This window comes from Novosphingobium sp. 9U (assembly GCF_902506425.1).
GTDB lineage: Bacteria > Pseudomonadota > Alphaproteobacteria > Sphingomonadales > Sphingomonadaceae > Novosphingobium.
Genome location: NZ_LR732497.1, coordinates 1 through 55149 on the forward strand (window position 1 = coordinate 1; position 55149 = coordinate 55149).

Annotated in this window: 41 protein-coding genes; 12 read left to right on the top strand and 29 right to left on the bottom strand. The window is 65.2% G+C overall.

All coding sequences use genetic code 11. The features are described from left to right. Positions 1-551: 551 nt before the first annotated feature. Positions 552-674 (top strand): hypothetical protein, encoded by a 123-nt coding sequence (locus GV044_RS22590; RefSeq protein ID WP_256377289.1) that lies wholly within the window; start codon positions 552-554, stop codon positions 672-674. 403 nt (positions 675-1077) lie between these two features. Here the strand turns inward: GV044_RS22590 and GV044_RS15870 are convergent, their stop codons facing one another. Beyond that, positions 1078-2445: a hypothetical protein gene (locus GV044_RS15870; RefSeq protein ID WP_159872659.1), complete on the bottom strand. Its 1368-nt coding sequence runs from the start codon at positions 2443-2445 to the stop codon at positions 1078-1080. Then, positions 2417-4930 carry a hypothetical protein gene (locus tag GV044_RS15875; RefSeq protein WP_159872661.1) on the bottom strand — a complete coding sequence of 838 codons (2514 nt, stop codon included), beginning with the start codon at positions 4928-4930 and terminating at the stop codon, positions 2417-2419. The genes GV044_RS15870 and GV044_RS15875 overlap by 29 nt, the downstream gene beginning before the upstream one ends. Before the next feature lie 290 nt (positions 4931-5220). On the opposite strand from GV044_RS15875, the gene GV044_RS15880 reads away from it, so the two are divergent. The 3 genes from GV044_RS15880 to GV044_RS15890 are packed head-to-tail and all read left to right on the top strand — an operon-like array spanning position 5221 to position 7225. Next, on the top strand, positions 5221-6270 hold the full coding sequence (locus GV044_RS15880; protein WP_159872663.1) for a GNAT family N-acetyltransferase: 1050 nt from the start codon (positions 5221-5223) through the stop codon (positions 6268-6270). After that, positions 6248-6649: a hypothetical protein gene (locus GV044_RS15885; RefSeq protein ID WP_159872665.1), complete on the top strand. Its 402-nt coding sequence runs from the start codon at positions 6248-6250 to the stop codon at positions 6647-6649. Before GV044_RS15880 ends, GV044_RS15885 begins: the two co-directional genes overlap by 23 nt. A gap of 3 nt (positions 6650-6652) precedes the next feature. Further along, the gene (locus GV044_RS15890) at positions 6653-7225 is read left to right on the top strand and encodes an AAA family ATPase (RefSeq protein WP_159872667.1); all 573 of its coding nucleotides are present in this window, start codon (positions 6653-6655) and stop codon (positions 7223-7225) included. On the opposite strand, the gene GV044_RS15895 is transcribed toward GV044_RS15890, so the two are convergent. The 4 genes from GV044_RS15895 to GV044_RS15910 form a co-directional block, all read right to left on the bottom strand. Then, the gene (locus tag GV044_RS15895) at positions 7197-7745 is read right to left on the bottom strand and encodes a GNAT family N-acetyltransferase (protein WP_201299133.1); all 549 of its coding nucleotides are present in this window, start codon (positions 7743-7745) and stop codon (positions 7197-7199) included. The genes GV044_RS15890 and GV044_RS15895 overlap by 29 nt on opposite strands. A 9-nt stretch (positions 7746-7754) precedes the next feature. Beyond that, positions 7755-8753, bottom strand: a complete 999-nt coding sequence (locus tag GV044_RS15900; protein WP_236555028.1) for a hypothetical protein — start codon at positions 8751-8753, stop codon at positions 7755-7757. 508 nt (positions 8754-9261) lie between these two features. After that, complete coding sequence (locus tag GV044_RS15905; RefSeq protein WP_159872671.1) at positions 9262-9564, bottom strand: hypothetical protein; 303 nt, start codon at positions 9562-9564, stop codon at positions 9262-9264. After that, positions 9521-11107 (bottom strand): hypothetical protein, encoded by a 1587-nt coding sequence (locus tag GV044_RS15910; protein ID WP_159872673.1) that lies wholly within the window; start codon positions 11105-11107, stop codon positions 9521-9523. The genes GV044_RS15905 and GV044_RS15910 overlap by 44 nt, the downstream gene beginning before the upstream one ends. A gap of 803 nt (positions 11108-11910) precedes the next feature. On the opposite strand from GV044_RS15910, the gene GV044_RS15915 reads away from it, so the two are divergent. The 3 genes from GV044_RS15915 (at position 11911) to GV044_RS15925 (ending at position 18994) form a co-directional block, all read left to right on the top strand. Next, entirely contained in the window at positions 11911-13518 is a 1608-nt protein-coding gene (locus GV044_RS15915) for a hypothetical protein (RefSeq protein ID WP_159872675.1), read from the top strand. 15 nt (positions 13519-13533) lie between these two features. Then, positions 13534-15816 (top strand): hypothetical protein, encoded by a 2283-nt coding sequence (locus tag GV044_RS15920; RefSeq protein ID WP_236555029.1) that lies wholly within the window; start codon positions 13534-13536, stop codon positions 15814-15816. Positions 15817-16447: 631 nt separating this feature from the next. Beyond that, on the top strand, positions 16448-18994 hold the full coding sequence (locus tag GV044_RS15925) for a CHAT domain-containing protein (RefSeq protein ID WP_159872679.1): 2547 nt from the start codon (positions 16448-16450) through the stop codon (positions 18992-18994). 538 nt (positions 18995-19532) lie between these two features. On the opposite strand, the gene GV044_RS15930 is transcribed toward GV044_RS15925, so the two are convergent. The 3 genes from GV044_RS15930 to GV044_RS15940 are packed head-to-tail and all read right to left on the bottom strand — an operon-like array spanning position 19533 to position 22560. After that, complete coding sequence (locus GV044_RS15930) at positions 19533-21212, bottom strand: hypothetical protein (protein ID WP_159872681.1); 1680 nt, start codon at positions 21210-21212, stop codon at positions 19533-19535. Between the two features lie 30 nt (positions 21213-21242). Next, positions 21243-22133: a trypsin-like peptidase domain-containing protein gene (locus tag GV044_RS15935; RefSeq protein ID WP_159872683.1), complete on the bottom strand. Its 891-nt coding sequence runs from the start codon at positions 22131-22133 to the stop codon at positions 21243-21245. Beyond that, positions 22123-22560 carry a CU044_2847 family protein gene (locus GV044_RS15940; RefSeq protein ID WP_159872685.1) on the bottom strand — a complete coding sequence of 146 codons (438 nt, stop codon included), beginning with the start codon at positions 22558-22560 and terminating at the stop codon, positions 22123-22125. Before GV044_RS15940 ends, GV044_RS15935 begins: the two co-directional genes overlap by 11 nt. Positions 22561-22850: 290 nt before the next feature. Here GV044_RS15940 and GV044_RS15945 point away from each other — a divergent pair, with 290 nt between their 5' ends. The 3 genes from GV044_RS15945 (at position 22851) to GV044_RS21915 (ending at position 24867) form a co-directional block, all read left to right on the top strand. Next, positions 22851-23771: a transposase gene (locus GV044_RS15945; protein WP_201299134.1), complete on the top strand. Its 921-nt coding sequence runs from the start codon at positions 22851-22853 to the stop codon at positions 23769-23771. 336 nt (positions 23772-24107) lie between these two features. After that, positions 24108-24725: an alpha/beta fold hydrolase gene (locus GV044_RS22835; protein WP_159872687.1), complete on the top strand. Its 618-nt coding sequence runs from the start codon at positions 24108-24110 to the stop codon at positions 24723-24725. Then, on the top strand, positions 24655-24867 hold the full coding sequence (locus tag GV044_RS21915; protein ID WP_201299137.1) for an alpha/beta fold hydrolase: 213 nt from the start codon (positions 24655-24657) through the stop codon (positions 24865-24867). Before GV044_RS22835 ends, GV044_RS21915 begins: the two co-directional genes overlap by 71 nt. 160 nt (positions 24868-25027) lie before the next feature. On the opposite strand, the gene GV044_RS15955 is transcribed toward GV044_RS21915, so the two are convergent. Then, positions 25028-25822 carry a helix-turn-helix transcriptional regulator gene (locus GV044_RS15955; protein ID WP_159872689.1) on the bottom strand — a complete coding sequence of 265 codons (795 nt, stop codon included), beginning with the start codon at positions 25820-25822 and terminating at the stop codon, positions 25028-25030. Positions 25823-25943: 121 nt separating this feature from the next. Here GV044_RS15955 and GV044_RS15960 point away from each other — a divergent pair, with 121 nt between their 5' ends. Both GV044_RS15960 and GV044_RS15965 read left to right on the top strand, forming a co-directional pair. Continuing rightward, positions 25944-27098 carry a methyltransferase domain-containing protein gene (locus GV044_RS15960; RefSeq protein ID WP_159872691.1) on the top strand — a complete coding sequence of 385 codons (1155 nt, stop codon included), beginning with the start codon at positions 25944-25946 and terminating at the stop codon, positions 27096-27098. Positions 27099-27338: 240 nt separating this feature from the next. Beyond that, positions 27339-28130 (top strand): hypothetical protein, encoded by a 792-nt coding sequence (locus GV044_RS15965; protein ID WP_159872693.1) that lies wholly within the window; start codon positions 27339-27341, stop codon positions 28128-28130. A 274-nt stretch (positions 28131-28404) separates the two neighbouring features. Here GV044_RS15965 and GV044_RS15970 read toward each other — a convergent pair whose 3' ends face one another. From GV044_RS15970 to GV044_RS16060, 19 genes are all read right to left on the bottom strand, one after another. Further along, positions 28405-28875, bottom strand: coding sequence for a hypothetical protein (locus GV044_RS15970; RefSeq protein WP_159872695.1), 471 nt, complete (start codon positions 28873-28875; stop codon positions 28405-28407). Between the two features lie 886 nt (positions 28876-29761). Next, on the bottom strand, positions 29762-31117 hold the full coding sequence (locus tag GV044_RS15975) for a DUF6519 domain-containing protein (protein ID WP_159872697.1): 1356 nt from the start codon (positions 31115-31117) through the stop codon (positions 29762-29764). A gap of 13 nt (positions 31118-31130) precedes the next feature. After that, the gene (locus tag GV044_RS15980) at positions 31131-33362 is read right to left on the bottom strand and encodes a hypothetical protein (RefSeq protein WP_159872699.1); all 2232 of its coding nucleotides are present in this window, start codon (positions 33360-33362) and stop codon (positions 31131-31133) included. Positions 33363-33375: 13 nt separating this feature from the next. Further along, positions 33376-36606 carry a putative baseplate assembly protein gene (locus GV044_RS15985; RefSeq protein ID WP_159872701.1) on the bottom strand — a complete coding sequence of 1077 codons (3231 nt, stop codon included), beginning with the start codon at positions 36604-36606 and terminating at the stop codon, positions 33376-33378. Then, positions 36603-39158 (bottom strand): putative baseplate assembly protein, encoded by a 2556-nt coding sequence (locus GV044_RS15990; protein ID WP_159872703.1) that lies wholly within the window; start codon positions 39156-39158, stop codon positions 36603-36605. Before GV044_RS15990 ends, GV044_RS15985 begins: the two co-directional genes overlap by 4 nt. Beyond that, positions 39155-39520: a GPW/gp25 family protein gene (locus GV044_RS15995; protein ID WP_159872705.1), complete on the bottom strand. Its 366-nt coding sequence runs from the start codon at positions 39518-39520 to the stop codon at positions 39155-39157. The genes GV044_RS15990 and GV044_RS15995 overlap by 4 nt, the downstream gene beginning before the upstream one ends. An 8-nt stretch (positions 39521-39528) precedes the next feature. Continuing rightward, on the bottom strand, positions 39529-39852 hold the full coding sequence (locus GV044_RS16000) for a hypothetical protein (protein ID WP_159872707.1): 324 nt from the start codon (positions 39850-39852) through the stop codon (positions 39529-39531). Between the two features lie 16 nt (positions 39853-39868). Beyond that, entirely contained in the window at positions 39869-40408 is a 540-nt protein-coding gene (locus tag GV044_RS16005; protein ID WP_159872709.1) for a phage baseplate assembly protein V, read from the bottom strand. Beyond that, complete coding sequence (locus GV044_RS16010) at positions 40405-43326, bottom strand: DUF4157 domain-containing protein (RefSeq protein WP_159872711.1); 2922 nt, start codon at positions 43324-43326, stop codon at positions 40405-40407. The genes GV044_RS16005 and GV044_RS16010 overlap by 4 nt, the downstream gene beginning before the upstream one ends. Further along, the gene (locus GV044_RS16015; RefSeq protein ID WP_201299135.1) at positions 43323-44450 is read right to left on the bottom strand and encodes a hypothetical protein; all 1128 of its coding nucleotides are present in this window, start codon (positions 44448-44450) and stop codon (positions 43323-43325) included. The genes GV044_RS16010 and GV044_RS16015 overlap by 4 nt, the downstream gene beginning before the upstream one ends. Further along, positions 44443-44781: a hypothetical protein gene (locus GV044_RS16020; RefSeq protein WP_201299136.1), complete on the bottom strand. Its 339-nt coding sequence runs from the start codon at positions 44779-44781 to the stop codon at positions 44443-44445. The genes GV044_RS16015 and GV044_RS16020 overlap by 8 nt, the downstream gene beginning before the upstream one ends. Continuing rightward, positions 44778-45422 (bottom strand): hypothetical protein, encoded by a 645-nt coding sequence (locus GV044_RS16025; RefSeq protein ID WP_159872713.1) that lies wholly within the window; start codon positions 45420-45422, stop codon positions 44778-44780. Before GV044_RS16025 ends, GV044_RS16020 begins: the two co-directional genes overlap by 4 nt. Then, positions 45419-46603 (bottom strand): DUF4157 domain-containing protein, encoded by a 1185-nt coding sequence (locus GV044_RS16030; RefSeq protein ID WP_159872715.1) that lies wholly within the window; start codon positions 46601-46603, stop codon positions 45419-45421. Before GV044_RS16030 ends, GV044_RS16025 begins: the two co-directional genes overlap by 4 nt. Further along, a complete protein-coding gene (locus GV044_RS16035) occupies positions 46600-46869 on the bottom strand; it encodes a hypothetical protein (RefSeq protein ID WP_159872717.1) in 270 nt (89 codons plus the stop codon). The genes GV044_RS16030 and GV044_RS16035 overlap by 4 nt, the downstream gene beginning before the upstream one ends. After that, on the bottom strand, positions 46866-48968 hold the full coding sequence (locus GV044_RS16040; protein ID WP_159872719.1) for an ATP-binding protein: 2103 nt from the start codon (positions 48966-48968) through the stop codon (positions 46866-46868). Before GV044_RS16040 ends, GV044_RS16035 begins: the two co-directional genes overlap by 4 nt. Then, complete coding sequence (locus GV044_RS16045; RefSeq protein ID WP_159872721.1) at positions 48965-50227, bottom strand: DUF4255 domain-containing protein; 1263 nt, start codon at positions 50225-50227, stop codon at positions 48965-48967. Before GV044_RS16045 ends, GV044_RS16040 begins: the two co-directional genes overlap by 4 nt. Positions 50228-51089: 862 nt before the next feature. Next, complete coding sequence (locus tag GV044_RS16050) at positions 51090-51815, bottom strand: hypothetical protein (protein WP_159872723.1); 726 nt, start codon at positions 51813-51815, stop codon at positions 51090-51092. A 6-nt stretch (positions 51816-51821) separates the two neighbouring features. Then, entirely contained in the window at positions 51822-52346 is a 525-nt protein-coding gene (locus tag GV044_RS16055; protein ID WP_159872725.1) for a phage tail protein, read from the bottom strand. Between the two features lie 13 nt (positions 52347-52359). After that, positions 52360-54171, bottom strand: a complete 1812-nt coding sequence (locus tag GV044_RS16060) for a phage tail sheath C-terminal domain-containing protein (protein ID WP_159872727.1) — start codon at positions 54169-54171, stop codon at positions 52360-52362. Positions 54172-55149 lie beyond the last annotated feature (978 nt).

A 55149-nucleotide genomic window follows, 5' to 3' on the forward strand; every position in this document is an offset into this window, starting at 1 on the left:
TTCTCCGCTGATGCTGGGCCCGGTCACCAATCGAGAGCCCGTTCTTCATCATACCGGGGAACAACCACCTGCATCAGCACCGATCGCGCAGTGGTGGACCGCTCCCAGCGATTACACCATGTTCATGCGGCGAGGGCAGGGGGCTCAGACGGCCTTCCGGCGGTGGAAAGCGGAACGGTCGCTATGGAGCGGTGAGGGCGGAAACGCCCGTTCCTTCCGGCGACGGGGCAGGGTGCTTTAACGCCTGCCGGTGGAGGACTACGGACTGACCACTTTGGAAGCCCGGTGGGCGTAAGTGGCCCCTCGTTGATTTGGCGGCGTCGCCCTCGTGACTCGACTGCAGTGCCGACGCTTGTCACCATAGCCTGTCAGAGGAACTGCCGTTCCGTTCACGAAGCGCGGAGGTCTGCTTACCAGATGACAAAGTGCGGCTAAGCGAGGGGGATGAGTGCCGCTGACCTAAAGACCTGCTCATCGCTCGCCTCGTCCGGGAGAGAGGCGGCACCTCGCAGACATGGCAGCGTGCGGTTGGCAAGGTGATCGTGCGTGACATGAGGACGCATGCCCATTGCAACTGGGACGTCACAGCAAGCGGCACTGATGTGCAGCGTGCCGCCATCGAACGGCTGCTCGACGACTTGCGACTTGAGCACCCCATCCTGGAAGCCGGTTGAGCGTTTGACGGCTGCAGCCGCCGACATTGCAGACCTCCAGTGGCTCAAAATCACTAGCTGAAAGCCGCTGTTCGTTTATGCTTGCGCACCCGCTCTCCGGTTATCTGACACGTCGATGAAATGGTTCCGGACGACAACTATGGAACTATGCCGCGAATGGTACGGTGAGCCTCAGACAGTTTCCAAACCCGAGTTATCGACAACTGCATGGCGTTTTTATGCACAACAGGAAGAGCAGTTCGGAAGAGGGGTGCCGCTTTTGGGTCGGGTAGATGCTACATATAAAAGCGGTAGGAGGGGTTAGGCGGCTGATTTTCGGACAGTTCGGTCATCAACTGCCCCACCTTCTTGGCGAAAGATAGCGTGATAGGATAACGCGAAATTCCCTCGCTAGTATTCCAATTCATCTTGGATAGCGCGAGGATTTCAATTGCGCGCTGGGCAGATCGGATGGTCCGGCACTTCCGATTTCGATGGGTGCAGGAATGTGCGGTCCCGGATACTCGTTCCACCAGGGAACGTAGCCGCTCGTAAACAGATAAGTCTGGTCGCCTACCGAGCAAATCGTTCCCCGCCAAGGCTCCTGAAACCCCTTGCGAACGAGCCGAAACGGCGTGGCGCGGATCCAGACCAAGTCGCATGCAGGCACCTTGCCGCTAGCGGCGCGCCGAAATCCTTCTTCTTCCTCCGGTTGATAGGTCGTCGTCTTGTGAATGACGATACGGCTCGGCGGCACACCGGACTGAGCCTCGTACTTCTCAAGCACGTCGCGCAGCAAAGCGTCGCTTTGGTCTGTGGTTAAATAGGGCTGACGATCACGCCGCTGTTCGTGTTCGATCGTTGCGCCCTTGAGCGCGAAGGGCTCAACATCGGTTGAAAAAGCCTGTGCGACGCTGGCGTAGACGAGACTTCCGGCGCGGCGCTTTAAATGGTGGAATGAGATACCCACGAAACAGACGTTTTCGGGAAGGTCGGCAGGGCGCCAGGGAAGGCCGCCGGCCTTGTAGTAGAGAGACACCGCCAGGTTCCAGGCGCGCGTAGCATTGCTCTGGCCCTTGTCGTCAGGGCGCTCGACGGTATCACGTCGAATGACTTGCAGTGGGACGGGATTGGTATGAGCCATGATCCGAGCCTTGAGGGCGCGATAGAACGTTCGGAATAGCAAGTCGTCCGCTTGCGTGCGAAGCTCTTCCGCCGCAGCGAGCTCTTCCGGCGTCGGTTGGAACAGCGCGAACTGATCGCTCTCTTCCTCGCGACGCAATTGCTCCAATGCGCGACGCTCCGCTGTCGATAGGCCCGGATTTTCAACTCGCAGGTCACCGATTTCATCAGGTAGGCAAATGACAACGCAATCGGGCCTGCTGTCGCCGAACATGCCTTGGATGCGGCTTTCGAACAGGTCGAGCAGATCTTCGAACGCCTCCGCGTTCGCTGCCCTTGCGCGAATGAGATCTAGCTTGTCTTGATCCAAAGGACGTACAAACCGTTCTTCAATCACAAAATTCACACCCAGGGCCCCTTCGCTGCCGGGCCAATCTGGATAGCGACGGGCGTTACCTTCCCTTGCAGGCAAGAAGCCAGACAGGCGCGAGAGCCAACGGCGCACCGCTCGCACATCTTCCACGGGACCGACGAGACCGACGTTGACCTGTCGTATGCGCCCAGCGTCGACCGGCCCTCCAGACGGCAGGGATCGCCTCGGTTCAAGCCCCACCACACCCTCGCCAAAAGAAAGCTTCGGTTCAGGCAGACATTCGATCTTGATCTTCATCGCCGGCCAAAAGTCCTGTCTCGGGAATATCCACGGTGAGGAAGCTGCCTTCGAGCAGCAAGTCATCGACATGCTCATCGCCAATGTCGATTGTTGTGCGGCCGGATGCGAGGAATCGGGCCCAGAACGCGAGATCATCGTCGACATTCTTGTTCCGGTCGAGCTTCATTCGCCGCGTGGCGCGTGCTGTGCGGGTGAAAGCCGGAAGGGGCTTCCGTGCGTCTCGCCCGGTGAACATGTAGAACGGCTTGATCCGCACCGCCCATTCGCCCGCAACCTGCGTAATTTCGTAACTGAAGCCCTCGTTTTCGAACCAAGCTCTACTCCCGTCGGCGCGTTGCTTGACTACTTCACGAGCGACGCCGCGGCGTCGCGGCGTATCGTAGACGAGCCGACGTGGACTACCATCCCGTCCTTCGAAATAAGCCCGACGCCGCTTACCGTCCTCCAAGATCAGGCCCTGCGCCTCCAGACTCCGTAAATGCCGCTCAAAATGCTTGCGAATCAACCAGGACATCACGCGGCGTTGGTCGGCATCGGCTTCGAGTTCTACGCGAGACACAGCGCGTGTATCGACGTCTGCGACCAGGGGCCCGAGAGCGGCCGTGATGATCGGTAATGGCACAAAGCTCCAAAGCTCGGTCTCGCCGCGATGAATGAAGGTGCCCGCTTCCCCGATAGCGACGTCGCGAGATCGCGTTCGAAGCGGGGCCAAAAGGCGAATGATGGAAACCCGGTCCGGCAAAGCTGCAAAGGGCAGCACATTGATCACGTAGGTACCGACAGGACGATCGTCGCGCGCGATAGTGGTCGTGCCCGCTGACGCGCTCGCCTGTGCAAGAGTTACCCTGAAGCTACGGCCGCCGTCAGCGAGAGAGAAGATCGCTTCGCCTCCGAGTTCTTGGGTGAGGAAGATGTCGCATAAAGCCCGATTACGCAGCGCGGTAGCATTAGGCTCCGGCGAAAATCTACCATCGGATTGCAGGTTAAGGCGCCTGCCGAGTGGTTCGATAAGGCCCCCGGGGTTCTGGAAAGTGATTGTCGATCCGGGACGGACATCGATGCCAGCAGGTTTCGCGACCTCGTAATCGCGATGAACCAGCAGGTTCACCACGAGCTCGACGAGCGCCCGGTGCGAGTAGGCGGGCATATCCTGGTGGCGATTGCGCCCTTTGACGCGCAGAGTCGGGTTGATGTCACTTGCTTCGAACCATTCGATCAGTTGGCGGCGTTGGTCGATAAGATTGCCAGAGAATATCTGACGCTTTTTTCCTCCGATCGTCGCGCCTACAATCGCGTGACGAAAGAACCGCTGTGGATCTTTGCCGAACAGCAGAACGCAGCCGGACGTCGGAGTTTCGACGCCATTGTGGCCCACGATTAGGCCCTGTTCGATCAGCAGCGATCTCAACGTTTCACTGGTGACAGGCGCGCGGCCGAGCTTCGCGCAGTATTCTCTCATTGTCGCCAGCATCACAGGATGGTCGAGATCATCGAAGGTGGCGTCTGTCGCAGGTTGATCGTCGAACGCCACCGAAACCGATGAGGCCTCGGGAGATCGGCTCGACGGATAAGCGTCTTCGCCCTCCAGCTCGATCGTCAGATCGGCCATGACCTCGTCAAAGCCATCAATCTCGAGCAGCTGAAAATTCCGCCCGACAGCGCGTTGCAGCGCGGCCACGTTCGGGTGTGGCGTCTCGCCGTCACGAATGCACCAGTAGATCCCATTCTTAAATCGCTGTGCGCCCTTTGCCGTCCGGCCAAGCAGGTGCTCCATAACCGACGGCTCTGCGCCCCGGTACCCCATGACAATCAGCGGAGAGGATTCGATCAATGGCGCGAGTTGCTTCACGAGCCTCGGATCGAGTTTCTCGACCTCACCCTGCTCGTTTCGATCGGTATATTGCTCGGCACGGCCGTGTAGCCAGACGATTTGGGCACGGTTGAATAGACCGAACTCGCGCAGGTCGCCGGGGCCGCGATTGACCTCCGCCACGTGGCGAATGTGGGGCCGTAGGTTGTTGAGCGCTGTCGGAAGACAGGTGTCGAAATTGACGGTCATGACCGTTCGGATGAGCCCGCGCATCACGAACTCGGCCAGCCGCTTATAGCCCTGACCGATCCCATTGGACGGCTGTAGCAGATCGAGAAGCAACCTAGTCCGATATTCTCGCGGATTCAGCAGGTGCTCGACGACAAGGGGAAAATTCTCAGCAAGTCGCTCTTCGCCCTTGATGAACCAAGCGTGCGACTGCAGCCAGGATTGCCACTCGGCGAGCTTGACTTGCTCGGGCAGGACGTTGCCGCCAAGCTCGCGTTCGGCATAAACACGCTTGGCGAGGCGCATGACGCTCGGCGCCGCCATAGGGACACCTGACGAGAAAGAGGCGCCTGCGCCGAGTAGGAGGACGGGCCGCGCCTCATTGTCGGAGCGGAGGATCGAAGAGAGAATTCGAACCGATGACTGCTGCGTCTGCGTGGACATCTACGCCTCTTGCGCTGGTCGACGACAAGTAGGCCGAGGAACATGACCGGAACGACGCGCAAAGGCAATGGTTTCTAGCCGTTTTCCCAAGGTTCCGATGATCTGTGGATCGTAACGCCCGGTGCGCAAATCCGGTACTCACCAAAAACGACGGTTGCAGATGGCCGTTTCACGACTGATTTTTTGTTTTGACCCACCAGTGGACACTTCAAGGGCACACAGTGGCGTGGCGTCGCGACGGCGTGCTAAGCCGACACGGCAAGGCTGAATAGAATGGGGACGGGGATACCATGGCGCGCCAACTTAAGCTAACCCGCTTCCGCGACGTGCCACTCGACGATCCGTTCTTCGACAGCCTCAAGGAGGGCTACGACGAATTTCCCCAATGGTTTGCGAGGAAGGCGGACGAGCCACTCTATGTCATAGCCGATGGCCGCAAGATCAGTGGTATGATCTACCTGAAGCGCGAGGACGGCCCCGTCACCGACGTCGTTCCGCCGCTGCCGGCGCGTGTTTGGCTGAAGGTTGGCACTCTGAAGATCGAACCGGCACGCACAAAGCTCGGCGAGCGGGCGATCAAGAAGATCCTCGACACAGCACTCTCCGAGGGAGCCGAGGGAATCTACGTTACGGTATTCGAAGTCCATCGCGGCCTCATTGCACTATTCGAGCGCTACGGCTTCGTCCACGCCGGAACTAAGACTACCGACAACGGCGTCGAGCAGGTCTATGTCCGCTCGCTCACCGAATACGACAACGATCCATTGATGCGCTATCCGTTCATACGTGCCGCTGGCCGTCGCTACTGGCTGCTTGCAATCTATCCAGAATACCACACGCGACTGCTGCCGGATTCGATCCTCAACAATGAGCCTCGGGAAATCGTCGAAGATGTCTCACACACCAACACGATCCACAAGGTCTACATCTCGGGACTTGCGCTCCAGCGTATGAGCCCTGGCGATCCGGTTATCTTCTATCGCACGAGCGATCGCGATGGGCAGGCTCGATACCGCTCGGTGGTGACCTCGGTTTGCGTTGTCGAAGAGGTCCGCCAGAAGCGTGATTTCGGAGGAGTCGATCCGTACTTGGCCTACACCAAGCCGCGTAGCGTTTTCGACGAGGAGGAACTTAGGGACAAGTATCTCACGTCCGACCGCCTCGCTGTTGCCAAGCTCACCTATAATGCCGCATTCGCTCGAAGGGTCATCAGGCAGACACTGCTCGACGAGGGTATCCTCACGCCGCGCCAGCGCCCCGACCTCGTCGAACTGGGACGCGCGGCTTTCGACAGGCTGCTCGAGCTTGGAGAAGTTAATGCGCGTCTTGTTATCGATTAGGCCGGTCCACGTCGCCAATATCCTGAGCGGGACCAAACGGTTCGAGTTCCGGCGACGTATGTTTACGCGCCGCGATGTGCGCTCGGTCTTGATCTACAGCACTATGCCGGTGGGTCGACTGGTCGCCGAATTCGAGATCGCCGAGATTCTTGAGGACGAGCCTGACCGGCTCTGGGCGCGCACCCATGCTGCCTCAGGCATTAGCAAGGATTATTTTGACGCCTACTTCGAGGGCCGTAACACGGCGTTTGCACTTAGGATTGGTGCGCTTACGATCTTCGAGACGCCAATCGAACCAGCTGCGCTCATCGACAATTTCACCCCGCCACAATCCTATCGCTACGTCCCGTCACCCGCCAGCCAGCTCGCGCTGTTCTAGCGTATGGCGCGTGGACTCTGCATTTTGGTATTCGGCGTTTCGGGGGTCGGTAAGACGTCCTCCTGCACCGACTATGTCGCGCGCCATCCCGAATGGCTCTACCTACGCGCCAGCGCGCTGCTAAGCGATGCGACCGGAGAGAGCGCAGAAGCACTGCGGACAAGCAGCGAGGACGCGATCCTTAGAAACCAACGACTCCTGGGAGTGGCGCTCAAGCGCGCGCGTGCCGGCCGGGAGGCCTCGCCCGTCCTAATCGACGCTCACGCTGTGATCGACAACGATCGCGACCTCGTTACTGTACCGGTCGATGCCGTAGCTTCGCTCTATGCCGACGGCATCGTTTTGCTTGAACTGTCGGCCACGATGCTGGCCGCGCGCCGTGCCGGCTCAGATCGGTTGCGACCTACTCGTTCGGCATATTCGCTCGATCGCGAATCGCGCTTAGAAAGTGCCGCGGTGCGCAGCTATGCTACCGCGCTAGGTATTCCTTTTGCTCGAGGCAAGGTTGAAGGAGATTTTCGGCTGGATCCGCTGATCGACGAACTCGTCAGGCGGCGACGCGAGCATGCGTCGTGACGCTTGGCCGAGATGGTAAGACGAGACTCGCCGTGGCATCAACGACGCCTTCATTATATCCGAGCTCGCACGCTGCCGGTACGTACCGGCCCTGGCAGCAGGAGCTGAGATGGAAGCCGTAATAGTCGAAGATGCGTTCAAACAGCGGTAGCTTAGAATCGCTAACCGTGAGGTGGGGCTTGTCGTCATTGACCCATTTAAGAAGGCTGTCGAAAATGCGCAGGCCCATGCCGCGGTTGGCATATTCGTGCGCAACGCGGACGGTGCAAATTTTTCGCTCGTCCTCCTCATTTTTGGCGATGCCGAGCCCAACAAGTCGGCCGTCACGCTCAATCCGCAGCAGATAGCGCGTACCCGTATGGAGGCCGGGAACAACCTTGCTCATATACCAATCTTCAATGCCGGGATAGTCTTCCGACAGCGGTAACAAGAAAGCCAAGGCTTCAGCCTCTCGGTCAGCCAAGGGGGCGAGACCTAGAGATGCGCAACGCGCCGAGATCCAAGACGAGAATTGGTTCACGATATGATCCTAACGCACGACCGACATAAGAGATAGCAGACATAGCAATTTTCGCCAGACCGAGAGCCCGAGTGTCACCAGCGATTTTGCGAGGGCACCGATATGGGCTGCGACACTGGAGAGGCCCGTCCAAACTGCGGCAATCATAGGGCCTAGTTGGGGTTGCAACCATCCCGCCGCAAGGTTGCCAGCGATGCCGAACAAAAAGGCGAAACCGAGATACTGGACGAGCGTCTTGCGGCCGCTTCGCCGGGTCTGGAGCTTTACAAAGGCCGAAAAGTCGACGATCGGTTTGCGGGGTCTGGCCGACCGCTTCCAATGGTAAACGACCATCCCCGTGGGTAGGCCGGGAGCATATGCCGACCAGATCGGGTACTCGAGAAGCCGCATCTTGTGGAACTCAGTATTAGCGACCGAGAGTTCCGCGCTAACCGGCACGGCAGTGAGGAAGGCCACGAGGGACATCCGAGCGGCACCGGGCGGCTGGTCGCTCGCCATCCGCTGCTCTACCGCGGTTGGGAGCGTTCGCGCTTCATTCAAACGGAAATCGAGATATTCGATTTGGTCGTAGCCGCTGAGCAGGAACCGGTCGTAGACTGGGACGTCCTCTACAAAGGGATTGCCGTCGTTATTGGCTGGCATCGCGATCCGCAGCCGGAAATAAGCACGTGAGGCTCCGCTTCGCGCTTCGCATGCGCGCAAAGCGGATGGCTGAATGGTGCAGATCGTCCCCTCACTGAAGGGGTGGACCGAAAGCTCGTTCGCACTGATTGCCTCGCCGGCGAGATTTTTTGCGAAAAGGTGCATTCGGCAGAAAATGCGGCCGTTAGACTTCTTGAGTACAAGTGGTCCCGGGCGCGAAGAATTTGCGGTCAGCACTTCGTTGAAGATGCCCTGTACCACTTCATGATTCGTGAAGTGGGGGGCGCAGTCTTGAATCGCTGAGGTACGGACAATCGTCGGCACGTAGATGCTGAGTTTCTCGACGAGGCCAACGTCCTCGACCATAATGCCGATCTCGGCAAAGTCTGTGCCTTGGTCCGCCCGGGCTTTCCTCAACCTAAGGCGCTTTCGTGGCGCTTCAGGCATACGCCAGTAGTTGAAGTGGACTTCGAACGCTATGCCCGTCTTTCCAGCGACCGGGACGCACCAGACGGCGATACTCTTATTCGAAGACATTGTTTCCCCCGGATCTTGCGATCTAGCGGCAAGTGTGAGCCTTTGCGACTCCAATCTGCTGTGCCTTCGGCATGGGGCTCGGAGTATGTTCTGCTGCGTGAGACAGAATAAATTTACCAATCTGCTCTGGGGCGACGCGCAGGAAGTTTCTGAGCTTCCGTATGCCGGACCGGGGATCGAATACGACGAAGATCTTGGCGAGGATACTAACCGACCACGGCTCCAGCTTGAGTTTTTGCTTCTGTGTCGAGCAAACGGGTTTGTTGTGCGGCGCTTGAAGGTACGACCGCTTACGACCATGAATACGCCGTTCCGATCCTGCGCTCCGTATGTCGGCTCACGTCGAAAGCTGCCGGTCGGGCCTCGCCAAACGGCGGGTCGGCAGCGCCAGCTCCTGATCGCGGCGGATTGCCGCGCCCGCTGTTCCGGCGGTCCAACCGTGCGCCATGCTCAGCTCCAATAGTTCGTTCGGCGAGCTTGTCGGTTCGCCCGCGTGCAGGGCGGCCGTGCCGTCGTTAACCTGTTGCAGCCGGTTGGCGATGTTGCCTGCCGGGCATAGCTGCAGTAGCAGCGCGGTGGCTTGGCAAAGCAGCGCCTTAGGAGCGCTTTTCAGTGCGCACAGCCGATCGCCGTAGGCCACGCCAGGCCGCCGGTCGCCACCACGGCGGAATGGTCTGTGATGTCGCTTGCCGCGACACCTCCAGGATGCGCCAGGCCACGAGCAGCTTGTTGGTCCCCGCCACCCGAAAGCACTGGAAGACGAGTTCCACGTCAGCGCCTTGCCTTGTACGGGCGGCAAGCAGGTAGCTGCCGCCGGGCGTCACCGGCAGCTCGCGTGCCAGCGCCACGTCGTCAACGAACACCGTCTCGGCCTTCTCGATCGCTGTCCATTGTTCGGCAGTGAGGTCACGGGCTAACGATCGCGCCAAAATTGGATTGTCGGGGAAATTGTGCTGAGCAAGTTGCTCGATCGGGCGCGTGCCCAATGCCACAAGGAAGCCTATCCCGCCAGGTACGAGGGCTCGCAACGTCGGCTTTGCGTACGGCTCCTCAAAGCCGCTCCATAGCGAGAGCTCGATGGCAACATCGTCACGGCCATGACAGCGCCGCGCGAATGAGTAGGTTTGACCGCCCTCCTGCGCTGCGGGTGCGAGGCCGAGGCCCCCTGGCACAAGCACGCTCAGGCCCGAACCCGTGCACTCCAGCAGCGCGGCGAAGCGGCCGGTGAAGGCGTCGACCTTCAGGGCCGCTGGTGGGATCAGGACCTCATCCGGGTGCCGCATCAGCTGCGAGGACAGCAGCCGCCACCTCTGCTCGCCGATTGACGTGTCGGGCATCGTGAACAGGTCGCGCACCTTGCGCCGCTGCTTATCCGGCAGGCGCTGGGTCCACCGCATCAGCCAGGACGCAGGATGACGCGCGAACGCCTCCTCAATAGCCGCGCGGGTCAGCATTGCCGAGAGCCGCACCTCGGAGAGTGGGTCGTGTGCCAGTTCGCCCTGGTCGCGCCGCTGTTCGGAGAGCGCCCACCCTGCGATCCGCGCGCGTCGCTCCGCGTGCTTCAGCCTGATTGCCAGCCGCAGCCCAACCGCGATCGCTACCAGTAGCGCAATCGTGAGCCAGACGCGTTCCGGCGAGCGAGCGCGGGTTGCGCCGAGCAGCGCCCAAGCGATCGATCCCGCCAACGCGATCAGGACGGCACCATAGTAGCGGAAGAGCACCGCGCTCCGATCGATCAGCCACTGATAGGGGTGCCGTTGACCCGATTGGCGCACGCGGTCCTCGGCGCGCCGAGTGCAGCTGTCTATCGCCTCCATCACCCGCCAATACTCTGGCGGCAGGCGCAGGGTCTGGCAAGCCGCAGCCATCAGGTCCGCCGGGTAGCGCCAGCCGTGCACCACGCGCAGCAGGGGCACGGTCGTAACCACCCCCTGCACCCACTCGAACAGCGTGAAGTAAGCCACGAGTAGGCCCGCAGCGACGTACCAACGCTCCAGTGATAGCCCCATGGACTGGAGAGGCGTCTCGATCTGGAACCAGAGGAGGGGCAGCGAAGCGCCGCCATCCGCGACCGCGCGGGGGTCGATCACGAAGAAGCCGAGCCACACTAAGAACAGCAGGTGCGCCACCAGCGCCGGCGCGTGGCGGCGGATGAACGCGAGTACCTCGTCAACCGCTTTCATACCCTTGGTCTCCCCGTCGGTAGCATACCTGCAGACTCAGATGCTGTCGTCGATCAATGCTTGATTGAATCTGGACAAGCGATCCCAGTGCGAACGCGGACGATGGCATTGTCAAAGCAACGGGGCAGCCATATTCCGATTAGGTTAGGCTTCGTTTTCGCCGTTGCAATTGCGCGTGCGTTCTGCGGAATGGCTCCGTATGTTTCTACCTAAACCGGCGACTGGACCCTCGCTTTGCGCCATTCTGGCGGTGAACGAACCAGATCCTGGTCAGTTTGACAGTACCTCCACGGGCGTTGCGCGTTCCACGCCGATGATCGATCCAGGTTGCGAGGACCGCGTCCGGCAGAAGACGCCGTTGCCACAGACCACTCGGAATGGCGGCTCTGTCCCAATCCAGACTTCCGCCCGGATGTGAGCAGGCGCTCGATAACCGATCATCTCACCCGGGGGGATGGCTGAAGTTGAGGAGCGTCACTGGGCCACTGAATGGCTCGAACCAGAGTCGCAGGTGCCAGCGCTTTGAAGACTTCACCGATGCACGAGGAGTATTCGCAGAGCAGTACGCGACAGCTGCGGCTGGTTATGCTGGATCATCTAAAGGTCAAAGATCGATCGATGCAGCTCCTGCGGGTACCATTAAGCCCGCATCTTCAATAGCACGTTGACAAACCACTTCGATACGCGAACATAGCTTGCTGTTCGATTCATCGATTGAGTTCCGTGTAACATTTTTGCGGGGGCATGCTATGGCTAGAGCCACACTAGCGCTGATAGTTGTCTCTCTCGGCGGGTGCGCCATTATGGACACCGGCGAGATCGACTATCGCCGCGCGGAACCGCTAGAGGCGCCGGCCGTCGCGCGGCGGCTCCTCGATTACCGGACGGAGTGCGCCCGCGAGCAGGGCTTCTCAGGGGTAGTTTCGGCCACTTCACGCGAGACGCCGTGCGTCCCGCTGCTCGGCTCGGCGCTGGTGCGCCAGAACGTGGGCGGGCAGCAGGCCATCAGAGCGGGCGACGTCTACTCGATCCGACTTGAGCATGGGCTCGTCGCCTTCCTGACCGAACCCGGCATCTCGGTCCGACGGCTGGCGTCGGGAAAGTCGGTGCGCCGAGCCGTTGGCGAGATCGTCGTGCTCGCGAGCAGTTTCGAGTTCTCGTCGACAGGCGGCTCGGCCGAGGAGGCGGGTGACGGCGGCGGGAACGCCACCGTTCCAACGGTGGTGCGCTTCAGCGATATGACCGACCTAGCTCAGACCAAGGTGATCTACTACGGCCCCGACGTAGAGGAGGGGCAGGACCTCAATTTTAGCAACATCCCGATCCAGGCACCAACGCGATACGGCGGCAACCCGATAGGCATCCAACTCATCGTACTCGAGCTCGACCGAATGAGCTCGCAGATGCAGTCGCTCCTTAAGAGGCTCGCCGGGCTGGGGCAGGCGTCGAACCTGGTGCCAGGCGGGCAGGCAGGATCCGTCCTCCTAGAGCTCGGCACAAGCCTTCTAACCCAGGACAATGACGACACCATCTTTGAATATCGCTTCGTCCTTGATCCGTCCGATGGGCGTTTGGGCACAGTCTCGGCGCCGTTCGAGGCCGGCCGCTACGTGTTGCGTCGCTCGGACGAGCGACGCGACGATCAGAACTGGCGCAACCTACAGCTCGACCTCAACACGGGCAAGCTGGTCCGCACGGTGCCAGGGACGGGTAGGCCGGGCGAGGGCGAAGCGGACGGCGTCGTGGGCAGGCCGTTTACCGAGGACACCTACTTCACCATCAACATCGTCAAGCACGCGCCCGGTACGCTTCCATCCTCCTACGCCCACCAAAGCTTTGCCGAGCTGGGCGAGAATATTGCGTCCGCCGCCGGCCGGCGCGACCAGTCGCTGGCTGAGGTGACGGCGGCATTGGAGCGGAAGACAATCGCGATCCGCAGCCGCGCTTGGGCGGCGGACCTTTCCGTGGCATGGACGGCCGTTGAGGGCGCGGGCCACGACTACGCGCGCCTCGTGCTCCCCCCCGCCGGCTGCCCGGCCGCGACCCCGAACGAGCTGAGAGACCTGGAGCGTCGGCGCGACGTGGCGCGGCTCGGCCTGAGATCGTCAGCGCTGCGCTTCGCCCGGCTGTACAGGAGCGCGGCTGAGGACGAGGGAGGTGGCGCGGGAGCAGAGGTCCCGGTGTTCCCTGCCGGCGAGCGCGAAGCCGTGCTCGCGCGCATGGCGTCGCTCTTCACACCGTTAGCCGGAGGCGGGGTCACGGCGACGCAACTGACTGACTCGGCCGCGTTTGAGTCAGCCTGGACGGGCACCGACCTACAGCCGTTCGTCGAGGAGGTGGTCGCCGCGGCGGGCCGCAACTGGGCACCGCCAGACTGCGACAGCATGAAGGCGTCGGGGTTGGTCGGCTAGCGCGAAGAGATGGGCATGTTGGCGATCTGGCCCTCGCTGCAGAGCGTGCGCTCCATTCTGCGCACCCTCCGCGCCGCTCGGATCTCGGCGGGCCTGATCGCGCTTGGCTGCGCGGCGCTCACGCTCGAACAGGGGCTCGATGTCGTCCGCTCGCTAGTAGAGAACGCGAACCGCCACATTCACGTGGACGGCCTTGAGGGGCAGGGCTGGCGCCTAGTGCTGTTCCAATGGGCGGCGTTCGTGCTCGCCTGCATGTGGAGCGGCCTCAATGCCTGGTACTGGCCGCGCATCCTGTACCGGCTGACGACAACCGCTCCGACGCCGCAGTGGCTGCGTATCGTGCTGAGGACGCTCGGGCTCTTCCCCCTCGTGACCGCGGTGCTGGCGCTCGCGCGCGTCGCTTTGTCACCGGGGGCATCCGGCGCGCGCGACGTCTGGATCGGCCTGTCCATCTTCATCGCGGCGACGGTCGCGCTTGCAACGCTATTTGTCTACCGCGGGGACATTTTCTCGGGCGCGATGCGTTGGTACAACCGACCCTCGTGGCTGCTCAACGCACGCCAAAGGCGCGGCGGGCGAGCACCGTCGCTGACGCGCGGAGACGATGCATTCTTTCTGGTCTCCCTGGGCTTGGGCGTGGTGATGGTCACAGTGCTTTGCGTGCCTGGCCTCCGAACGACGGCTGCAATGCTGCTCGGCTCCGCCGCGCTGGCGTTTGGCGCGATCGGAATCCTGATCGCGGTCCTGAGCGCGCTCGCCTGGGTCTTCGGACGCGTGAAGATGCCGGTCGCGCCCGTGCTGCTCGTCACCTTCGCCTTATTCAGCTGTACGAACGACAATCACGACGTGCGACTACTCGGACGAAGCGACGACGCGGGCGAGCGTCCGGACATGCGGGCCGCCCTAGCTGCTTGGGAGCGCGCCAACCCCGATCCGAGCGCTCCGCTGATCCTGGTCGCCGCGGCCGGCGGAGCATCGCGCGCCGGCTACTGGACCGGCGCGGTTCTCCGCTCGCTTGACGAGCGGACGAACGGGCTGTTCGGGAGTCGCGTCTTCGCGATCAGCTCCGTCTCGGGTGGCGCGCTCGGTGCGATGGGCTACGCGGCGCGTATCGCGGATGCTGGCGCGGCGGGACCTGGCCGCTGCTACGACGCGGGCGCGGCCCGCGAGTTCGACCGTGCCTTCCTTGGAGGTGACTACCTGGCGCCTGCGGTCGGCGGGCTGCTGTACCCGGACCTGCTTCAGCGCTTCTGGCCTCTCCCCTGGTTTCCCGACCGCGCAACCGCGCTGGAGGAGGGCTGGGAGTTGGGTTGGCGCCGCGCAGCTCGTGAGCCGGAAGTCGCCGGGTCTCCCTGCGCGCCCAGGGCCAACTCGAACCTGATGGCTGGCGATTATGGCGCGATATGGCGCGACTCACTCTTGGGGCGGAGAGGCTGGGTGCCCCTGGTGCTAGTGAACGGCACGCTGGTTGAGGACGGTAAGCGAGTGATCACCGCCCCGGTTCGCGTGGACGCGCGCGTGTTCGAGGATGCCCATGATTTCTTCGAGCTCGTCGGGCGGCGCGTGCGCGCGTCCACGGCCATCTCGAATGGGGCGCGGTTTCCAGTGGTGAGCCCAGCAGGAACGCTCGTCGGTGCCTCCGGGCCTCGCGGGCGCATCGTCGACGGCGGCTATTTCGAGAACGGCGGCTTGGAGACGATGCTCGATCTCGCACGCTTTCTGCGGGTGGCGCGGCCGGGGCGAAGAATTATCCTGCTCGAGGTGGATAACGGACTGCCGGACGACGCCGGCCCGCTACCAGCCGACTTCCAGCGCTACGCCCATGACGCCGACCCGCGAGACGTGCTGCTGCAACGCCTGGACGTACAGCAGCCTCCCACCACGGGAGCGCCGATGTTGTCCGAGGTGACGAGCATCGTAGGAGGCTTGTACCAGACCCGCACCTCGCGGGGCGTGCTTGCCGCGAAGCGATTGTCGGGCGTTAACGCGAATGGCCTTGGACCGGCCGTTTCCCGCGTGACGTTCAACCTGCCTCGACTCGGGGCCGGCGCGGCGATGAGCTGGTCGCTGTCGCTCGCCTCGCGCAGGCACATGGATGCGCTCCTCCGGCCAGCCAGACCTGGGGATCTCCCGCGCATGGGCGGGCGGCTGGTCGCGTGCCAGCGGGCCGTCGCGGACCAGCTCGCGGCCGCGGTCGCCGGTCGCGCCGCGCCGCGCAGTAGTCGCTGCCCGGCGCGCACCCGCGAAGCTGCAGCAGTCGGCTACCCATTGCCAATCGCCGGCGTTCCGGGGCCTTGATGGTGAGACAGGGTTGCCGACAGAACCTGGTACCGCGTGAACGCTAGACGCAGAACAGGGCCGCCCTCCGCTCGAAAGCAACTGCTTCACCATAGCGCAATTACCTACCATAGCGTCGAGCGGGCGTTAGTCAGCCTATCATCTCCGCTCGGCAACCAAAGAAGTTGCGGCGAACTTCTTAACCGCTTCCACGTGTGGCCCCGCTTAGTTAGACATGCACCGCGCCGAATCTCCGTTTGAGATAAGCGGGCGGGTGGTCTGGCGAGAGACTGCCTTGTCGACAGGTTGTCGTGCGTGCGCTGCTGGCCAGAAACCCGCCCGTTCGCGTATGTCCTAGCAACGCGAGCATCTCCCAAGTTTCGGCCTCTTCACGCGCTCGTCACGTCGCTCGCAACGCGGCGGTCAAGCCCTTATCAACAAAGGGCAGAAGATGGTGAGCGAAGAGGGCGCGCGGAATGACCGGAAACTGGTAGCGGCGAGCAGGGCCTGAATGTCCACAAGTGGGTCGTGGGCAGCCGCGGATCTGCCGGACAGCTTTTGACCATTTGACGGCGCTCAAAGGGTGGTCGCTCCCCGCACTCGTACTTGCTATGTGTTTGCGCTTGTAGGTTGAAAAAAGGAGCAACCAGCATTGGCCTGGCAGGACTGGTTGGCCCTTTCACCCAAAGCATTCGAGAGCCGGCTGCGACATCGCCTGGAAAGGACGCCCGAGTTCGATGACGCCGTAGACCTCTACAATGAACTCATTGCGACGTGTGACCAGAATGCTCGGCATGTGGCTGAGGTAGCGACGGCCGTCGCTGACTTGATGCAGCAGCGCGACCTGGAGTGGGAGCGGCTGCTGTTCCTCGAACTGACGGCCCGTGCCCGGTATATGGCGGGGGATGTCCGTGAGGCATTCGACGCGCTTGCTACGCTCGCCCGCGCCGACGATTCCGATGATACGCAGGAGACCGTACTCGAGATCGTGCACGCCGCGGTTGAACATGCGGATTCTGTCGCGTCGAGCATCGACCACCGTCCAGTAGTGTTCAGCGCTGCCGCCAGCCTGCTCGAATATTATGATCTGCAGGATGAGCTCGGCGATCTGAAGTTGCGGAGTGCGCTGCTCTACTCCCGGCACGGCGCTTCGCAGGCCGCCTATCGCGCTATCGCGGATGTCGAGAACCAAGCGCACGAAATTGGGTCGCTGCCTCTGCTGGCGCGCGCGCTTCAGACCGCGGTTGCAGTTTCCTGTGAGGAAGGCGATCCGGATTTTGCGGTCAATGCGGGAAAAAAGGCGCTCGAAGTCCTTGCTGAACTCGACGCCGAACCGCCGATGGTTCTGCTCGGCAATCTTGGCACTGCGTTCATGCGGGCCGGGGACACTGTGAATGCGGAAACATATTTGCGGCGCGCGCTGGAGGTGTCGGCGACAAACAGTGACATCCGCCCGGTCTTGATGGTTAATCTTGCCGCCTGTATGCGACAGGCGGGCAAGGTCGCGCAGGCACGGTTGATGATCAACGAAGCGAGGACCGCACACAGCGGAACCTCTGATCCCGAGGCCCTACTCGAGTTGGAACTTGTCGCCGCGCGGATCTGCGCGGAGAGCGGCGACGCCGGTGCAGTTGCCATCGCGCTTGCCGCCGCTGCTCGCGCGTTCGACCAAACGCTGTGCCATGTGCTCCGCTTTCACCATCGGCGTGGCCTGCGCGAGCGCTACCTTCCGCGGTTCGACAATCTGATGGCGGCCATGCCGGACGAGGGGCCGGTCGACGAGGCGCTCGAGGCGCTTCTTGCCTGCCGGGGCAATGCGCTCGGGGACTGGATGGCGCTGCTCGAGTGGAGCCGGAAGACGGCGGCCCTGGTGCAGGCAGATGAGGCGGCCGCGCTAGAACGGGCACTCGAGGGTCTGCGCGGCGAGGGCGTGCCGCACCTGTTCGGCTTTCTCGAGAAGTATGATGATGTGTGGGGACCGCGGAACCCGGTTGGCTATCAGTGGGACAGGCTCTCGCAGATGGTCGCGACACTCGATAACCGGTCCGGTCCGGCGCTTGATCAGGCTGGCCAGGCCGCGATGATCGACGCGGTTCGCAGGCGGCTAGCCGACGGCCACTGCATCATGGCAGTCACTCATGCCGGCGAGCCGCTGCTGTGGTCGTTCCATGGCGACCGGTATCGGCGAACCGCCCTGCCCGAAGTCACGCGGTCCAACTGGCATGCGGCCTTGCTGCGGTTCTCGCAAGGCGAGATCGGGCGACAGGAATTTGCTGCGGCGCTCGGTGGCTGGCTGGACGCGGTGTTCCCACTGCTCGAGCCGGTCTTGGATGGCCTTGACAGAGGCGGTGTGCGCTCGATCCGCTTTCTGCAGGATTTCGGACCCTCCCCTCCGATGACCGCGCTCGCCATGCGGCATCCCAGCCTCCTGGAGCGCATGCGGCAGGGCCTGTTCGAGGTCCGGCTTGTCGCGGCGGTGGTGCTCTCGGCTGAGTCTCCGCAGATCGACGGAGGAGTCGCAGCTATCATCGACCGCGACGGCGAACTGCTGCTGCCCCGTTACGAAGCCGCTGCATTTGCGGAGGCTGCAGGCCTTCCGTCACCGGTTATCATCGACACCGGCGCTACTGAAGAGCTCCCGGAACTGGTCGGGGATGCGCAGGTGCTATTCGTTTCGACACACGGGACGCCAGTCAGCAGCTACACCGATCCATATTTTGCCTCGATCGGCGGCGAGGCACCGCATCCGGTCTCGATCAGCCGTCTGCAGGCACATGGCGACCGCCTCGCGCTGCGGCTCGTGCTGCTCAATGCCTGTTATTCCGGTGCGGGATCGGCCCGGAATTATCAGCAGCGGTTCCGCACGGCCGACGCGGTGAGTTTTCCGGCATGGTCGCTGCTCAACGGCCGCGCCATCGCCTGTGCCAGCGCGTGGCGGACGAGCGACACGGCGCAGTATCTGTTCTCGAGGTATGCCGGCGAAGCACTTGGCGCCGGTCTGCCGCCGTCCGGCGCTGTTTCGTCAGCGATGGTGCGGCTTCACCTGGCAACGCGGGACGAGGCGATCGCCGCCCTGTCGGCTATTGCCGAGCCGGCCGACCGGGCGACGGCGACCGGCCGGCTTTCAAACGCGCCGCAGCACGGCGCCTTCAACCATCCCTATCTGAGCGGCGCCATGGCAATCCACAGCTTACTCTAACCAGTCGAAGCAACAAGCCGGGCCTCACTGCGGATTTTCACCCGCAGGACGTTCAGATCTGCCCGGTCATGCACCGGGCGAGTGGGCCCAAACCGCGAGGTATGCCCGCTGTTTTGTTGGGATGTTCCAAAGCGGGGAGGCTGCAAAGTCCCAGATCCTGGCGTCGCGGTCGGTTGAACAGGCACGATGAACGAATGTCTAAAGTTGGGAAGAGGGGAGGGCGGCCTGAACGACCGGGATTGGGTCGGCCGAAGAAGAGCATGGACGGCAGCTCGCGACCAAAATGAGCCGTTCCGAACCTGCACTCCCTACGTCGGCTCACGCGGAAAGCTGCCGGTCGGGCTACGGGGAGCGGCGGGCCGGCAATGCGCCTACTTCCTGCCGTTTAGCAGTAGCATTGCCGATCGCAGTACCTGCTATTGGTTTACCAACAGCAGATAGCATCCACGAAGGCTGCTTGCAGTCAGCAGCAAAACCTAGCCACACGCTCGAAATGACCGAGACTGAAGCGTCCCGCTAATATAGCAATCCTAAAGCTTTATTGCTGTGAGAGCTTCTCCATACTCTCGAGCTCATCGTACGTCTCATAGGTTCTCGCCTTAAGGTTCCTAGAGAGGAACGCTATCTTCGCCTGTTCCCCGAGCTTACGGCCCTCCATCACATCTTCCTTGAGTCGCGCTTCGATATCGATGTCTCTGTCGGTAGAGGCGTCGCGCTTCTCAACATACATCCAGACCGTCTTTTTGGGCTCGGCTCCCGCCGCCATGATTGTCAGCGGAAAGGCTACCCCAAGCAGACGACCATCGGCACCTCGGTTGAATTGCGCGCCCGAAGGATCAATCGAAGCCGAGTCGTTCCCCCATCCCGGCGGTGGAGGCGGAGGTGGCGTGGATCCACCGCCCGAGAGCGCTGCGTCGGCGAAACGGCGCGATAGGTCGTAAACGTCGGCCTTCCGCCGCGCCCACGGCTGATTAATTGAAAGCGGCGGCTTCTTGAGCCTTGTAGAGCAAATCGGTTTCGCAATCGTGCCTTCGGCGTAAAGGACCCGATTGACCGCGCTGTTGCGAGCGGGTTCCGCTTTTATCTTGCGGCCGTACTCCCCCGGATTCAGCGACTCCCCGATCGGTAAATTGCCGTCACCACTCGCTTTCAAACTCATGGTCGTAATCACCGCGAAGGGTACGCCCGCGTCGCGGAGGGCCTTCACAGTTCCCCCCTCGTGCGCCGCGCCGACGATCATGACAATCGGCGCAGAGGCGTTCTCCGTGGCGGTTACTGCGCGCTCTACCATTGTACGAGTCGCATCGGCGCGCGATTGCAGGAAGGCTCGGTATTCTTCGAGGTATTTCTTTTGCGGATCTATCAGGCCCTCTGGTACCTCGTCGGTGAGCGAGGTCAAAGTGCCGATATCGTCGAGCTCGCCCTCGATCTGCGGAATGCCATTCCGGCCTTGCGCCGCCGGGCAGCTGCGGGTGAACAACGGGCTGAAGCGGCTGGTCGGCGGGACGAGTTCCGCCAGAATGGCGTTCTTCGCGGTTGTGAGCACGCGCCCCTTGTCGGTGACGCCTGGACAATCGATCGCCCCCGGCTTGTCTAGGCCGCGCAGGAAGCCCGCGTTTCTCGTTGCCAAAGCGTCAAGCTTGCGTCGGACATTCTCCCGGTGGGTCCGAAGCGCTTTGACCTTCTCAACATCCTCTCCGGCATCGAGAAGAGCGTCGAGAGAAGCAATCTGCGCCACGGTGTCGCACAGCGATCCCTTGGGAGCGTTGACCGTGTATCCCTCCTTAGTTTCCCCGGCGGTGAGGGGCACGCCAAAGCCGGCCGCCAGGAACTCAGCGCTGCTGATATCGCCCTCGGTGAACATCCCATAGGCCGCGTCAACGTCCATCCGTTTCGGCTGTGCTTCAATCTCCGTCGCGCCTTCCAGCACGATCGTCGAGATACCGAGCCTACGCTGTAGTCGCACGAGGATCAGCGCCTGCTCGCGCTGTTGCTGGAGCGAGTTATGGCCTTCGGGAAGGACGTAGATCGGAACTTGCCCCTTGCCGGGCTCATTCGTCGTCACCTCGCCCGCGTCTGTTAGAATTGGCGCGGCAAGCGCCCCCGCGTCGATGGTGCGCGCCTCTGGGAGTGCGGTGTCGCCGTCCGCTGGCTCCGTATGGCAAGAGGGCAGAAGGGTCAGCGCAGCCAGCGCCAATATCCTAGGAAGGTATTTCATATTCGCTCATCCCTCCGCTTTACGTTCGGCCTATTTCGCTCCGATGATCTCCAATGCTTCCGTCGCCCCGAAGCGCGCGTAATCGTGGGTCTCAGTTTCCGCTGCACCGTGCAGAATCGCGCGCGCCCTTGACCCGCCCACGTTCCCTAGGGCTTGGTAAATCCAGTACCGCGCAACCGGATCGTCGCCGGCGCCCCGGAACACGGGCAGCAGCTGGCCGAGGTAGGCCGCAGCTCGAGCCTCGCTTTCCGGCCCGTCCAGCTCGCCTAAAAGAGCTTTAAACTCCACTTCATCGAATTTGCGGATCAAGTGGTTGGTGCCGTCGCCTGGCCGCCGTCGCAGGACTGCGCCAATAGGAAGCATGAAACCGATGCGAGGATCGCGAATTGGGTCCGCCGCGTTTCCCGTTACGATTCCGACGATGCCGCCAGCGAGTCGGTCCCAAACAGGCCCACCGCTAAAGCCCGCTCGGATCGGAAAGCCATCCGCGTCACCGTTCAATTGAACCGCACCGACTGCATTCACCAGCCCGATCGTGCCATGCGCGGCGTTGCCTTGCCACTCCCATCCGTTAGGATAGCCGAAGGCATCGAAACGGTGCCCGCGGTTGATCTCACTGATCAACAACAAAGGCGCGGCATCGGCGACACCATCCGCGATTTCGATCAGCGCAAAATCGTCCACCGGAGTCGCCGCAGATCCTTGAAGGGCTAGCTCGCCGATCACTTGTTTGTCGGGCGCGGAGGCGAGCGACAGCCTGATCAGATCCCCGGGCACGTCCTCCCTTCGCGCTCGTTTTCCCTGAACAACATGAGCGCAACTGAGGATATGGTGCGCATCGAGCACTACACCCGTTCCGACAACCGCTCCTCCGTCTGAGATGATCCGGCATGAGGCGCCGCGAAGCGCGTCAACCGTCATAGGTCATCTTGATCTGAAGATTGCCTTCGGCCGACCCCTTCGCGACGATGATATTGCCATCGACTCCGAATTTCAGGCCGACCGTGATTTCCACAGTCGTCGGGTTGCCTGCAGTGGCGCGAAACCTTGTGATCAGCGAATCGAGCATCGTGACGATGGGGTTAAGCGCCTCCCCCAGCGGCAAGAGTTTGGCGGCAATTTGCCCGGCAGAACTAGCCTGCGCATAACCGCTGCCAACCATGGTCGGGTCGACTTCAACTTTAATTTCGGAACCATCGGAGGCAACATAGGTCGCAATAGGTGACATGACCGGTCCTATAGTCACAAGCCCGAATTCACGAATCTCAGGAGCAGATACTTTTAAAGTAATGTGCCAGCACGCGCCAGAAAGCAAGATATGAAAAAAACTGCCGGCGCTTGCTACCATCGCATCCTCATAGATTTGCGCACTGACTAGCCGGCTGACGCAATCTGAAACTTGCTGGATGGTTGATGTGGTGGGAAGCGCACCGACTGGATCGAGCCCAATATCGACAAGGATGGGTGCTCTCAGGCCGTGGTCAGCAAAACAATGAACTTCTTCTTGATCTTGTACAAAAGAACCCGCCTTGCCGATGATCGGTGACGTGCAACGGCGCAGCTGGATACCCGCAAAAACCGATAGCGTTTCTGCGGCTGTGATGATTCATTGAGTGGGAGCGATAATGGAGAGGCGTGGTGGATCCCAAGTCCCTGTTCAGTTTGAGCGATCATCTTGAAGCCTTGAGCAAGGACGGCGATCCGCTTGAGGTTCTGCAGCAGATGGACTTCGAGTATTTCCGAGGTTGGCTGGTTGAGGGTCTTGGCTATGGAGGCGGTGCTAAGGGTGGGCGACCGCCGTTCGATCCGGTGATGATGTTCAAGATCCTGCAGGCGCAGCACAACCTGTCGGACGCGCGGATGGAGTTCATGATCCGGGATCGCCTGAGTTGGCTGCGCTTCCTTGGGCTGTCACTCGGAGATCGCACGCCGGATGAGAATACGATCCGGCATTTTCGCAACCGTCTGACCGAGACCGGAACGCTGAAGAGGGTAATGAAGGCCTTCGACTGGCAACTCCAGAAGAAGGGCTACATTCCGATGTCCGGCCAGATTGTGGATGCCTCATTGGTGCCCGCGCCCAAGCAGCGGAACACGCAGGGCGAGCGCGAGGCGATCAAGTCGGGCAAGCGCGCGAAGGAAATCTGGCCGGACGAGCCGAACAAGGCCGCGCAGAAAGACACCGATGCGCGCTGGACGCTCAAGGTCGGCGGCAAGGTGCGCTATCGCGAGAACGGCACGCCATTGCCCATGATTGCTCTGCCGGTATTCGGCTACAAATCGCATATCAGCATCGACCGGCGCTTCGGCTTCATCCGTGAGATGGCAGTGACTTCGGCATCCGCCGCCGACGGGCGCCTCCTGCGCCACGTCGTGAGCACCGACAACACCGGCTCCGAGGTTTGGGCAGACAGCGCCTATCGCTCTAAGCGGAATGAGAAGTGGCTGTCCGATCGGATGCTTACGTCCCGCATCCCAAAGTCCCAGCCCAAGCCGCTCCCCGTGGCTAGCCTGAGATTACCGGAGGGCTGTCACGGTCACATGAATCAATGGCAGTAGTTGGGACGCGGCCAAGTGCGGCTGAGTGACCGCAACTGGGTCTGGTCATAAGCACGGGAGCGCCGTTCTGAAGCGGCAGGCGGTTCTCGGCTAGTTTACGCCCATGCAGCCCGACGACCGACGTGCAAAATGGCCATGCAGAAGAGATGAGTAACCTGCAACTTACGAGAGGCGCCCGAGTGCCGCTGAACATCTAATCCTTCGCTGTGCCCCATACTCGACCTGCGGAGCGATATAGCGCATGCTGTCTCGCTTTGTACGCGGCAAGGTGTTCTACAATCATGTGCCTCCTTGCGAGGTATGGAGGATACTATGGTCTGGCTTCAACTCGATGGCATGCGTGCCGCCGTCGATGAGAGCGGGCCTGCCGACGGCCCGGCATTGGTTCTCTTGCATGGTCAAGGAGGGGACTTGCACAGCTGGGACGAGCTCTGGACCAAGCTAAGTTCCAAGCATCACGTGGTTCGCTACGACCTACGCGGCTACGGCAACTCGACGGCAGTGTCTGGAGGTGTGTTCTCGCATGCCGACGATCTGGCGCTGCTGCTCGATGCTATGAGCCTGGAAGCCTGCGAGCTCGCCGGAGTATCGATGGGAGGCGGGATCGCGCTCAACTTCGCCCTGAACTACCCCGAGCGGGTGCGCCGTCTGGTTCTGATCAGTCCGCAGATCCTCGGGTGGGACTGGTCGGAAGGCTGGCGCACCGACTGGGCTCGCCTGACCGACGCTGTACGGGCTGGGGAACCTTGTAGAGGCCAAGCGGCTGTGGTGGGAGCATCCGCTGTTCGCCAGCACGCGCGGGTCGGCCGCTGCAGAGAGTTTGCGAGCCGAGATCGACAGGTTTGCAGGGCGCCAGTGGGTGGAAGATCGGCAAGCGCCCGTGATGCCCGACATCGAGCGCTTGCACGAACTGAGGACCCCGACGCTGTTGCTGAGTGGAAAGCAGGACGTTGATGAACTGCGCTTGATGGCCGACGTCCTTGCAGCCAGCAACGCCTTCGTGGAGCGGCTCGAGCTAGACGGCGGTCACTTGCTGCATTTGGAGCAACCAGACTATTGCGCCACGCACATCGCAGCTTTTCTGGCGTCATCGTGATGTCTCGATTGCCGGTGCGGCTTGGGCAGCCGATGAGCGCGCCGGAACTAACGGCCGCTATTCCCACTCGTTAAGGTCAATCGACCTCCCGCTCGTAGACCTAGAAAGCAGACCGGCTGCTCACGCCGTCTTCGCCCGCCGCCTTATTCCGAACGCTTGTTCATCGCTGCGCCCTTCGACGAAACTCCTGCGGTGTTTGCCCGAGCAGTCGGCGGAAAGCGTGTGCGAAGGCGCTCTGGCTCTCGAAGCCCACGTCGGCGGCTATGCATGCGATGCTAAGATCAGTCTCAGCCAGCGGTTCGATCGATGCAAGCAGCCGTGCCCGCCGCCGATATTCGTCCCATCCCATTCCGAGCTCAGCCTGACACCGGCGACGCAGCGAGCGCTCGGAAAGGCCCGCGGCCACCGCGGCGGCGGCCATGTGGCTGCCTGCCGGGTTCGCCCGGACATAGTCCAGCGCTCGGATGAGGGCAGGATCGGTCGTAGAGGGCAAGGTTAAGGGCGCCTGATCTTCGATCCACTCGCTGCACAGGCATGCGAATGCGGCAAAGAAGGCGGTACCAGTGACGTCGACCGGGCGATCCAGGGGCCAACGGACTGCTTCGGCAATCATCTCCCGCATCAGCGGCGATACGCGTAGGATCCTGACGCCGCTACCCGCCACGGGCACACTCTCCGGCGAAAGGAGGATGGCCACAGAGCGTATGCGGTGGAGGCTGTTGCGGTGGCGAACACCGGCGGGAATCCACCCGGCCAGGCTTCGCGGCAATAGATGCCGCCCATGTTCATCCTCCAGTTCCATCGCCCCTTCGAAGGCATATTGAAGCTGGTGCATGTCGTGATGGTGCCAGGGTGCGTCGACGTCGTACTCGTCCTGGACGATAGCACCTGCGGACCGGCGATGCTCAGGAGCGACCAGTGTCGACAGGCCGACATCCCGGTTTGCGTCGCTCACCCGCACTCTTTCGCCCCTCTTTGGCCGTTTCACGATGAAGGTTGGCCGATCGCCGCGAGACAGTCAAAGGGCGACTGCGGCATCCTGGCTTGCAGCAACAAGGGCGGAAGGATGAGGTAGGATGGCGATCCGCGTGCATGATCCCGATGCGCTGCACTGGCGGCGCATGGGCGACATTCCGATGGGCTCGATGCGGAGCTACATCGACGCTTCGGAGCTGGAGGGCTACATCTGCTTTCACGAGGCGGGTACCGCGACTTCCATGCAGCTCATGGAGTTGCGCCTGAACCCGAACACATGCATCGCGCCACATTCCCACGACGAGGACGAGATCTATTTCGTCGCGGAAGGATCGCTGAACTGGGAGGATCGATCCCTTGTGGCTGGTGGCTCCATCTTTCTCCCGGCGAGGGTGACCTACTCCTTCCGAACCGGGCCAGAGGCCACACGGCTCCTGAACTTCCGAGCACGCGCGGACCACAGCTTCAACCCGGCGCAAGCGAGCGACCAGAATGCGCGCGTTCGCGACCAGTTCTCGCAACAGGCACCGGACTATGCGAAGCTCATCGCCGCACAGGGAGCGCAGCCCCGAGCGGATCCGCTGATCGAGCTCATGGACCCGCAACCTGGCGACAGAGTGCTCGACGTCGGGTGCGGCTCAGGGCAGCTCGCGGTCACTGTTGCGCCACGTGTGGCCAAGGTCGTCGGGATCGATCTTACCCCGGCCATGCTGGACGAGGCACGGTCGCACGCCGCGGCAGCAGGCGTCGAAAACGTCCACTGGGAGCTCGCCGACTCCGTGTCGTTGCCGGTCGACGACGCCAGCTTCGACATAGTCGTGAGCCGCTCGATGCTCCACCACGCTGCCGATCCGGCCAGAACGCTGGCCGAGATGCGGCGAGCCTGCACACCCGGCGGCCGTATAATCGTGTCGGACCTTTCACCGGACCCCGCCAAGTCCGCTGCTTTCGACGCCATCGAACTGCTCCGCGATCCCTCGCACAAGCATGCCCTCACCCTAGGCGAGTTGCAGGCGCTCGGACGTGAGCTGGGTCTCGTGGAGACCGTCGTACGGAGCAGCGCCACTAGCCTTCCGCTTGAAAGCGTTCTCGCGACGTCGTTTCCGGCGGAAGGCATGCTCGATCACGTACGGGCACTGCTTGGACGCGACGCTGCTGCGGGAACTAACGCGCTAGGAATGACGCCGGAGTTGAGGGAAGGCCAACTCTGGGTAACCTATCCGATGATGACGATCGGATGGAAAACAGATGGGTGACCGAGTTGGCGACGGCTGAACGATGGTCTAGATTCCCGCATCTCTCGCGGGCGCGCTAAGGGCTTGCTGTAGCAGAATCTCCACTCGCGTTCCGTTGCCGACATTCGCCGTTGCTCGCGCGAGATCAAGCGATCTTGAGCTGGATGGTCGCAGTCTGTGGCATCTAGTCGGGGTTTGACTAGATGCAGCTGGTTCGCGATGCCACGCCAATGCGCTCCCGCTCATTCGGAGTAACTCAGCATGATCACCATCCTCGCTGCTCTGCTAGGTGCCACGGCTAGCTGCACGTCTGTTCCTGGTGCCGACGAGCTATGGCAACCGACAACGCGGTGGGTGATCGTGGGCGAGATGCACGGGACGAACGAGATTCCGGCCGCTTTTTCCAACTTGATCTGTCTTGCTGCAGCAACGAAGCGCCCAGTTACGGTTGCTCTCGAATATCCTGCTGATGGCCAGGCGATCATCGATACCTACCTTGCTTCAAACGGAAATCCTGAAGCTCAAGCCGCGCTGCTGACGTTACCGCTCTTCAGCACGAGAATGCAGGACGGGCGTGGAAGTGTTGCTTTTCTGCGGCTTTTCGACACTTTACGCCACATGAAGCGGGCGGGGCAGATCGAGAGCGTAGTCGCTTCCGACGTCGGCCGCTCCACTTCGCCCGGACAAGACCGTGACGCAGCTATGGCGAAGTCCTGGATGGCCATACCAGCAGCCCAAAACGGCATCGTTCTGGCGCTGGTCGGCAACCTTCACGCGATGCGTAAGCCAGTGGCGCTAACAGGGCGCACCATCATCACGGCAGGATCGCTCATGCCTGCTCGGCAGACGGTCACGGTAAACGTCACTGGCAGCGGAGGCGAAGCTTGGAACTGCCAAGCAGACGGATGCGGCGCGCATAAGAACGGCCGACCACATCAGAGGGCTATGGGGATCACCTACTCCACGGATCCAGACCGCCGCTGGGACGCGTCTTACGAGCTAGGCGTCCCTACCACGGCGGCTAGACCTGCGCATGACTCAAGTAATCGATAGCGCTGGCACCGGAGCTCGCGGAGACTGACGCGAGCGCCACTCCACGCCGCCAGCCAAGACACAAAACCTCACTGCGGATGTCCGTCCCCACGCGCTTGCGTTCCCGCCGAGCTAAGCTTGGTGAAGTCGCCGGCGTCCAGGTGAACGGATCGCCGGAGCTGGGACGCGGGAAGGACCGCCTGAGTGACCGCTTCTGGGTTTGCTCGAAACAGCCGCAGGGGAGGGCGGCGATCCCCCGTTCCCGCTCCACAGCGCCCTGGGCCACGAGAGGACGTCACTTGCCCTTTGATCCTAGAAGAGCATCACGGAGCCGCACCATGGTCTCGAACTGGCGATCACCTTGTGCAGAGTGCTCAATCAACATGCCCTGCTGGCTGAGTTCGGTTTTGACCGGTGAGGGTGGGGCTGGCACCATGCCGGGTGGAGCAGGCGGCGGCGGCGGCGGTGGCAAGGAGCACTCGTAAATCGTTCTAGCGTCTTTAGCCGCACCATCAGCGACAGCCTGCTTGTAGTCAGCGTATAACTCCGTTCTGCGCAGAGATTGTAGGAATGCACGATCTCGATTGGCCCGAGCCAGCACGTAGCTTTGCACCACTTCCGGAGCACAGTGCGGGACGACGAACATCTGATAGTCTTCGACTGCCTCGCGAAAGGCCGCGCGCGTCTCAGGGTTCATCGCAGGTCGCGCTGCAACTTGTTGGGAGAGCAACAAAGCCGTGAGCACGGCCAGGAGATCATGACGCACTTAAAGCTCCTATAAGGCCCATTCTAACGTCCTATCATCCGAGCGCCGGCTTTCCACCATCTTCAGCCAAAAGCTGGTCGGCAGGAGCCGCCCCAGCTTCCGCTGTTGACATGAGCGATACACAATTTTGTGAAACGTCGGCCTCTGAACTGCGGGAAAGCAAGCGCTATGTTGACCCGATTGTTGGCGCTGGGAATCGCTACCCCACTTGCTCAGCTTCCCGCGCAGGCGGCCCGACACGTGGGAGGAAGAAGCAACGATCAGATTTCTGGCAGCACATGGGAGGTGGTCAGTGTTGGCAACCAGCCGGCTCCTCGCCGGTCCAAAGCACCTGCCGCCACCCTACTTATGGGTGGGGACGGGGGCGATAGCAGGCACATGGGAGTGCAACGGCGGCAGCTCAGCCTATGTCCGCTGGACGAAGGCGGGCGGATTCATGGGCACTGGCGGCCCCATCATATTTACCGCAATGGGCTGTTCGGAAAGGGACAGGACCGACTTTGCCGGAAGTTTCTGGCGTCCGATGGGCAAAGCCCAACGATGGGAACGGTCGGGTAAGCTGCTTACCATCCACGCAAGCGACGGAAGCGTTGCACGTTTGCGGCTGATATCCCAACGGCACTGACCAGAACGGCAACACCCGCCGCGAGCGGCCAGTCCGCTCTCCACCCTTTTGCATGGCTGGACGAGAGGGTCGGCTCGGCCAATGCGGTCGGTCGTTCAGAGATGAATGGAAGGAAGAAGTTGGGAAGCGGGCAGGGCGGTCTGAATGTCCATTTGTGGGTCCTGCTGCTTGAGGCTGTGGAATAGCAGCACAATCGGCAGCTGGCGGAGGTCTCCACGAGAGGCCGAGCGACGTCATGGTGCCGAACGCGCCCCGGTGCCGTCAGCCCGCCAGCGGGCCGAATTCCTTGCGCAAGTCGAGGTCGAGCGTGAACTTGCCTTGGGCGTCGAAGCGTATGAGGCCGAGTGGTGCGAAGCGGCGCTCTATGCCGTGTGGCGCGACGGCGGCTGGCTCGTCCCCTTTCTGCAGCCACAGGATGTCACCTATCGCGGTCCGCGCGGGGATCAGCCAGTGGTCGCCGGGGCGATAGCGCGAGGGCACGTTTTCCGGCGAGGGCGGGAACCGGACGGATATGCCGTCCTCCAGCGTGATCCATTCGTCCTCGACGAGGGCTAGCGCGCCATCGACAAGGCGCCCTGCGCCGGCGGAGGCGGGGCGCTGGCGGTGATCCCAACGTCGCAGCACCACCTCGCCGCCTGCAGCATCGAGTGCGGGTGCGCCGTCCAGTTCGAGCTCGATCGCCTCGTCGTCGTACTGGACGACCTTGAACAGGCTCGCGGCCGCGCCGTGTCTTTGAGCCGAGCCTTCAAGAGAGACGATGTCGCCCACACCCAGGCCGAAGCGGGCGTCATGCCAGCCTTCGGCAAGTCGTACTCGCTTGCCGGCGACCTGCTCGACCGCGAACAGGACCGAACCGTTCTCGCGCGACCAGACGAAGCTCGCGCCATCCCCCGCGGTGCCCTCGCGCCAGATCTCTACGCGGTAGAGCTGGTTCTCAACACCCCGATAGGCTGAAGTCGGTCCGACCAAGCAGGGGTCGTCGCTTCCCGCCGCAGCGGGATCAATCGCACGCGCCGCCAGCAGGCCGCGGCCCGGTGGTTGCAGGCGGTCCATGATCACGCGCCAATCGCCGCCTTGCTGGAGCGTGGCGGCATCGTCGCGTGAAAGTTCCGACAACCGCACCGCCCAGACTGTCTGCGCACGGCTGGCGGTGTCCTGGCCGGCAAGCGCCACTTCGGCGATCCGCCTGGGATCGTTGGCCCGTAGCGGGCTGTCATGTTCGAGCGCGCTCACATGGCGCTCCCAGACGTCGAGCCAAACGAAATGGCTACCCTCCTTCGGCTGTGCGGCGGCAAAACCGGGCTGGGCTGGACGGTCCTTACCGTCACCCCGAAAGTAGACCGGCGCGACGTTCTCGATCCGCCAGCCATCGACGTAGTAGCTACCCGGACTGATCGCGAAATCGAAGGTCATGCCGTCCGCCTCGCTGAGGCGGAACGTGCCCTTGGGACCGCCGAACGGCCCGATCAGATCGGCGGCGAGTTGGCGGATCAGCCGCAGCTGGATCGCCTGGCGCTCGTTGCCGTCGGCGTCGATCTCGATGCGTCCCTGCTGCTGGAGCACGCGTGTGAAGCCGCCCAGCGCGTCGAAGCTGTCACGTGAAAAGTCGCCTCTCATAGTGTACCCTCCCTCAATCTGCGAACACAACGCCTGCGTCCGTGCCGGCCGGCGTGTACTCCGCCAATCGCTGGATCAGTGCCGCCACTCGCCACGGGTTCTGCAGATGGTTGAACACGCCCATTTCCGAGCGATCTTCCGCGCCGCGCACGATCGCCGGGTCGCAGCGCTGGTGCAGCCGGGCGTAAGTCGGCGTGCCGTAGCGCAGACTGTCGAATACCGGCCGGACCGCGCGGCGTGCCGCGGCGAAGTCGGCCTCGGACAATTCGGTCGGGGGAGGGGCGGCGGTGCCGGTGGGGAGCGTGTCTTGCTGCCCGGCGTTGACCGGTGCCGCATGCTCGGCGCGCAGTGTGGCCTCCGCGAGGTCGGGCTGGCAGCGATACCGGCGCGGCGTGCGGCTGCGCGGCGCCACGTAGGAAAAGCGCATGCAGCCGCGCTGGCGTCTGGCAATGGTGACGGCGCCGAGAAAGATCGAATTGTCGCCCCGATCCAGCTGGTGCGCCATGACGCGGCCGATCACGGTCGAGCGCACGACCTCGAGACGCGCGAAGGCAGGCCGGCTCCCGGCCGCACCGATCGCCTCGCATTGCGGGTGATCGCAGTCGATCCCGGTCGCGTCGATCACGCTGTCGGACACGCGCAGTACAGTCGGATCGGTTGAGACTTCGTCGTTGTTTATCTGGATCGAGCCGGTCACGCAGCGCTCGATCGAGATGCAGGCAGGGCAGTCGATCGACTCGACGCTCGGCTCGGAGGGCCGTCGCGGATCGCAGTGGGGGCCGAGTGCCCAGCCCGGAACCAGGGTCGTGTGGCGCAGTGTGAACGAGGCGAGCGCACCTTCCAGCTGGATGCCGCGCCCCACCACCAGCAGGCCATCAAGCACCAGCCGGCTGTCGACCTCTCCATGGACGAAGAAGTTGTCTGCCTGGCTCACTTGCCAGTCGAGCAGGCGCAGCACCGGGCGACGGGCCTGGCCGGCGCGGATTTGCAGGCTGGCGTTTGGCGCGAGGTAGATGGCAAAAGGCGCGGTGTAGATGCCGCTGTCCTCGATCTCGATCACGCGCGCGGGCGGCTGTTGCGGGTCGGCCACCACGGTACCGTCGTCCTGCGCGATTCCCGCATAGGGCGCGAGCGCGGCCTTCAACTGGTCGAGCCCGCGCACTGTGACGATCTCGGCGCCCGGCGTGCTCGCCAACGGCCGGATGTACTCGCCCCCGCCGATGTCGGCGCTGAAGCCGGTGTGCCAGGTGACGGTCACGGGTCTGCGAGGGATCTGGCGCGGCGGGAACGCGATGCGGCCAAGCTCGGGATCGACGGCGATGTGGCCGCGGGGCGGCTGATAGCGCCAGCCTTCCAGGTTCGCCGGAATGATCCGGTGAGCGGGGAGCAGCCCGTCGGCACTCTTGATGTCGCCCCAGCCCGGCGCGTGGATGGCGAAGCCGGCGACGCGGCCGCTTGCATCGGGCTCGGCGAAGTGCGGGTCTGCTCGCCCGCTGCGTTCACCGCGCGATCGTGGGGCCGAGAGCATGTGCCGGGTCAGGCGCAGCGGGTTGAGACCGGGCGCGTCGGTCCGCAGGAACAGGGGCATGTCTGCTGCCAGCGCCGAGAACGTATAGCAGTGCGGTCCGGCCTCCTCGCGACAGGCGGCGGGCTGGTCGGTCAGCGGGAAGCTGCGCAGCCGCCAGACCTCCAGCGCGACTTCGTCGGGCGCCGGCAGGCCGGGGGCGCGAGCGGAGCCGGCGCGACGCACGTCTACCAGGCGTGCCAGACGATCGCGGTGGCGCCCGATCCGCGCCAGCGCGCCGCCGCAGCGTATGTCGACAAGGCGTCCGCGATCGGGCCGGGCGAGGCGCAGCGACTGAGTCTGGCTGGTCCGCTCGCCGCATTCGAATGCCGTCGCGGGCCAGCCGGCGATTGCCTCCGCCAGGTCCTCCAGCAAGCGCAGCGTCCCCTTGCGCCGGCGCCATGCGATCGTGCGCGCGACCTCGCGGCGGACGGGGACGGCGCCGGGAGGTGGCACTTCGCCGCTCGCGGGCGCGTAGCCGACCAGCTCGCCGAGGTACGGCGCCGCCCACTCCTCGCAGGTCTCGATGAACCAGTTGTCGTATGTGCGGCCGATGTCGGCTTCGATCAGGCTCGCCTGCTCGGCGATGATCTGCAGCAGGGCGCGCAAGGGCTCGCCGGCCTCGCCATCGCGACGGCGGTGTATCGCCGGAAGCAGCTCGTAGATCGCATCAAGGTTCATCGCCGCGCCTCCCTCAGGCCTGCTGGTTGAGCGCGATCGTCTGCGCTCCGCTGCCGACGAGCGTGACGAGCTGCGCGGGCTGGATCGTGCCGTCAGGCCCCATGCGCGCCGGGGCGGGGCGGATCACTGGCGCGACCTGCTCGAGCAGAGCGATCCCCTCGGCGATGGCATCGGGTGTCGGCACGTCGCTGGCGCTGAGTGGCGGCAGGGTGCCGAACACGTCGAGATCGACGCGGGTGACGCCAGGTACGCCCTGGATCAGCGCGATGATCTCGCTCGCGGCCATTGCCTGGCCGAAATCCCGTGCATGGTAGCCTAGTGCGCGGGCCAGCGCCGCGCGCACGTCGCTGCTGACCCGCTCCCACAAGCGATCCTGCGCGATCGCCACGCGCGCCTCGATCACCACGGGCAGCAGTGCGCGGGTCGCGACCTGGAGTGGCACGGCCGGGTCGCCCAGTTCGCGCAGGCTCCTGCGCAAGGTGCGCATCAACTCGCTGTCGAGATCGACCGGAGCATCGTCGATGCCGCCGAGGGTCAGGTGGACCAACCGGCGCCCGCCTGCGGGCACGATCGTCGTCGTGGCTTTCTCGATCCCGGCAAAGCCGCGCGCGAAATCGGCGTAGTCGCTCAGCGCGACGAGCCGGCCGAGCGCCGCCGAGGCGATCGGCACGTTGCGGCGCACGAGGTCCGGTCCCTCGGGATCTGCGCCTCCGGTGGCCGCTACCGGGTTCACCACTTCGCGCACGCCGAGCGGCCGATCCGCCAGTTGCGCGATCTGCCCGGCGCGGAGATTGCCCGAAGCGCCCAGTTCCTCGCGATAGATCGCCGCGACGTTCAGCGTTCCGCTCGGCAAGCGCGCACCCTCGCGCCCGTCGCCGAAGCGGATGGCCGTCGATCCGTCAGGCAGCACGCTCTCGACGAAGACCCTGTCCTCTGGTCCCAGGTCGATGAAGCTCTCGGCTCGGGCCCACTCGACATCCTCGACGTAGACGCGCGCCGTACTGCGCGAGCCCCTGGCGTTGACCGCGGGCAAGTGAGTCACGGGGGCGTGCTTCAGAGCGAAGGCCTGGTTTGCTACGGTCGCATCGCCATTGCCAAGCGGCTCCCGCCGGGTCTGGCCCTGCGTCGCGCGGACCACGTTGCCGTAGACCTGCAGCGTCTCGCGGCGGTAGCAGTACGACAGGGGCCGCTCGAGCGTGACGGTGGTATAGCTGTGGCTGGCGGTAACGTGTCCCTTCTCCACCTCGCCGACGGCCTGGTCGGGCGTGCTGTGGCTGACTGCCGCGATCATCGCGATTTCGGCGCCTTCCAGGCCGGTGACACCGGGAACGTCGGCCCGCTCGCCGCGCAGGGCGATCAGGCGGCCAGGCTCGATCCCCATCGCCAGCACGTCGAGCGCCAGGCCTTGCGTGCCGTCGCAGACGGGATCGGCCACAGGCGCCTCGGCCAGCGCCAGTTCCTCGCTGGCGGCATAGATCGCGGTGCGGCGGACGATCGCGAAGCTGTCGTCCCCGCTCGGCTGCGAAGCCATCGCCAGGTGGTTGATAGAAGGGCTGTCGCTGTCGTCATCCTCGTCCCCGTACTTGAGCCAAGGCCGGTCGATCTCCACCTCGGTGCTCTCGCCCGACTGGCCGTATTCGGCGCGAGTCAGTTTGGGAAACACGCGCCGTGCCTGCGCCACGATCGTCTCTCCGGTGGGTGCGACGCTGGAGTGTGCCAGCGACACGGCTGCGCAGTCGAGCAGGAGCCAGGACCCCGGCAGGATCGTGTCGTAGGCACCATCGAGGTGCAGGACCGATTCTTCCTCGCTGTGGCGCGGCCTGACGATGCTCCAGTCCGGCAATTCGGCGACGTAAGTGATGACGGCGCTGTCGGTGGGCTTGTACTGAGCGGTGCCGCTGGGTCGCGGGAAGTTGCGGCCGAACGCGCCGGCCTGCACCCTGAGAGCGTAGACGCGCAACGCCGGCTGCTCATCCGCGCGCTGGACGCCGGCGAGCGCCGGCGCGAGATTGTTCGCCAACTGCGGATTGGCGGCCGACAGCAGAGAGAACGTGCCTCCGCTGTTCGCCGACAACTCGTCCCTGGCATTGTGCGACAACCGCTCCGCGCTTGCCAGCGGCACCGAAGGGCGGGCGAGCAGCCGCTCCCACAAATCCGTGTCCTGATCGTCTTCGCCGCTGGACCCGCCACCCGAGACGCCGTTGATCACCAAGGCTGGCGGGGACTCTGCCGCAGGCAGCTTCGTCGCCGCCACCTCGCTGGCTTGCTTGAGCCAGGCCCGGCTCGGGGGTGAAAGCCGGCGATGCAGGAGCTCGCCCACGCTCGCGTGCAGCCGCGCCCATTCGGCGGCATCGTCGTCATCGACACGCGCCAGCGTCGCCTTGACCTCGGCCAGCGCCGTATCCTGCGGCGCATCGGCCAGCAGCGACATGGCGACTTGCCCACTCTTGGCCCAGCGCTCCAGCGTGATCCGGGTCCGCTGTCGGTCCGGCTGTTCTTCGACCCGCACGATCCGGAATGGCCGGGGCTCAGCGCCGTCGGCCGAAATCAGCAGCGGCAGTCCGGCCTTGAGCCGCGTGGCGGTTCCCTCCAGCCACAGCGTGCCGTCGCGGACGTCATGCAGGTCCTGCGGCCGGGTCTGGCGCATGGGCAACCGGTTCCATGCACCTGATGCCGCGAAATCGTCCGAGGTCTCGAAGCTCTGCGGGGTCTGTCCTTGCCCGGGTATCGACTGGGCGCGGGTACCCGCCGGGATGACGATGGGCGCGCGCGCGAGCGGGTCGAGCTCGAAGGCAAGGCACGTGCTCGACCCTAGGCCCGGCCGGGGCATGTAGCCCGGCAGGCTTGCCAGTTCGTGCAGCGATCGCCCCTGCCGTGCGGTGCGGAGATAGCCCTCGTTGGCGATCCGCTCCTGATAGAAGGTGAGCACGTCTGCTGCGCAAGCCCAGGCATCGAGCAGCGCCGGCACCGCATCGTCGCTCCGCGCCGTCAGCTTCGCGAGCGGGCGGGTCGTGACCGTCTCGGTCGGCTGGCCGGCGCTGAAGACCTCGTGCGCCAGCACATGGGAGGTGAGCCGCGCCTGCAAGCTTGCCAGGAAGGTGCCGTGCGTGCCGATGCGGGTGGAGAGCTGCGACAATCCCGGCCGGTTCTCATGCGCCTCGGGCACCAGCGCCTGCACGCCGTCGCAGCACCCGCAACTGGCGTCCGAGACGGCGCCGCATCCGCATCCACATCCGAAGCTCATCGTCCACCTCGCACTTCGAGTTGCAACGAGGCCGGCTCCAGCACCGGCAGGTTTTGCGCGCCGAGCCGGAGCACCTCCAAGCTTTCCATCTCGCCGTCACCTGCGACGAAGCGTCGGCCGAGGTGCCTGAGCGTCACGTGGGCGACACCTTCGACGCGCTGCGCGGTAGCGACGATGCGGCTGGCCGCGATCGCGTCGCCGAAAGTCCAGTTGTCGGGTGCGAACAGCCCCTGCGGTCCCAGCGCCCGGCGAAGCGCTGCCGTCACCAGCTCGCGGCGATGCAGCGGGTCGACGCAGACCAACAGCGATATCGCCAGCGCCACCTCTCGCGCCGGCACCGCGCGTAGGTCGTGACCGATGCGGCGATAGTCGCGCAAGTGTCGCTCCACGGCGCGGAGCAGGCCGAGGTCCGCCGTCCCGCCGCCGATCGGGTCGATCGCGATCTGGACTTCGTGCGCGGCGCCGGATCGGCGCATGACCGCGGCCGCGCGCTGGACTTCGCCCGCGAAGTCGCGCTCGATGATCGCGGCGTAATCGGCCGGGACGATCGCCCGCTCCAGACGCGCTCGATAACGGCTCGGTGCGGCGAGGCGGGCGTGCTGGAGCGTCTCGGGCGCGACGCCTCCGCGCAAGGGGAGCGGGTTGCCGACCTTAATCGCCAACCCGTCGCGGAACCCTTCGCGGAATACGACAAGCCCCAGCGCGTCGCTGCCGAGGTTGGTGTCGGGTCCGTTGCCCGTGCGGTACGTCGCTGCAAACTGCTCGCCCGCCGCTGGAGCGAGGCCGCAGGCGCCGTCGCCGAAGCGCAGCCAGGCGGTGCCGTCGTTGTCGACCTCGACCACGAAGTGCGCGTCGGCCGGCCCGCTGCCCAGCAGGTCGCCCACCGCGGTCCAGGTTTGATCGGCGCGATTGGCGAGCGTGCTGGTCAGCGTCACTAGCGGAATGCCGTGCTCGGGACCGTCACGCAGCAGACGGTTGGCGGCGCCCTGGCGGCAGTCGCCGGTCCAGTGCGGTACCGGCACCCTCCAGGTGAGGTCCGGCGCGGGCAGCGCAGGACGAAAGGGACCTGCCAGCTCGCGATCCTCGGCCGGATCACAGGCGGTGCCGCAGACGCGATCGACGCCGTCCGAAGGCACGGCCGGCCATTTCGCCTTGCGCCGCAAGCCGGCGCCGACCAGTGCGACATTGCCGTAAGCCACGCTGACGGCTTCGATCCACTGACAGTCGGGAGCCTCGGTTACGCTGTCGAGGCATAGCGCGAAGGGCAGGGCGTCCTGCGCGCACCATGCCACTTCCCAGAGCGGCGTTCCATCGAGCGGGTCGGTCGCACGCGTGGCGCGGGTCAGCCGGACGGCATGGCGCCGCGTGGGGTCGGCGTCCTCCGGTCGCCCGGTACGCGGTCCTCTCACCTCGGCCAGCACGAGGACCTGTCCGGGCGCGAGATCGAGACCATGCGTCTGCGGCGGGGTATCGGGTGGGCCTTTCGCCTTGCTCGTGATCCGCCGGGCGGTTGCTGGTTCGGCGGTGTCCGGCTCTTCCGGTGGCACTTGCGGGCCGGGATCGACCAGCGTCGCACCGGTGGCCCCTTTCGGAAGGCAGCAGCCCGTCTCCCGCCAGCGGTGCAAGGCGATTCGATTGCGCACCTCGCGCAGCACCAGCGGTTCGGCCAGGACCGGCTCGTACGCGATCTGCGCCACGGGCGCCTGCGCCTGGTACGTCTCGACCGCGACGGCGCCGTTTTCGATCCCTATGACCGGCGTCACGAAGAAGGCCTGGTCGGGCGCCAGCGTGATGTCGCCGGCGATTTCGAAGGTCGCCCAGCCTTGCGCTGCGGTGCCCTCATGCAAGGCGTAATCGACCAGCCGCGCATGGCGGCGCACCGAGATACGCCGCCGCGCGGTGCCGAGGTAAGCCTCGGTCGCGACCGCGTCCTGGTAGTAGCTGAGCTGGTCGGCAACCGTGGCGATCGCTTCGACAAGGGTGATGCCGAGATCGGCGGCATGGCGCTCGGTCGATTCGGGGAGAGTGAGCGCCATGCGATCAAGCATGAGCCGCCGAAATCCCGCGTAATCGCGTGCGAGATAGTCGATGTTGGGCACCGCGAACGCTGGCGGCGGGCAGTGCCTGGCGTCGGCGCAGTCGATGTCGGATGGACAATCCGCGGTGAATGCGAAGCGCACTTGTGCGTAGCGGGAGTCGAAATCCTCTGGCACCCGCCGGGGTTCGCCACGCTGGTCGAGAGCGCGGATCGCCAAGGTGTAGTCGCCAGGACCGGCGGGACGGTCGAGCCAGACAGTCATCACATCATCGAGCCCTTCGTCGTCGCTGCGGTCGATCCGGATGTCCCGCACGGTGATCGCACGCTGGTCCGGGCCGCCGGTGACGGTGACATTCGCCGGTTCGAGCCACTCGGGCGCATGACCCAGGAACGTGACGCGCAACACCGCCTCGGCAAGATCGACTTCCACCTCGTCCAACCCGTTGAGATTGGCGCCGCGCACCGCCGTGCGACGCGGTGCGTCGGAAGTGCAGGGGCTGCACGGCGCGCTCACGAGACCGGCTCCGCGATCGGAATGACCACGCTTTGCGGTGTCCCGCTCTCACGCAGCACGTAGTCCAGCGCAACGAAGAGCGACTCGCCCTCGGCACTGATTTCCAGCCTGGCGACGTCGATCACATCGCCAAGGTAGCGCTGCAGCGCGGCGCGGGTGGTGAACACCAGGGCGGTCGCCAGTTCGGGTGCGTTCGGCGCGAAGACGGCGTGGTAGAGCCCGCTGCCGAAGTCGGGCCGCATCACCCGCTCGCCCGGACGGGTGAGCAGCAATTGCTCGATCATCTGGCGCACGTGCTCTTCGCGGGTGGCCCCGGTCGTGCGGCCGCGCGGGTCGAAGCCGAAGGGGAAGGCGATCTCCATGGCGCGGCTCACATCACCGTCACGCGCGCGAACGGCGCGGTTGCGTTCATCGGCGTTCCGGTGGGCGCACAGACCGAGCCTGCCGGGGCGATCACCAGCGGCTGGCCGTTCGAGAGCACGCGGGTGCTGCCCGTGAGCCAATGCCCGGTGACGCAAGGGCCGTTGCCGGCGGTGGGAGGCGGCATCGTGCAGCCGGCGATGTTCCAGATGGTGGGTTGCAGCACGCTCGGCTGCCCGCCGAAGGTGACGCGCGGGTTGGGCGCGGCCGCGACCGCCTGGCCAAGGTGGCTGCACAGCACGGTCGATCCGAAAGGAACCGGCGATCCCGGCATGGTCTGCTCTCCCCCTTCAAGTGACGGCGAGCGCGCCGTTGTTGATGGTGACGGTAGGGCCGACCAGCGTTATCGAGGCGCCCTTGCCGTTGCTGATGTAGATGCCGCTGTCGTTCACCACGATCATTGCCTTGCTGGCGCTCTGCAGCGAGACGCCGCCCGTCGCCGGCGTGGGCGGCGCATCGCTGATGACGAGCGCGTTCTGGCCCAGCGACTGGAACACGATGTTGGGAGCCGCGGGGATGCCCAACCTGGCGACCGGTGGAATGTCCGACGGCCCGCCCCAGCGGCACCCCGCCCAGATCGGGTAGTTCGGATCGCCTTGCTCGAACTCGGCCCAGATGCCCGCGCCGATCGGCGGGATCAGGTGCGCGCCCATCGGCGGTCCGGTCGGTCCCGCCAAGGGCGTGCAGGCCTCCGCCCAGGTCGATGGTATGGGGCCATAGACGTCGGGCACCAGCATCTGCAGCCGCCCGCGCTGCATCGGGTCGACGTTGTTGTAGACCGTCGCGCGATACTTGCCGAGGAACCGGCCGCCAGGTGTGGAGGTGGTCACTCGACGTCTCTCCCGTGGCGCATCTGGATGTTCTCGCGGTTCGTGTTGGGCATGGCGAACTCGAACATCAGGTTCGCGGGATCGAGGGCGAGCTGCCAGTTGTCGCCGATCGCCTTTTCCTGGATGTGGTCGAGGCTCACGGTGGTCTCTGCGCGCTTGATGCCGCCTTCCACGTCCTGCAGCCGCGCGGCGCCGCGCTTACCCTCGGCAAAGCCCATGCCGGAATCGTCGAAGATCGCCCGCGCGGCCTTGCCTTCGGGAGTGTTGGCCGTGATCCGCCGCCAGAATGCGTTGCGGGTGGCGTCGTAGAGCTTCTTGTAGTTCGTCGGCGACAGCGCCTCGCTCGATACCGCCATGGCGCGCGATTCGTTCCAGATCTTCTCCAGGAGGGGGAAGTCGGCGATGCGCTTGCCGATGATGGCCCTGACCCTCGCCACGGCCTGCCGCGCCGTCTCGCCCGGGCGGGTCGGCACGGGTGCGTCGCGGCCTTCGGGCTGGGCGTCCATGTCGACGCGGCGCTGTTGCTTTTGCGGGACGCGACGACCGTCGATCGTGTAGCCGCTGGCCGCAGTGCCTTTCACCGCCGGAGCTTCCGCGGCGTCGACGATGCGATCGATCCGGTTCGATTCCCGCCGAGCGCTGTCCTGGGCCTTCCATTCCTCGCGCGACATGCCCCGGTCGGGGTTCGTGGGCCGCTCACCGCCCCACTCCGGTCCCCGCCGTGCATTGGCGGCCGCGTTGTTGCGCACCACCTCCAGCTCACGGACCAACGCCGCTGCCTCGGTCTTCGCCTCTTCGGGATGCGAAATCCGCTTGTCCTGGATCGCCTTGGCTCGCGCCTTCATCTCCGGACGCGCATCCAGTTCGCGGGCGAACTCCACCTCGATGATCGGACACGGGGCCGGACTGCAGCGGGCGACGCCCTTTCGGGTGACGACCAGTTCGTGGTTGCCCGGCAGATCTTCAAGGGCCAGCGCCTCGCCGGGATTGACGGCGCGTTCGGGAGGGGGCGCCTTGCCCTGAGCAGCAGGCTTGGCTGTCGCCACGGTCTTGGCTGGCGCCGCAGGCTTGGTCGCCGCCGCAGGCTTGCCCTTGGCCGCGCCCGGGGCGGGCTGTGTCGCGGGCTTGCCGCCGCCGGGGGGCAGGGGCTCGACGGCCGGGTTCCGGGGCGCCTGCGAGGCATAGCCCACCGTCGCCTCGAACAGCGCGCCGAAGGCGAACTGCGCGCCCAGTTCGCTGAGCAGCTCGTCCCAGGTCATCGGCTTGCCGGCTCCGCGAGCGCGATCGAACACCATGCGCGCCGCGCCTTGGAACGCGTTGGTCCCGCCCGACATCGCCACCTTGACGCCGTAGCGGATCGCCTCGCGCGCCATCGGAGCCGCGACCTTGCTGGAGATCGCGTTGCTCGCGTACTCGCTGAGCGGGCCGGCGAACTTGAGCAGGATCAGCTGAAAGGCCGCGTCAAAGGCGAGCCCCGCCCAATCGATCTTGTCCTTCAGGCCGTAGTGAACGAGCGTCGCCTGGCTGCCTGCCTCCAAGCCGACATTCAGCCCGACAGTCGCGGCGCCCACGCCGAACTGCGCGAGCTTGGACGCACCTGCGGTCGCGCCGGGCGCAAAGACGGTCGCGGCGTCGACGACGGTGCGGCCAACGCTGAACAGCAAATGCATGTCGGTCGCGTCGCTCAGCTTGAGCATGTCTGCGCCGGTCACGCAGATGATCTTGCCGCCGTCGTCGTAGACCTTCACCTTAACGACATCATCGGGTTTCAGGTGAACGCCGCCCAGGAAGGTCGACATCGGCAAGGTCTTCACTTCCTTGCGGAACATGCCGGTGGCGTAGACGCCGTTGAGCGGCTGCTTGACCACGATCTCGTCGCCCTTGCGCTGCGCCATGATCGGGGCGACGTCGAGCCGCCACAGCCCCTTCGGCATGCGCAGGGGAAAGACCATGCCCTTGGTCTCGCCGCGCTGGCACTTGGCGAGCTTCTCCTGCACCGTCTCGGGCGGAGGCGCCGCAGCGGGCGCGGCGGGGGGCGAGTCGGCAGGCGGCTCGGGCGTGCCGTTCTCGCGTGCGAGCTGGCGGCGATAGGCGTTGTCCTTGGAAGTCTGGATCGCGTCGTGCGTCGCCTTGGTGTTCAGCGCCACGGCCGAGTTCGGGCCCACCCCGGCGGCGTTGACGGCGCCGTTGTGCAGGTACCAGATCAGCTCGCGCCCGCCCTGGTGAACCAGGTAGCGGAAGAAGTGCCCCATGTCCAAAGGGCTGAGCCCGTTGGCGAGCCGCGCCGCGACTTCCCAGCGCTTGGCGTCGGCAGCGTCCATCGCCCCATCCAGCAACGAACCCTCGCCATCGCGCCGGACCATCGTGGCGGCGCCGTCCTGCAGGGTATGCGCCAGCTCGTGCGCCAGCAGCCGGCGGCCCTCGGCGCTATGCGGGGCGAAGCGGCCCCGCCCGAAGGCGAGGTGCTGTCCGGCGGCATAAGCGCGTGCGCCGATCGCATGCGTGGAGTGCGACGCCTCGGCGTCGTCGTGGATGCGCACCCCTCCGAAATCGACCCGGCGCGGCGGGGCGCCTGTCGGAGCCCGGAGCGCGTGATCGGCAAGGCGGTCCGCCGCCCATTCTTCCGGTGCGCGCGAAGACCCGAGACGAAGCGAGCCGCCACCGCCAGGGCCCGCATGGGCCGGAACGGCGCCCAGCGCATGGCCGAAGCCGTGCTCCATCCGTGCCCTGGTGGCAGGATCGAGGGGGCGGCCTGGACGGGACAGCGTCGCCGCGACGGAGGAGGGCAGCGCTCCGGCGAAGTCTCCACCGCCCGAGCGCCGCACGATCCCGGTGCCGCAGCAAGGCTTCGCGGTCTGCTCGGCCTCGCAGGCGGGGCAGGGAGCGGCCTTCGGCTTCTCGGCGGCGTGGGCCGTCATGGCATCACCACCGGCGTGTTGGAGATCAGCCCATCTCGCGAAATGCGGAACTGCTGCTTGAACTCGCCCGGCTTGATCGCGTGCGTGACGCTGTCGACGTAGTAGAACCCGTCGTAGGTCACGCCGGCGCCGCGCACGCCGACGAGCATGCGCGGGCTGAGGATCGCGCCGTATGCCGCCACGTCCAGGCTGCCCTGGCCGCTCACCGCGTCAGCGCTCTGCATCATGATGCCGAGCGCGCGCTTGGCCGCCTCGGCCGGCCCGAGCCTTGCAGTGTCCTCGGCGAAGGTGACCCGTGAAGGAGCGGTCGGGCGTGCGCCCAGCGGCGGGTGCAGGGGGTTCATGTCGGGCACCACGATCGGCACCGGGATCTTGCGCGTCGCCGGATCGTAGACGAGCATCACCGTGGTCTTCTTGGCCAACCCGTCCAGGCTGAACGAGAGCGATTCCACGTTGGTCTCGGCATCCATGTCGACGCTCAGGGCGGGCTGCGGGATCGGCAGGCGATAATCCGGGCCGAAATAGCCGAAGCTCTGGCCAGGGACCGCGCCCGGCTCGATGAAGAAGACATAACCGCTCTGCGCCGCCAGTTCCTTGAGGTAGGCGCGATCGGTGCCGTTCTGACAGTCGAACCGCTCGGTCGGCGTGTCCGCGTTGATCACCGGCGGCGGCACGACCGCGGGCACGATCCCGAACATCGCATAGCGGGCCAGGATCGCGGCGACGCGCGCGGCGTCGGGCATCGCGGGATAGGGGAAGCGCAACTCCAGCACATCCATCAGCACGCTCAGGTCCTCGCCCGTCAGCGTGAGCGTGGATTCGCCCGGATGCTGGCCGGGCTGGATCTCCTGGCGGGTGACGATGCCGTCGATCAGCACCTTGGGCAGGCCCTTGAAGACGACCGCGACGACGACGCGGGTCACCATCGGATCGAAGAAGCCAGCGGGCAGCATCGCCAGTTGCAGCGGAGAGGTATTGCCCAGCGCCAGCTTGAGCTGGAACCCGCCGCGATCGCGGCCGCTGGTCACCTCAACCGCAAGCAGCGCCTCCATGACCGGCTGCGCTGCCGGCATCGGCAGTGGGGCGGGGCCGATCAGCAGGACGAGCTGTGCTGCGTCAAACACCGCCGCCTCCGGGCATCCCGAGTGGCATCGGGATCGCCAGCCGCCGGCCGAGCGGCTGGAGCAGGTCAGGCGGGTTCATCGCCGCATTGGCGTCGGCAATCCGCCACCACAGCTCCGGATCGCTGATCTCGGCAGCGGAGATGGCATCGAGGCGGTCGCCGTCTGCAATGGCCCGGCGCTTGACCACGGTGAAGCCGGCGGGGTCGGGCAGCAGGCGCCGCTCCAGATACCGCACCTCGCGCCCGTCGGGCAGCGTCAGGGTGAGCAGCGGGCAGTCGGCGTAGCGGCTGTTGGCGGGAAAGCGATAGGCGTCTAGCGGGCTGGCGATCACAGCGAGACTCCCAGGTTGCCGAGATCGTTGGCGATGTTGGTCACCGCCAACACTTCCTTCACCGCCTGATGCGCCAGGAACAGCGCCCGGCCAGGTGAGGTCAGCGGCTGGTCGTAGTAGCTGAGTACTTCGAGCGTCAGGTCGACCTTGGCGCGGATCGGGTTGAGCAGCGTGTCGTAGGCATCCTCGGTGATCGACAGAGCGGTGACACGCACCGGCAGCACTCGGGTCGGCCCCCACACGAACAGCACCATGGGGCCGGTCGCGGGCAGGATCTCGATCACGCCGGCGACTGACAGCACGGTGTTGGCGATCACCGTCGCGAGCTTGGGATAGAGCATCATTTCCAGCGCGGCGAGCGTCGGCCCGATGCCCATCAGCCCCGCCTGCGGATCGCCTTCCTCCATGGCGTCGGTGGCGTCGATCTCGACCGCGAGCGTGATCGTCTCCTTGGGCGGTCCGGACAGGCGATAGGCCTCGCCCTTGTCGCCGGGCTGGCCGCCCGCGGTCCGCGGCTCAAGCCGGCGGGTCATGGTGTCGGGATTGTACTGGAACACCACCACACTCGCGAGCGGGTTCATCGGATCGAGCCCGACCAGCGCGCCCTTGATCAGGCGCGGCGCGAAAGGCACGCTGCTCATGGTCCGACCGGTCCCGGAGCGGCGGGTGTCGCGGCCGGCGCTGCCTTGGCCGCGCGCTCGCGCTCCAGCAGTGCCTTGTAAGCCTCCAGCGTCATCTTCTCGCCGGTGCCGCGGATGACTGCTTCGTAGCGGGCGCTGTAGACGCCTTCCTGCTTGCCGTGGAGGTGGCGCGTGCGGCGGATGATCGTGTCCCCGCGCGAGCTGCGGAAGATGCGTTGCTCGAAATCGAGCGCGCGCAGCTTCGGATCGCCCAGGTAATCGCGCAGCAGATCGCGCTCGGCCGTGAGCGCTTTCTCGTGGCCGCTGTTGTAATCCTTGTCGAGTTCGTCGCCGCCCATCCGCTCGGCATAGCGCCTGGTGGCATTGCGCTCGGTCAGGTAGTGGATCAAACGGCCCTGCAGAGCGGCGTCGTCGGTGGCGAGGACGTCGTCGATATCAACGTAGCCCGCAATGAAGCTGTCGCCGGTTACCTTGATGTCGTAGGGGCTGTGGCGGTCGTTGCGCATCAGCCCGTGGCGGTTGGTCATGCGCAGCGGCAGCACGGTCGAGGACCGGATGAAGTCTCTGATCCGCTTGTCGAACTCGGTCATCGTGCCGTAGGGATTCTCGGTGCACTGCAGCGCGCCGTCCGTGTCGATGGAGAAGATCAGGGCGGTGGAGATCGCATTGAGCCGCTCGATCAGCTCGGGCACCCGGCCCATGCCGGAGTGCTCGCCCTTGCCGACATCGCGGATCTCGACGCGGCGCTGCACCGATTGCGCGGCACCCGGCTGCGGCCCCGCGGTCCGCCCCGACGCGATTGCCGAGGCCGCCGCGTGGGCCGCCGCTTCGTGCGCCGGCGCGGGTCTGCCGCCCCCGCTCCGCTGCTGGACGACATGCGCCAGCTCGTGGCTCAGCAGTGCGCGACCCGAAGTGTCCGACAAGTCGCGATGCGCCGCCGAAAGCACGATGTCGTTGCCACGCGTGTAGGCCTGCGCGCCGAGTGCCCGGGCAGCGCTGTCCGCGCGTGCGTCGGCATGGATGCGCACGGCCGACAGATCGGTGCCGAACGCGGTCTCCATGGCCGATCGGGTCACTGGATCGAGCGCGCGTCCGGCGCCCAGGCCGGAGCGGGCCCGCGTATCGAGCGGCACCGGCGCCGATGCGCTCTCGCGACGCGCCAAGGCGAGGCGACTGCTCATGACGCGCCTCGCCGCGTGGCAGCGCGTAACCGGCCAGATGGCGGAGGTACGATCGCATGAACCGCCTCGCCGAGCCGTGCACCGAGCGTCTCGCCGCCGCTCGGCAGCGGGACGCTCAGGCGTTCCAGCGCGCCCCCGCTCGTGGGCAGCGCCCCTGCGGCGAACCGCGCCGAGAGCTCGGCTTGCAATTGTGCCTGTAGCACTCGCATATCGACCGGGCCGGCATGATCGAGCACGAGGTGGCGGATCTCGAGGTTCAGCCTCATGCTGCGCTCCCGCCACGCGTGAAGGTGCCGCGCGCGCCTGCCAGCGCCAGGACGCGGAACTCGGCTTCGTTGATCGGGCGGTCGAGCTTGCGGAACTCCCGGCGTGCCGCGTCCAGCAGCAGGGGCATCGTCACCGGGCTTCCCGCCTCCGCCGCGGCGAACGCCGCCGCGAGCGCCACCGCGTGGATCTCGCCGCCGCTGAGATCGAGCCTGGCCAGCCGCGCGAAATCAAGATCCTGCACCGGTGTCCGCGCGGGGAGGGCGCCGGCCCAGATGCGCTCGCGCTCGGCGGGGGCGGGGTAGGGGAAGTTGACGATGAAGCGCAGCCGGCGGGTGAACGCCGGGTCCAGCGCGGAGCGCATGTTGGTGGTCAGAATGGCGACGCCCGAGTAGGCCTCAAGCCTCTGCAGCAGATAGTCGATCTCGATATTGGCGTAGCGGTCGTGGCTGTCCTTCACGTCGCTGCGCTTGCCGAACAGCGCGTCGGCCTCGTCGAACAGCATCACCGCGCCGGCGCTTTCCGCGCCATCGAAGATGCGCGCCAGGTGCTTTTCCGTCTCGCCGATGTACTTGCTCACCACCATGGCAAGGTCGATCCGCAGCAGGTCGAGTGAGAGTGCGTCGGCGATCACCTCGGCCGCCATCGTCTTGCCGGTGCCGCTCGGTCCGGCGAACAGCGCGGAGATGCCGAGGCCCCGGTTGAGCCGCCCGGCATAGCCCCAATCCTCGTAGACGGTGTCGCGCTGGCGCACTTGCGCGATCAGGGCGTCGATCTGCGCCATCTCCGCGTCCGGCAGGATCAGGTCCTCGCGCGTGGCGGTGCTTTCGACCCGACGGGCCAGGCCTGAGGACTGCAGGCGCGCCCGCTCTCGCGCGGCGTGCCAGATCGCCGTCTCGCCTTCCCCGTCCGTCTCGGCACACAAGGCGGCAATCTCGGGAGCACCGAGCTGGAAATTGCCGGCAAGCTTGCGGGCAAGCGCCGCGTTGCCGTGTCCGAGTGCGCCCTCCCACGCCTGCCGACGCTCCGCGACGGATGGAACCGGGACGGTCAGGCTTGGAACGGCAGCGCCGTCCAGCGCCATCGCATCGCGCCCTGACAGCACCAGGAACCCGCCAGTCTGCCGCGCGAAGCGACGCAGCGGCGCATCATCGGAGGCGTCGTCCGCCTCCGCCAGCAAGCCGACGGGCGCCAGCAGCGTCTCGCGGTGCCAGAGCCGAGCCAGCGCGGCGAGTGCGGCGGCATCGTTCGGCAACGCCTCGGCATTCAGCCGGTATAGCCCCAGTCCCGCCACCTCCGCCGCCGCCGCCGCCACGCGCCGCCGGCCGGCGCGATCGGGACCGTCGATCCGGGCAAGACCGGAGGCAAGCGCGGTGGGGGCCAGCCGCTCCGCCAGCGTCCGTTGCGATGGGGGAAGCGCCGCGAGCGGCTCTGGCGCGACGGGGGCAAGGAAGGGGGCGACGCGCTCGTCGAGATGGAACAGGCCCTTGGCGAAACTGACCACGCGCTCGTCGGCCACGATCGGGGCGGAAACCCGCGCGATCGTGCCCTCCTCCGCCCCCGGACGCACCAGTTGCCAGAAGCGCAGCGGCCGCTCCGGCGACATCGCGCTCCACTCCGGCGCGTCGAATAGCGTCATCGCCAATGCGAAGCTCGGGAGGCGCTCGGGTTGCGCGAACAGCGCCGGCTCCAGTTCGCGCATTATGGCAAGCAGCAGCGTGTCCTGCTCGAACGGCGTCAGGCCCAGATTGCCGGCGAGCGCCACGAGGGCGGGGGGATCATCGCCGGTCGCGGCGGCCGCCAGGGCGTCGGCCGCCTCCCGCTCGGCAACCTCGCGCTGCGCTTCGTCAGTCAGGATCTCCGGAGGTGGCAGGGCCGGCAAGGCGGTGGGGGCGGGATTGTTGGGGCGGTCGAACAAGTGCCCGAAGGCGAACCCGCCTCCCCGTGCCGGTGCTGCCGGGGCGACTACCGGCAGCACAGCTGGGGCGGCAGGGGCAAGGCGCAGTTCCATGCGCCTACGGATCCAGGTGATCGCGGCCACAAGGTAGGCGTGGTTGCGCTGCTCCCACTCACTGCCGGGATGGAGCGCGGCCACGGTCATGCCACATGAACCCGTTGCGCGTCATCGAAGGCGAAGCTGCCGGTAGCGACATCGAAGACGACAGGTTGGCTGGTGACGCCATCGACTGTCAGGTAGGCAATTGCGCCATTGCTCGCCTGCGGTCCCGGCACCGCGAACGTCAGCGTGTCGGTCTGCGCGGCGTGCGCATCGGCGGCGATCTCGAGGCCGCCCAGGCGCAGGCTGGCGATCTGTCCCGGCCGCACCTGCGGCGTGCAGGTGACCGTCAGCGTGTTCGTTCCCGCGGCGGGCAAGGGATCGGGCGAGAGCGCGGTGATGCGCGGCGCCAGCAGGAATGGCATGACGTCCGAGCTCTGCTCGCCGGTTCCTCGCGTCGCGACCAGCCGCAGTCCGGCAGGACCGGCAGCCAGCGCGGCCGCGGCGGCGGCATCGTCGGGCATGTGCAACGTGGCGGTACCATCGGCGTCGCTCGACAAGAGGTAGGTCGCGCCCGAGCCCGCCTTGCCGGCGATCTCGACGCGCAAGGCATCGGCGGCGAAGCGGCGGCCGGCGATCCGGGCGACCTGGCCCGTGGCCAGGCTGGCGAGCGACGGCAGTGCGGGCAAGCGGTCCTCGGTCCCTGCCAGCCCGAACCACAAGGCGTCGATCTGCGGCGGAAGCGAGGCGACCGCCTGCGGTCCGCGATCGTCGGCACCGCGCTTCAGCACCGGCGCGGCGGGCTGGGCCTCCTCCAGCGCGTCGATCTGAACGACTTCGGCAAGCCACGCGCTCGACAGTACATAGGGCGTCTGGACCATCACCGACCAGAGCCTGGAGACGTCATCCAGCGACAGCGCGATGGGTGAGAATTTCACGCGCGCCGGTCCCGTCGCCAAGTCTGATCCCGCGAGGGCGGCATGTCCCGCCACGGCGTCCGCGATGTCGCCGGCCAGCAGCAGCGGCGTGGCGTGCAGGTCGCGCATCACCGCGCCCAGCATGCGATCGGGTTCGAAGGCGGCGTCGTCGCCATAGAAGCTGAAGAGGTAGCTGAGCGATACCGGCGCGCTCGGGCGCCGGGTCAGCACGCCTCCGGCATTGCGCTGCGGCAAGTCCTCGTTGCGCATGGCCCCGAACAACGACGCGTTGTAGAGGTAGACGTTGGCCTGCCGCGGCTGGTTGGTCGCGGCGGCGATCGGCCGTCCGAAGCGCAGGCCCGTGCCGGGCACCGCACTCTTGGCGGCGGCATGGACGATGTTGCCCAGCGCTGCGGTGACGGTCGCGATGGCCAGGTGGTTGCTCACCCGCGCGACCGCGAATTCAAGTACGCATCGAGACTGAGCGGCGCGCCGCCCACGCGCTCGGACCGCTTCGGTGCCGGGCGCGTGGGCTGCTGCGGCGCGCGCACCTCGAGCCGATGGATAATGACGTTGACCTCGGGTGCGGGCGAGGGTTGCGGCGCAGGGGCCGCGATGGCTTTCGGTTGCGGTAGCGCACCGCGCACGGGACGCTCGTCGCCGGGCGCGGTGCTCCGGGATGGGAGTGCAGGCGTTGCCGCGAGCTCGCTGGGCGCTGAGGCGGGGCCCTCCAGTGCATGAGAAGGCTGCGGAGATGCTGCGAGGTTTCGCGGGCGAGAGGGCGCGTCCGGTCGCTCCGCCGTGCCGCGCCGTTCCGGTCGCGTTAGCGGCGGCATCGCGAGCAGGCCTTCCGAGCGGGACAGGGCCAGGCCATGCGGGTGCTCCGAGGTCGGCCCGCCCAAGGCACGGTCTGTTGCCGGCTCTTCCTGGCGTTCTCCCGCTACTTTTCGCGGCCGGAGCGTCGGCGCTTCCTCTTCCGAGATGGCTCTCGATGCTGAGCGCGGCGCTCGCGCGACCATGGGCGCGGGCACCTCGATGTGCGGGTGCATCGCTGCCGGTATCTCAACCGGGCGAGAGGCAGGCGCCTTCCCTTCCGCGGTTTCAGCAGGCGACGGGACCGGGCCGCAAGCCGCTGGTTGCTGCTCCGCGCGCGCCGGTCGTTCCACGCCTGATCCGCGCATCGGCGCGTCTTCCAGCTCCGGGCCGCGCTCCGGCTCGGATGGCAGGTTGGCGAAGCGCGATGCCGGACGCGGCCGCAAGGCGGGGCGCTGGCTGAAGGCCCGTGCGGCAAGGCGCCCAAGGAAGTCGCTCATGCCATCATCCCCGACGCGACCGCCGCGCGCTCGATATAAGCCGCGCGCCGGGAGGCGGGCAGGGCGAGGATCGCCTGCTCGCTCCAGCCGTAGGCACGTGCGAGCATGTGCACTTCGTCCAGCGTTCCCTCCGCCCAGCGGTCGACTTCCTCCCAAAGGTACATCGCGATGTCGAAAGGCACGGTCGCCGCCGCGCCGCACGCCGGACATCGCAGGTCGAGCAGTACCTCGGCCTGGGGGTCCGATTGCGCCAAGGCGGTCGCGATGGCGCCGACGGCCTCCGGCTCCGGGCCATCGGCATCCGGCAGCAGCGTGCTCAGCAGCCTGGCGCGCGCATCGTCCATGTCGCGCATCCGCTCCAGCCCGAGCAAGTCACGGCTGGTCGGCACGCGGGCTGTCCACGGCCGGCCCTGGGCGGTCACCTCGACACTGGCGCCGATTGGCGCTGACGGAACGGCGATCTGGCTCGCCTCGAAATCGATCTCGATCGGCTCGCCGCAGCTCTCGCAAGCGCACAGGCACTCGATCCGCTCGCCGAACCAGGCCCGTCGCAAGGCGATCAGCCGCGCGTCGCGCAAGCCGATGGGCCAGTCGAGCGCGTCGCAATCGTCCTCGCCGCACAGGCGCGCGAGCAGGACCGCGCGCGTGGTCGCCGAGTGGCCATGGCCGGCATCGCGCGCCGCCAGGATCGCGCCCGGATCGAAGGTCGGTGCGAAGTGCATCGCCGCTTATACCGAGTCGGTGTAGGACGGCTCGGTGGGCTCGGTCACTTGGTCGTCGCGCTCCCAGCCTTCGATCTCCAGCTTGAGGTGCTGGATCAGGACGGCATTGGCATTGGCGTCGAGGTCGGCGATCGCCTGGAATTCGGACACCCAGGCGCGGAACACCTTGTACGCGATCGCAAGCTGACCCGCCTCGTTATAGACCTCGATGATGAGATCCTTGCGGAAGTCCTTGAGCGAGACTTCGCTGCCGAGGCCGGAGCCGAAGTTCCAGACCTTGTTGGCCCATTGCTCGAAATCCTTGTCGTGCGTGACGCCGCGCTCCAGCGTGATGGCCTCGTACTCGGTTCGGCCGGGAGACTTGCGGCTGGAGCTGGGATCGCCGCCCTCGCGGTGCTTCACGACTTCGGTGGTGCGCTTGAGGGCGCCAACCTTGCTGATGCCCGCGACGTAGCGGTTGTCCCACTTCACCCGGAACTTGAAGTTCTTGTATGGATCGAAGCGCGATGCGTTGACGGTGAACTGGGCCATGGCGTCCTCCCCCTCAGACTTCGGCCTGCGCGGTGATCTGCTGCAGGCGGATCACGACAAACTCGGCTGGCTTGAGCGGAGCGAAGCCGACCAGGATGTTGACGATACCCAGATCGATGTCTGCCTGCGGCGTGGTCTCCGCATCGCACTTGACGAAATAGGCGTCACGGGCCGAGGAACCCTGGAAGGCGCCCTGGCGAAACAAGCGCTGCATGAAGGCGCCGACGTTGAGCCGCACTTGCGCCCAGAGCGACTCGTCATTGGGCTCGAACACCACCCACTGCGTGCCGCGATAGAGGCTCTCCTCGATGAACAGCGCGGTGCGCCGGACCGGAATGTACTTCCATTCGGAGGTCAGTCGGTCGTCGCCGGCGCGGGTGCGCGCACCCCACGCGATCCGTCCCGCCGCAGGGAAGCTGCGCAGGCAATTGATGCCGAGCTGGTTGAGGCGCCCGTTCTCGAGGTCGGTCAAGGACACGCTCAGCGCCGGGGCGCCGATCAGCCGCGCCTCGATCCCGGCCGGCGCCTTCCAGACGCCGCGCTCGGCATCGCTGCGGGCATAGAGCCCGGCAATCGCGCCGGCGGGGGCGAAAATCTCCACCTGGCCGTCGCGCAAGGGGTTGGGCTGGAGCAGGCGCGGGAAGTAGATCGCGGCGTTCTTCGACACGTCGCCCACCGCATCGACGATGCCGTCCGAGGCGGCCTTGACGCTGGCCCAGGTCGAAGGCGGGTCGATCAGCAGGATCGCGCGGCGTCGCTCACAATAGGCGACGGCGGCGGAGAGTACGTCGGCGGCGACGTCGTTGCCCTCGTCCAGCGCATAAGGCGGGATCACCAGGATGTTGAACAGGTCCGCCTTTTCCAGCGCGTAAAGACCCTTCTTGGCGTCCGCGCCTCCTGGAGGCACGATCTGCGCCCCGCTGACGGCTTTGCCATCGTTCGACTGCGCGTCATCGGCCACCTTGGTCGACGTCGCGTCTTCCCAGCCGGTCTTCCCGCTCGGAATGGCGGCGTGAGCCGTGGGCCGCGCCGAGGGCAGGGCGCCTTCGAGCCGCACCAGGTTGGAGCCGCCCCCCAGCACCTTGTCGACCCGGCGCGCATATTCGGGCTTGAACGAGACATTGCGGAATACCTCGACGGCGCCTGTCGCATCGTCGCGCACCGACAGGTTGAACAGGTCGTCCGGGTTGTCGCCCTTGACGTCATGGTCGATGCGCACCCGCAGTTTGTTGCCCCAGGCGCCTGGCGAGGCGGCGCGTAGCGCCAAGCCATTCGCACTCAACGCAGCGGCCGGCGTGGTGGTCGCCGCGACGATTTCTTCAGCCGCAGCTTCCGCCGCCTTGGCCACGGCATCGGCATCGGCTGCTCCCGCGACCGCACTCGTCGCCGCTGCCGCCACCACGTCGCCGGCAATCTTCTGCTTGCCGGTGAGCGTCGCGGCCTTGTCCGTCGCGGCGGTGGCGACGGCTTGCGGGTTCGCGGCACCGGCCACCGCATCGCGCGCTGCCTTGGCTACCGCGTCAGCGCCTTCCTTGACCGGATCGATGTCCTGCGCGCCCGCGGCGAAGACCCGCACCACCAGTGCCTGGCTCCCCCCATTGAGAAAGAAGTCTCGAATGGCGAAGCTCAGCGGCGAGCCGAGCCACAAACCGCCGAAGGTACGATCAAATTCGGCCTGGCTGTTCACGAACACCGGCTCGTCCAAGGGCCCGCGCAATGTCCGGCCGATGAACGCTGCGATGGAAGTGGCGACGCCGGTGATGGCATGCGCCCCGCTTGCTACTTCTTCGACGTAGACGCCGGGATAGCTCAAAGTGGCAGGCATAACCCTCTCCCCCTCATCAGACAGCCGCCGGTGTTTTACTGCAGCTGCCAAGTACCGAGCCGAAGACAGGCACCAGACGCTGTCTTAGGCATTTGCGGAATCATACGTCCACTTGCGACCGAGTGTATGAGGCGATGCTCGCTCTTCCGTCTCAAAGCGAAAGCATTTCATCGTTTTACAAAGTATCAGTCGCGCACTGAGAGCATCGAAAAGCACAATGTATTTAGATCGACGCCGAGTCGACCTCTGCTATTGATAGGTGCACTTGGTGACACTGACCATCTTAAGTGTCAACGAAATCGATAAGCGGTTTATTGGCGGTGAAACCATTGAGCGCGGGGAAGCCACACATCGTCGCCACTCGAACCATGGCGATGGTCATCTTTATGGTGGTCTTTACCTATCAAGTTCTTGCGATAGAACGAAGCTTCGAAAGCTTGGCGATGCGTACGACTGGCGTAAGTCGAGAAATGTAAATGTAAGGCCAAGGGATCGACGTCGCCCGTCCGAGTGTCGGTACACGGCGGTGGTCACGCGTGCCGGTGATTGCGGCGGTGTCGCTCGCCGTCACCATCGTCCGCAAGCGCTAGGCCGGCTACGTCGCAAGGCCACTTCCCAGCGCGTGCAGTGTGCTTAGCAAAACCAGAGTCGCGCCGAAAAACGGAGCGAACCTCCTAGGCGGCGTCTTTCCATCGTCCCAAGCCATTTACCCGACGTGATCGGCGCACGAGAGCGATCATTTGGTCGGGCTCTGTCAAAGCAGATGCACTTGATCGTAAGCGGCAGGGCATCGCGAGCTAGCCAGCCGCTCTCAAGACTGAAGTTCATCGTGTGGAGAGCGGTTTGCTTTGGACTGATGAGGTGGATGGCCCCTGTGTCCGGCGACGGTGAGTCGTATTGTGGGCTGTTGTCGAAGCAACCCTGACAAAGGACCATCCACCATGGTAATTACCACGATCGGCCTTGATCTGGCCAAGT

Bases quoted from the DNA above. Each gene is read 5' to 3' on its own strand.
- GV044_RS22590 (WP_256377289.1), top strand. From the start codon at position 552: ATGAGGACGCATGCCCATTGCAACTGGGACGTCACAGCAAGCGGCACT.
- GV044_RS16000 (WP_159872707.1), bottom strand. From the start codon at position 39,852: ATGCCGGGATCGCCGGTTCCTTTCGGATCGACCGTGCTGTGCAGCCAC.
- GV044_RS15890 (WP_159872667.1), top strand. From the start codon at position 6,653: ATGGCGCGTGGACTCTGCATTTTGGTATTCGGCGTTTCGGGGGTCGGT.
- GV044_RS15985 (WP_159872701.1), bottom strand. From the start codon at position 36,606: ATGAGCTTCGGATGTGGATGCGGATGCGGCGCCGTCTCGGACGCCAGT.
- GV044_RS15935 (WP_159872683.1), bottom strand. From the start codon at position 22,133: ATGACGGTTGACGCGCTTCGCGGCGCCTCATGCCGGATCATCTCAGAC.
- GV044_RS15960 (WP_159872691.1), top strand. From the start codon at position 25,944: ATGGCGATCCGCGTGCATGATCCCGATGCGCTGCACTGGCGGCGCATG.
- GV044_RS15975 (WP_159872697.1), bottom strand. From the start codon at position 31,117: ATGAGAGGCGACTTTTCACGTGACAGCTTCGACGCGCTGGGCGGCTTC.
- GV044_RS15930 (WP_159872681.1), bottom strand. From the start codon at position 21,212: ATGAAATACCTTCCTAGGATATTGGCGCTGGCTGCGCTGACCCTTCTG.
- GV044_RS16010 (WP_159872711.1), bottom strand. From the start codon at position 43,326: ATGACGGCCCACGCCGCCGAGAAGCCGAAGGCCGCTCCCTGCCCCGCC.
- GV044_RS15915 (WP_159872675.1), top strand. From the start codon at position 11,911: ATGGACACCGGCGAGATCGACTATCGCCGCGCGGAACCGCTAGAGGCG.
- GV044_RS15875 (WP_159872661.1), bottom strand. From the start codon at position 4,930: ATGTCCACGCAGACGCAGCAGTCATCGGTTCGAATTCTCTCTTCGATC.
- GV044_RS16060 (WP_159872727.1), bottom strand. From the start codon at position 54,171: ATGCCTGCCACTTTGAGCTATCCCGGCGTCTACGTCGAAGAAGTAGCA.
- GV044_RS21915 (WP_201299137.1), top strand. From the start codon at position 24,655: ATGCCCGACATCGAGCGCTTGCACGAACTGAGGACCCCGACGCTGTTG.
- GV044_RS15920 (WP_236555029.1), top strand. From the start codon at position 13,534: ATGTTGGCGATCTGGCCCTCGCTGCAGAGCGTGCGCTCCATTCTGCGC.
- GV044_RS15910 (WP_159872673.1), bottom strand. From the start codon at position 11,107: ATGAAAGCGGTTGACGAGGTACTCGCGTTCATCCGCCGCCACGCGCCG.
- GV044_RS22835 (WP_159872687.1), top strand. From the start codon at position 24,108: ATGCGTGCCGCCGTCGATGAGAGCGGGCCTGCCGACGGCCCGGCATTG.
- GV044_RS15885 (WP_159872665.1), top strand. From the start codon at position 6,248: ATGCGCGTCTTGTTATCGATTAGGCCGGTCCACGTCGCCAATATCCTG.
- GV044_RS15900 (WP_236555028.1), bottom strand. From the start codon at position 8,753: ATGGTCGAGGACGTTGGCCTCGTCGAGAAACTCAGCATCTACGTGCCG.
- GV044_RS15965 (WP_159872693.1), top strand. From the start codon at position 27,339: ATGATCACCATCCTCGCTGCTCTGCTAGGTGCCACGGCTAGCTGCACG.
- GV044_RS15880 (WP_159872663.1), top strand. From the start codon at position 5,221: ATGGCGCGCCAACTTAAGCTAACCCGCTTCCGCGACGTGCCACTCGAC.
- GV044_RS16055 (WP_159872725.1), bottom strand. From the start codon at position 52,346: ATGGCCCAGTTCACCGTCAACGCATCGCGCTTCGATCCATACAAGAAC.
- GV044_RS15870 (WP_159872659.1), bottom strand. From the start codon at position 2,445: ATGAAGATCAAGATCGAATGTCTGCCTGAACCGAAGCTTTCTTTTGGC.
- GV044_RS16025 (WP_159872713.1), bottom strand. From the start codon at position 45,422: ATGAGCAGCGTGCCTTTCGCGCCGCGCCTGATCAAGGGCGCGCTGGTC.
- GV044_RS15940 (WP_159872685.1), bottom strand. From the start codon at position 22,560: ATGGTAGCAAGCGCCGGCAGTTTTTTTCATATCTTGCTTTCTGGCGCG.
- GV044_RS15995 (WP_159872705.1), bottom strand. From the start codon at position 39,520: ATGGAGATCGCCTTCCCCTTCGGCTTCGACCCGCGCGGCCGCACGACC.
- GV044_RS16030 (WP_159872715.1), bottom strand. From the start codon at position 46,603: ATGAGCAGTCGCCTCGCCTTGGCGCGTCGCGAGAGCGCATCGGCGCCG.
- GV044_RS16035 (WP_159872717.1), bottom strand. From the start codon at position 46,869: ATGAGGCTGAACCTCGAGATCCGCCACCTCGTGCTCGATCATGCCGGC.
- GV044_RS16040 (WP_159872719.1), bottom strand. From the start codon at position 48,968: ATGACCGTGGCCGCGCTCCATCCCGGCAGTGAGTGGGAGCAGCGCAAC.
- GV044_RS15980 (WP_159872699.1), bottom strand. From the start codon at position 33,362: ATGAACCTTGATGCGATCTACGAGCTGCTTCCGGCGATACACCGCCGT.
- GV044_RS16050 (WP_159872723.1), bottom strand. From the start codon at position 51,815: ATGCACTTCGCACCGACCTTCGATCCGGGCGCGATCCTGGCGGCGCGC.